This is a genomic window from Indiicoccus explosivorum, assembly GCF_002167005.1.
Taxonomy (GTDB): Bacteria; Bacillota; Bacilli; order Bacillales_A; family Planococcaceae; genus Indiicoccus; species Indiicoccus explosivorum.
Genome location: NZ_NHTN01000007.1, coordinates 56049 through 106926 on the forward strand (window position 1 = coordinate 56049; position 50878 = coordinate 106926).

Sequence of the window (50878 nt, forward strand, 5' to 3'; positions counted from 1 at the left end):
TCTAGTAAGCGAAGTACTGGCGTGCTATAATGCTTTTGTTTTCCTTTTACTTGTAGCAGCCATCTGCACCGGCGAGGCGCTTCCTGCCTGGAAAGAACAAGCCCGCCGACTGTAGCCTGAGGCTGAATAGTTGTTTGTTTCATTATCCGAAAGAGGTGGTACACCCATTGTCACAGTTAGAGACACCCTTATTCGATGCACTTCTCAAACACCGTAACCGTAACCCGATCCAGTTCCATATCCCCGGCCACAAGAAAGGCCGCGGCATCGATCCGTCTTTCCGGGAATTTGTCGGAGATAACGTCCTGTCCATCGATTTGATCAATATCGCACCCCTGGACGATCTCCATTCCCCGAAAGGTGCCATAAAAAAAGCCCAGGAACTGGCGGCGAAAGCCTTCGGTGCAGATCATACCTTTTTTTCCGTCCAGGGAACGAGCGGCGCGATCATGACGATGATTTTGAGCGTCGTCGGACCGGGCGATAAAATCCTCGTACCGAGAAACGTGCATAAGTCCATCATGTCGGCGATTGTTTTCGCCGGCGCCGTGCCGATCTTCATCCATCCGGAAGTCGATTCCGAGCTTGGGATTTCCCATGGGATTTCGCCGGAGTCCGTGGAGAAAGCACTCGAAGCTTACCCCGATACCAAAGCCGTGCTGGTCATCAATCCGACTTATTTCGGTGTCGCTGCCGACCTGACGAGAATTGTCGAAGTGGCTCACAGCCAAAATATTCCCGTCATCGTCGACGAAGCCCACGGTGTCCATATTCATTTCCATGAGAAGCTTCCGGTCTCCGCTATGGCTGCGGGAGCCGATATGGCAGCGACAAGCGTCCACAAATTGGGAGGCTCGATGACCCAGAGTTCCGTCCTCAATGTGCAGGGAGGGCTGGTCTCTCCAAAACGGGTGCAATCGATTTTATCGATGCTTACGACCACGTCGACGTCCTATCCGATCCTGGCATCCCTTGATACAGCGCGCCGACAGCTCGCCGTCCACGGATATGACCTGATCGATGAAGCAATCCGGCTGTCGCGGGAAGCCCGGAGGCGGATCAATAAGATTCCTCACCTCCGCTGTATCGGAGCAGAAATACTGAAATCGTCGGCCACGTATGATTTCGATCCGACAAAACTGCTGATCAGCGTCAAGGATTTAGGGATCTCCGGCCATGAAGCGGAAGAATGGCTGCGGGAAAATGCGAACATCGAAGTGGAACTCTCGGACCTCTATAATATTTTATGTATCGTCACAGTCGGCGACACACGAAAGGAAATCAATCTGCTCGTTAAAGCGCTTGAGCGGATGAGCGCCAGTCTCCAGTCGGATTCGGTCATACCGGAAGCGGAAGTGCTTTTGCCGGAAATTCCTCGTCTGGCCATGACACCGCGCGATGCTTTCTATGCCACCACGGAAGTCGTGCCGTTCAGCGAGAGTGTCGGCCGTATTTCAGCCGAGTTCGTCATGGTTTACCCGCCGGGCATCCCGATTTTCATCCCCGGTGAAATCATCACACAGGAAAACATCGATTACATCAATGAAAATATTGAAGCTGGCCTCCCGGTCCAAGGGCCGGAAGATGACCGCCTCCGTTATTTGCGCGTCATTAAGGAACAGCAGGCGATTCTCTGATCCGATTGAGACCGGCCTTTCCGAGCAGGAAAGGCCGGTTTTTTCTGCTATTCGATGTCGGCGACTGCGCCGCCGCCTTCAATCAAGGCGGGATCTGCAAACGTATATCCCTTGTCGCGGATTCCCTGGATAATTTCCGGCAGTGCCGCAGCCGACCATTCCCGGTCATGCATCAGAAGTATCGATCCATCGACGAGAAGATCCGTATTGACCATGATATCCGCCAGCGCTTCAGGTTCCATGTATTCCTCATTCCAGTCATAGCCGTACGTCCAGTTCATCGGCACCATTTCCTGCCGGTCTGCGACGAGCATGCTCGTTTCCGTATTTTCTCCGAACGGCGCACGGAAAAACCGCGGTTTTTCACCGATCACAGTCTGCACCTGTTCATTTACGATTACAATTTCCTCTGTTTGGTCCTCGGGGGAAAGTTCAGTCAAATTTTCATGCGCCCATGTATGATTGCCGATCGCGAATCCCATATCCGCAATCCGGGTCAGTTTTTCTTTCCCTTCAGGCGAGTCTATCAGGTGGCCATTCACGAAGAAGATCGCTGGAACATCCATTTCCTCAAGCGTTTCCGCCATTTGAACGGCATATTCATCAGGTGCATCATCGATCGTCAGAAGCACGACGTCCTCAGGTGCCTCTTCCGTTAAGGGCAAAAGCGTCCAAGTGTCCGGATTAACCCGGTACTCCGGTTCTAAAACCGTCTCTTCAGCAACTTCCTCTTCATCCGTTTCCGCCGGTTCTTCATCCACTTCTTCGTCCGTAGCTGTTTCCGGCGGTTCTCCTTCCAGCGATTCCGTCTCTTCCGCCAATTCCTCTTCGCTCTGTTCAACTTCCTCTTCGATGGTTTCGTTCTCTTCGATGACTTCTTCGGTTTCTTCTCCGCCGCATGCTGCAAGCATGGAAACTGAAGTCAGCGTGATCATCCATTTAGTGTACCTCAATTTTACACAACCCCTTTTATCCATCTCTTTATCCTTCTGTTACCCTAACAAGGCTGGCACTACACGCAGGCCGGCAAAGTCACTGGAAGACAATTTACCGGAAATTCCGGCGGTCTTCAAAAATGCGGGCAAACAAAAAACCGGACTGAAAATTTCCAGTCCGGCATGCTGTTATTTATTTCACAATATGGATTGGTGTGCCAAGTGCTACTTCCGCAGCTTCCATGGCGATTTCCCCGAGAGTCGGGTGCGCATGGATGGTCATGGCAAGATCTTCCACTGTGACTCCCGTTTCAATAGCCAAGCCAAGCTCAGCGATCATATCGGAAGCTCCCTGTCCGACGATCTGCGCTCCGAGCAGCAGCCCGTCCGCTTTGCGGGAGACGAGTTTTACAAACCCGTCAGATGCGTTCAAGGCAAGCGCGCGGCCATTAGCACCGAATGGGAATTTGGCAGCGGTGACTTCGAACCCTTCTTCTTTCGCCTGTTCTTCAGACAGTCCGACTGTCGCCAGTTCCGGATCTGTGAAGCAGACGGCCGGAATTGCCAGGTAGTCGACTTCCGATTTTTCACCTGCAATCGCTTCAGCTGCCACTTTTCCTTCATAAGAAGCTTTATGGGCCAGCTGAGGACCAGCGACGATGTCTCCGATGGCATAAATATTCGACACACTTGTCCGGCATTGCTTGTCGACGTCGATCAGTCCCCGTTCACCCATTTTCAGGCCGAGTTCTTCAAGCCCGAGCTCGTCCGTGTTAGGACGGCGGCCGACTGTGACGAGCACATAATCCGCTTCAAGCGACTGTTCTTCGCCTTTCGCTTCATAGGTGACTTTGACGCCGTCTTTCGACTCTTCAACGCCTTTTGCCATTGCTTCCGTTACAACTTCGACACCTTTTTTCTTCAAGTGCTTTTTGACGACTTGCGTCATCTGTTTCTCGAATCCGGCAAGGATGTCTTTCGTCCCTTCCAGAATCGTCACTTCGGAACCAAGATTAGCGTACGCGGTTCCAAGTTCCGTACCGATATAGCCGCCGCCGATCACAACGAGTTTTTTCGGAACTTCTTTCAGATCCAGCGCCCCTGTCGAGCTCAGGACACGATCCGAAAACTTGAATGTCGGGATTTCAACCGGACGTGAGCCAGTTGCGATAATGGCATTCTTGAACTTGTACGTCTGCGATGATTTCTCATCCATCACTTTAACTGTATTTTCGTCCACGAAATAAGCTTCACCGTTCACGATTTCGATCTTATTGCCCTTCAGGAGCTGTTCGACGCCGCCAGTCAATTTCTTGACGACACCATTCTTGAACTCTTGCGCTTTGTCGAAGTTGATCGAAACTTCCTTCGCAACAATTCCCATGTCATCGGAATTCTGGGCATTCGCAAAACGGTGGCCGACGGAAATAAGCGCTTTCGAAGGGATACAGCCGACGTTCAGGCACACGCCGCCGATGTATTCTTTTTCGACAATTGTCACTTTCTGTCCGGTCTGGGCGGCGCGGATTGCCGCTACGTAGCCCCCTGGGCCGGAACCGATGACGAGCGTATCTGTTTCGATTGGGAAATCTCCTACTACCATAAGTTTACGCCTCCATTAGTAAAAGTTCTGGTTCGCTGAGCAAACGCTTGATGTGGTTCAATGCCAGCTGCGCAGTCGCTCCGTCGATCATGCGGTGATCGAAGCTCAATGATAATGCTAACACAGGAGCAGCAGTGACTTCACCATTTTTAATGACAGGTTTTTCCGCAATACGGCCGATTCCGAGAATCGCCACTTCCGGATGATTGATGACCGGCGTGAACCATTGTCCGCCTGCTGAACCGATGTTCGTGATGGACATGGATGCCCCTTTCATTTCACCCGGAGCCAGTTTGCCGGAACGGGCTTTTTCAGCCAGTTCATTGATTTCACTGGAGATCGAGAACACCGATTTGCGGTCTGCATTTTTCACGACCGGCACAAGGAGTCCTCTTTCCGTGTCCGCCGCGATGCCGATGTTGTAATAATGCTTGTGGATGATTTCTTCAGCCGCATCATCATACGATACATTCAGCGACGGGAATTCACGCAGTGTGCTGACAAGCGCCTTCACGACGTAAGGAAGATACGTCAGCTTGATGTCTTTCTCGGCAGCCACTTCTTTGAATTTCTTGCGGTGCGCCACCAGTTCGGTGACATCCACTTCGTCCATCAGTGTGACGTGCGGCGCTGTATGCTTCGAATTGACCATCGCTTTCGCAATCGCTTTTCTGATATTCGAGATCTTTTCGCGTGTCTCCGGGAATTCGCCTTCCGGAACCTGCGGAGCGGATGCTGCCGGTTTTTCCTGGGCAGCCGGTGCTTCTTGTTGAGGCTCGGCGGATGCTGCCGGCTGACCGCCTTTGCCGAACCCATCGATGTCTTCTTTCAGGACACGTCCGTTGCTGCCGGTCCCGTTCACCTGACGGATGTCCACACCTTGCTCGCGGGCATATTTCCGGACAGAAGGCATCGCGATGACGCGTTTATTCGGATCCGCTTCCGCCTGCGGCTGTGCGCCTGCACCGGTGGAACCGTCTGCTCCTTGCGGTCCGGCTTCATCAGCGGCGCGGTCTTTCTCGATGTCCTCACTGTCTTCCATCGAACCGGATTGAGCCAGCGCCTCCGTCTTCTGCTGGCCTTCCTGGCCGGCTTCACTTTCCTTCTCGCCTTCTTCGCCGGCATGTTCTCCCTTGAATTGGATATCGCCTGCGTCCGGAGCATCGATCCGCACCAGTACGTCGCCGACGACCGCAACCGTACCTTCTTCCACGAGAACTTCTTCGATCGTCCCTCCTACCGGAGATGGAATTTCTACTACCGCTTTATCATTCTGAACTTCACATAAAATATCATCTTCTTCGATCGTGTCTCCGGCTTTTACAAACCATTTGACGATTTCGCCTTCATGGATGCCCTCGCCGATATCCGGCAAACGAAATTCAAAAGCCATCCCTTTCACCCTTTCCGTTATTTATTTCAATCAAAAATTGAGCACTTTTTTCGCTGTCGCCAAGATGTCCTTGGCGTTCGGCAGCCAAACCGCTTCCGCTTGCGAGAACGGAAATACAGTATCCGGCGCAGTGACACGCAGGACCGGTGCTTCGAGACTCAAAATGGCCCGTTCGTTGATTTCCGCAACGACGTTCGCCGCAATTCCGGCCTGTTTCTGGGCTTCCTGCACGACAACTGCCCGGTTGGTTTTCTCGACGGATGCAATGATGGTGTCGATATCGAGCGGCTGGACGGTCCGCAAGTCGATCACTTCGACTGAATGCCCTTCTTTTTCCAGCTCTTCAGCCGCCTTGATGCTTTCCTGTACCATTGCCCCGTAGGCAATGATGGAGAGGTCTGTTCCTTCCCGCTTCACGTCTGCTTTGCCGAGCGGAATGGTGTACTCTTCTTCCGGCACTTCCTGACGGAATGACCGGTACAGTTTCATGTGCTCCAGGAAAATGACCGGATCCTCATCACGGATCGCAGAAATCAGAAGCCCTTTTGCATCATAGGGTGTGGAAGGGATGACAACCTTGAGGCCGGGCTGCTGAGCAACCAGTCCTTCCAATGAATCCGCATGGAGTTCAGGTGTATGGACTCCGCCGCCGAACGGGGACCGGATGGTGATCGGCATGCTGAAAGCGCCGCCGCTGCGGTAGCGGTAACGGGCCATCTGTCCGTTGATGGAATCCATCACCTCAAAGACGAAACCGAAAAACTGGATTTCCGGTACTGGCCGGTAATCCTGGAGCGCCAGACCGATCGCAAGGCCCCCGATTCCGGATTCCGCGAGTGGCGTGTCGAAAACGCGATCTTCGCCGAATTCCTTCTGCAATCCTTCCGTGGCGCGGAATACGCCTCCGTTATTGCCGACGTCTTCGCCGAACACGAGGACGTTTTCGTCATTCTTGAGCTCTGTGCGCAGAGCTTCCGTAATCGCCTGGATCATCGTTAATTGCGCCATCGGTCACTTCGACTCCTTTTCTTTATAGATTTCATACTGTTCCTGCAGGTTTTGCGGCATCTCGTTGTACATGATCTCCATAAGATCCGTCACTTTCTGCTTCGGTGTATTGTCCGCTTCTTTGATCGCCGCTTTGATTTCTTCTTTCGCCTGCTCGATCACTTCATTTTCTTTTTCTTCACTCCACAAATCTTTCGCTTCCAGGTATTTCCGGAACCGGACGAGCGGATCTTTTTTCTCCCATTCCGAATCCGTTTCGGAAGTCCGGTAACGCGTCGGATCGTCTCCCGCCATCGTATGCGGACCGTATCGGTAGCACAGCGTCTCGATTAATGTCGGACCTTCGCCCGCCACTGCGCGCTTCCGTGCGTCCCGTGTCGCAGCGAATACGGCAAGCGGATCCATTCCGTCCACAAGTATGCCCGGTATCCCGGCCGCTACAGCTTTCTGTGCGATTGTTTCCGCGGAAGTCTGCAATTCACGCGGAGTCGAAATGGCATACTGGTTGTTCTGCACGAAGAAGATGGCAGGAGAGCGGAATGAACCGGCAAAATTGATTCCTTCATAGAAGTCCCCTTGTGATGAACCGCCATCACCGGTATACGTGACGGCAACGGCTTCTTTCCCTCGTTTCTGCAGTCCGAGGGCGACTCCTGCGGTCTGGACATATTGAGCGCCGATAATGATCTGCGGCGGTAAAACGTTCAGACCTTCAGCCATCTGGTTGCCTTTGAAATGGCCGCGTGAGAACAGGAAAGCCTGATGAAGCGGCCAGCCATGCCAAATCAGCTGCGGCACATCCCGGTATCCCGGCAAAATGAAATCTTCTTTTTGAAGCGCGAAATGGGAAGCGATCTGGGAAGCTTCCTGTCCCGCTGTCGGCGCATAGAACCCGAGGCGGCCCTGACGGTTCAGCGAAATGGAGCGCTGGTCCAGAATCCGTGTGTAGACCATGCGGCGCATCAGTTCCTGAAGTTCTTCATCTGACAGCTTCGGATCCGCTTCCTCATTGACGATTTCCCCTTCTTCGTTCAGCACTTGGAACATCTCGAATTTCTTCTCGATCTCCTGAAGTGTGCCTACAGGATCGAATTGCTTGGACTTTTTCGATGCCATTCCTGTCACTCTCCTTCAATCTGTATTAAAAAGTTTTTATGAAATAGTAATACAAGTTGTTTCACGTTTTCAGTATACTTTAGAACCTATAACCGGTCAAACATTGAAAATCATAGTTATATTAGAAATGCGTCAGTTTTTTATCCTCCCTTAAAGGCAAACTGTATCATTCCATCCAAACAGTCTGTTATACATTAATTTACCAAAAAAATCCCTATAGAATTGTGGTATACCCTTTCCGCCCAAAGAAAAAACGGCGGGATTCCCCGCCGTCATTCTTCTGCTGTCAGCTGTTCTACGATGTTGCTCTTCAGTTCATTGAATTTTTCTGTTTTCTCATTGAAAATCTTGATACTTTCTTTCACTGCAGCATTTTGTTCATTCACTTCAACAGTCTGTTCCTGCAGCTCCTGCAGATCCGTTTCTTCATCAGCCAGCATCGTATAAAGCTCCTGCTGGAGGTCTCCCAGTTCCTCATACTCCGAAATGAACGCCCGGTGAGCCGCATAGCGCTCTTCCATCAAGGTTTTCAGTTCTTTCAGATCGCTGGCGACCGCCTCATCTTCCGCTTGTGCGATCACTTCGTCGATACCTTGGAATTCCTCCGCAGCGGCTGCCATCGCCTCTTTTTCTTTTTCAATCAGGGCGAGCCGCTCTTCGACCGAAGCCAACGCTTCCTCCGACAAAGCCTGGACCTCTTCAAGTTCCTCTTGCGTGAGACCCATCACCGACTCGAACAGTCCCTGTTCACTCTGCTCCAGTTCCTTCAGTTCATCCTGGACTTCCAAATACCCTTCTTCTGCAGCGAGCGTTTCATCCAATACTTCATTTAATCCTTCACTTACACCGGACTCGGAACATCCGGCAAGCAAGAGCATCCCCGACAAAAATACAATCAGACCCGAATTCTTCAACAAGCAACCTCCTTCACTGCGATAAATTAACTATATGGGACAAAATCCGTTTTCTCAACCATCAGGCCGGCATTTCCCTTTCCAACCCGAAATTCATTCGCTATACTATTAGGCAGGTTTATGACGAAAGGAAGTCTCATACAATGATTTTGATGAAGGATATCATCAGAGAGGACAACAGTCTCCTGCGTGAGCGGTCTGAAGAAGTCGCCCTGCCGCTATCCAGTGAAGACAGGCAGCTCGCAGAGGAGCTTCTGGAGTACGTGAAGAACAGCCAGGACGACGGACTGGCGGAAAAATACGACCTGCGCCCCGGGGTCGGCATTGCCGCTCCTCAAGTCGGCAAACTCAAGCGGCTGTTCGCATTGCACTTGGAGAAAGAAGATGGCCAGCTTTTGAGCCTTGTAGCGGTGAACCCGAAAATAGTCAGCCACTCAGTCGAACTCGCTTACCTCTCCACGGGAGAAGGCTGCCTGTCAGTGGACCGCTCCGTGCCGGGCTATGTGCCGAGATACGCGCGCATCACTGCAAGGTTCACCGATCTGAACGGCGATGAACAGCGGATGCGTCTGAAAGGATTTCCGGCTATCGCGTTCCAACATGAGCTTGACCACTTGAACGGTGTGCTGTTCTACGACAGAATCAATCACGATGACCCGTTCGGCGACATCCCGAACGGCAGTCCGATCGACCTGGGAAGCGGCGAGTGACGGTATGTCACTTGCCGCTTTTTCATATGATCCCAAGGTGAGTGAACGCTTTGGCAAGCCCGTCCTTGTCCACGTGGTCCGTGATATGGTCCGCAATCCTCTTCACTTCTTCATGGCCGTTGCCCATTACAACACTTGTACCCGCAATCTCCATCATCTGCACATCGTTCAGTCCATCCCCGAATGCGATTGTGTCCTCGATAGAGTGCCCCGTCTCCGCGATAAGTTTCCGGATGCCCTCGGCTTTCGATCCGCCGCCCGGCAGAACATCGCATGACACACGGTGCCACCGGACAAACCGGAGGTCGGGGAAAGTTTCATGGTATGGAGGCTCTTCCTCCCTCCCGCAAAACACCAGCGCCTGGTAGACCGGCCGTTTCAGATAAAAATCCCGTTCTTCCGGCGGGTGGGCCAGCTTCAAGCTTCCCACACTTTCGTCAATATCAGGATGGAAATCGATCGAAGAAACCATTCTCGTGTCATCCATGAAGACCATCGGGTGGCCGTTCCGCTCTGCATAAGTAAGCACTTCTTCGAGACGGCCAGAAGGAATCGCCCCCTTGTGGATCGGCTTCCCCTGATGGACGACATACTGCCCATTAAAGGAAATGAACGAGCTGATCTCCAGCTCCTGTGCCAGCTTTCTGAACATGAACGGGGCCCGTCCGGTGGCAATCGCCAGATCATATCCGTTATCGCGGGCGCGGCGGATTGCAGATTCCGCAGATTCCGGCAGTTTTTTGCCTGAATCCAATATGGTCCCGTCAATATCCAAGAGCAGCAATTTACCCATTATTTCAACCTCCATCAAAAAATTACCATATTGATAGCCCTTTCTTCTCTTGAACATGCCGGCAGCTGTTGTATAATACTGGGTAAGGGAGGGATCTTCCATGCTGAAGCGCATTAAAAGGAAAATCCTCAGACAGCTGAACGGCGTTATGAACAAGAAAAAAATAGCATAATGATTTTATGCCTTCTCCGTCTAAGGGGAGGGCCTTTCTTTATTTTACGGGATTCCCGTGATAAGATAAAGGAAGGTTCTGAAACTCGTACGTTAAAAAAAGGAGAGCAAGAGATGATTTTTAAAGTTTATTACCAGCCAAACCGGTCAGAGGTACCAGTCCGCGAAAACACGAGAAGCCTCTATGTCGAAGCGTCGAATGAGCGTGAAGTCCGTCACCATTTGAAAGGCCGGGACATGAATATCGAGTACGTCCAGCTGCTCGAAGGAAACCACTTGGAGTATGAACAGGCGAATGCCAACTACGAAGTGGAGACAGCAGACGGCCAATGAAATCAGTGAAAAATGATCAGACAGCTGTTTTCGCGCTCGGCGGACTGGGCGAAATCGGCAAAAACACTTATGGGGTGCAGTTCCAGGATGAAATCATCCTGATCGATGCCGGGATCAAATTCCCGGAAGACGACCTTCTCGGAATCGATTATGTCATCCCCGATTACACGTACCTAGTCAAAAACGCCGATAAGATCAAGGGGCTGTTCATCACGCACGGCCACGAAGATCATATCGGCGGAATCCCTTACCTGCTGAAGCAGGTGAATATTCCGGTTTACGGAGGCAAACTCGCACTGGGGCTGCTCCGCAAGAAACTGGAGGAGCACGGTCTTCTCCGTCAGACAAAACTGACGGAAATCGAAGAGGATGATGTAATCAAGTTCCGGAAAACTTCTGTCAGCTTTTTCAGAGTGACACACAGCATACCGGATGCATACGGCGTCGTCGTCAAGACACCGCCTGGCAATGTCGTTCATACTGGTGATTTCAAGTTCGACTTTACACCGGTCGGTGAACCGGCGAACCTTCGGAAAATGGCGGAAATCGGTGCTGAAGGCGTCCTGTGCCTGCTGTCCGACTCTACAAATGCCGAAGTGCCGAACTTCACCATGTCCGAGCGGAAAGTCGGGACCACGATCGATGAAATCATGCGCAGTGTCGAAGGCCGCTTGATTTTCGCGACGTTCGCATCCAATATTTATCGGCTGCAGCAAGTGATAGATGCAGCATTGAAGCATGGGCGGAAAATCGCCGTATTCGGCAGGAGCATGGATAATGCCATCACGATCGGACGTGAGCTCGGATATGTGAATGCGCCGGAAGACGCTTTTATCGACTCGCATATGATCAATAAACTGCCGGCGGATAAAGTGCTGATCCTCTGCACCGGATCCCAGGGCGAACCGATGGCTGCCCTGTCCCGCATCGCGAATGGCACGCACCGTCAGATCTCGATTCAGCCATCCGATACAGTCGTATTCTCTTCCTCCCCGATTCCGGGGAATACACGCAGCGTGAACCGGACAATCAATCTCCTGTTCCGGGCCGGAGCCGATGTCATTTATGGATCGCTGAGCAACATCCACACATCCGGGCACGGTTCCCAAGAAGAGCAGAAACTGATGCTGCGGCTGATCAATCCGAAATTCTTCATGCCCATCCACGGTGAATTCCGGATGCTGAAAATGCACAAAGAACTGGCGGAAGATTGCGGCATACCTTCCGAAAACATTTTCATTATGGAAAATGGAGATGTGCTCGCTCTCGGTTCCGACGAAGCTGCAGGAGGCGGCCGGGTTCCGTCGGGCGATGTCTACATCGACGGCAAGGGCATCGGGGACATCGGCAATATCGTCCTGAAGGACCGGCGCGTCCTGTCTGAAGAAGGGCTCGTCATTGTGGTCGTCAGCGTCGATAAAGGCAAACGGAAGGTCGTCTCAGGACCTGATATCATCTCACGCGGATTCATTTACATGCGTGAATCGGGTTCAATGATCTATGAAGCCCAGCAGATGCTGAATCGCCATCTGTCGAAGAAAATCAAACATCAGCAGGCGGACTGGCCAGAACTGAAGAGTGAAATTTCCGATGTCCTTGGCCCCTACCTGTTCGATAAGACGAAACGCCGGCCGATGATTTTGCCGGTCATCATGGAAGTATGAAAAAAGTTCCGGGGAATCCCCCGGAACTTTTTTGTTTGTCCGTTGCTGCCGAACAAGTTTAATGAAGCATTTTCTTTTCAAACCGGTTGATGTCGGCATCCGACCCGATCACAATCAAGATATCTCCGTCCGTTATCCGATAATCCGCCTGAGGAGACACATTTATGTCCTCCCCGCGCTTGATGCCGACGATGTTGATTCCATACTTTGCCCGGATATCGAGATCCTTCAGCGTGAAGCCTGTCAGTCTGGCGTTGGCCCGAAGTTCCATGATCGAATACTCTTCCGACAGCTCCAAGTAATCCAGCACGTTATTTGAAAGCATATTGTGGGCGATACGGCGTCCCATATCACGCTCAGGGTGGACGACTTTATCTGCGCCGATTTTGCGCAGCACTTTTTCATGATAGTTGTTCTGAGCCTTAGCCGTCACGTTCCGGACACCGATTTCCTTCAGCATGATGGTCGTCAGAATACTCGACTGGATATCATCACCGATTGCCACAATGACATGCTCGAAATTCCGGATGCCCAGTGATTTCAGCACCGCTTCATCTGTGGTATCCGCTGCGACAGCCTGTGTGGCGACAGTCGCGAATTCATCCACGCGTTCAGTATCTTTATCGATCGCCATCACATCGGCGCCCTGCTCGATCAGTTCCCGGACAATGCTGGACCCGAACCGGCCAAGGCCGATGACTACAAATTCTTTTTTCATCATTTCCCCTCCGTCTGTTCAATCGTTGCTGCCCCGCAGGTTTTCCCATAAGGAAAGCTTTCCGGCAGGTGCCGCATAAAAGCAAAAAACCCTTCCGGGATTACCGGCGAGGGCGGAAAACAGTCATTATTTCAAATCTGTGGGTTTCGCCGGTCTGTTCTTGCAGTACTCGCACTCAAGGTCTGCGCACGTCTCTTCCCGCCACTCGTTGCACTCCGCACAGTAACTGGCATCATACGAGTCATGGAAGGCAAGCGGCGACAGGCAGGTATGGCAGTACGAGTGGACGTCCGTCCATTCGATCAGCTGCCGCTTTGCCAGCAGGTACAGACCTCTTTCGCCTTCTCTGTAATTCATGATGGAGGGCTTCCGTGTCTTCCTTTTCTTAGGATCAAGGAAAAACTGCAAATTATCTTTCAATGGTTTCACTTCCTGTCCGGACATCTTCCTGTTCCCATCATATGGGATGACAGGCCCAAAAAGCAATACCATGTCCGTTATTTTTCTTTTTTCGTCACGATTCGCCGCACTGCCGTCACGGCAGACGGAATGCCGATCCGTTTGCATCCTCTTTTCGTGTGCGGAGGCCGATCCTGTGGTAAACTGACCTTTAGACAATCGAAATAATAGCTGAAAGAAGGAAATTTTTAATGGTGAAGTCGAATCGGTTCGCCTTGTATGTTTTGATGTTCAATATGTTTATTGCAATGAGCGGAATCGGTTTGATCATCCCGATCATGCCGGCGTATCTGGAAACTTTCGGCGTGGCTGGCCAAGTGCTGGGCACGCTGATCGCCACATTCGCGCTGTCTCAATTTCTGTTCTCTCCCCTCGCTGGTGATTTATCGGATAAATATGGCCGGAAAAATTTGATCATATTCGGGCTTATCGTTTTTGGCCTGTCCCAGCTTGTTTTCGGGCTTGCCACCGAATTATGGGTTTTATATGCGGCCCGTTTTTTCAGCGGTCTCGGTTCCGCTTTCCTGGTCCCTCCAATGATGGCGTTCGTCGCTGATATTACGACATACGAAGAGCGCGGCCGGGGAATGGGCCTGCTTGGAGCTTCCATGTCCCTCGGCTTTACAATCGGCCCCGGCATCGGCGGTTTCCTCGCGGAGTTCGGCCTTCGGGTGCCGTTCATCGTCGCCACGGCCGTCGCCCTCATAGCGGCTGTCATCTCGCTCATCGCCTTGCCCAATGTCCGTCCGACCATTAAAAATTCACTGACAAAACGGGAAAACATTTTCCAGCAGATGCGGCGCTCTGCATCCACGCCTTATTTCGTCCTGCTGATCGTCATGTTCGTATTTTCTTTCGGCTTGGCAAATTTCCAGTCGACGCTCTCGCTTTATGTCGATAAACGCTACAATTATTCGCCTACGGACATCGCCATACTGATCACCGTCGGCGGATTCGTCGGCGTCATCGCCCAGACGTTCGTCATCGACCGTCTTTTCCGGAAATTCGGGGAAATGAAAGTGATCAAAGTGAACCTTCTGGTGGCAGCCGGCGCCATGATCGGCATCCTGGCCGTCGGGGATTTCTGGACCATCCTCCTTGTCTCGATGGTTTTCTTTACAGCAACTGCGCTTCTGCGGCCGGCGATCAATACTCTCATCTCCAAACTGGCAGGCGAACAGCAAGGATTCGCCGCCGGGATGAACAACGCCTATATGAGTCTCGGAAACATGTTCGGACCGGCCATTGCCGGAATCCTGTTCGACTGGAACATGGCGTACCCGTATATCGCAGGAACCGCCATCCTCCTGGTCAGTTACGTGATCGCCGTCAGCTGGTCTTCACGGAACCGGAAGCTGCTGGCGTCGAAACAGGAGAAAATCCAGATCATCTGAAAACAAAAAAGCGCCCTCATCGGCGCTTTTTCGCTTTTATCAGCTGATCGATCGATGTCTCTTCCGCCGGGGGTTCGTTTTTACCGTTTCCTGTCCTGACAATCCGGAAGCCGGCGAACCGGCGAATGGTAATATCAGTGAAGAACAGGAACATCGCCAGCAGGATGAATAACCGGGTCGCCGGTTGCCGGGTTCCGCCGGTAAACGGGATATCCCGCATGGCATCCGACAGATCAGTCAGCACCTGACCGCCTGACCGGTCAGCCAGCTGTTCAAGCAATTCGCGGTCTATAGCGGCCGCCCGGTATTCTTCTGCATAAGGGATGGTGATGGCCGTCCGGAAAACGTCTTCCCGCTCGTTTTCGATACTGAGGAAGGCCAAACCGGCATCCGCGTCTTCCAGTGTGACCCTGACTTTTCCGGGACCGATCGGTTCTGTCCGGACGGCGATTTCTTTTCCTGCTTCATCCGAGGCATGGACCGTCAGTACTGCCGAATTCCCCGTGGGGTCTTCGATCACGTAACCGCTTTCGCTGTCCCGGGTAACGATGAAAGGGACCTCCCGGTAAGCCGGCAGGAGTCTGGCGGCTGTCCGGTTCCAGAATTCCGGCCATAAATCCCAGGCAGCGAAGCCGCCGCTCCACGGTCCGCTGCCTGAGGTATAGGCGATGGTCCTGCCGATTCCGTAGTTCCATTCCGCCAGGATCGGATCTTCCTCTGGACTTTCTGCTGCAACGGTGGCAGCGGGTTTGGCGGTTGTAGCGATATAGGCGTTCATTTGAGGGACTCCAGCTGAAAACAGACCACTCCAATAACTTTCGTATATGACGGGGTAGAACGGGTCATCGACAATATAAGTCCGCGAAAGCATGGCGGTTTCCCGCGAAAGAATGGCTGGGATGGTAGTAGCGTCGGCGACGTTATAAAAGCGGCCGTTTCCCGCCTCCGCCATCGTTTCAAGCATCACCCGGTCTGAGTCCTGGCCAATGGCGACTGTCGATAAAGAGATGCCGTCATTCATTCCTTCTCTGATCGTTTCTTCGTAAGCTGCTGGCAGCGAAGACTGTCCATCCGTCAGCAGGATAATGTGCTTCCGCTGTGCTTCCACTCCTTCAAGCTGACTGTACGCAGAGGCGAGCGGCGTGAAGATCTCTGTACCGCCCCCCGGTGTAATGGATAGGATGCGGTCCACCGCTTCTTCCGGATCCCCCACTTTTTGAAGTTCATAAATTTCCCACGGTCTGTCGTCAAATGCGATGACCCCGAGCGTATCGTCAGGCCGGAGCATTTCGACCGACCGGGCAGCCGCCTCTTTGGCAAGCTCGAGTTTCATCCCCCCCATGCTCCCGGACCGGTCCATGACGATGATCAGACCAAGGGAAGGCAACTGATGTTTACCGGTGACTTCCATGTCCACAGGCAGGAGCCGCTCGATCGGTGTCTTGAAATATCCGCCAAGACCAAAGCTCTGATCGCCTCCCGTCATCATGAACCCAAGTCCGAAATTCCTGACGCCCTGTTCGATGATGTCCATTTGCCGGCTGCTCAGGGACGTGGCTGGTACATTATCGAATATGACAGCATCATACTCAAGCAGAGATGACAGAGATGAAGGCAGCTGCCGGACCGGCAATCCACTGACCTGAAGCGTGTCGGTGTCCAGCAGACGGCTGATCGGACTTCCGCCTTCTTCGGATACGACGAGAAAATGCGGTCTTCCTTCCACTTCTGTCAGCCCCAGCATTCTGTTATTTTCCGTAAAGGTATCCGTTTCAGGTACGATGACCGCTTCGAATTTCAGCAGCCCTTCCCCTGAAGCGGGGACTTCCAGTGTGAATTCATTCCTTCCCTCATTGAGCCGGACATGTTGACGCTTCACTTCCTCGTCTTCCCGGAAGATGATCAAATCCGCCACAGTCGCTCCATTCGCTGAAATTGCCAGTTCCAGTTCCAGTGTTTCGCCGCTGACTGCCCGATCCGGCACTCCGAATTCTTCAATCGCTGTTTCGGGGCCTGCCTCTCCCCCGATCGGAAACACATCGATCGAGAGATTGCCGCTGTCCAGAAGTTCAATCGTCTTCAGAGCTGAGCCGGCCGTTTCATTGCCGTCACTCATAAGCACAATCCGTGCAGGGACGCCAGCCGGTACGGCAGCGGCTGCAAGGTGCAGTGCGCCTGCAATATCCGTCGTTCCTTTGTCCGTTACTCCGACCTCGCTTCCCAGCACTCCTTCCGATCCAACAGGCGAAACGGTTTGAAAATCTTCTGCGAATGCGAAGACACCGACTTGCTGATCCGCTCTTTTTTCTTCCGCTGCCTCGGCAATGGCTGTGTACAATTCCCGGTCAGCGGACTGTACGGACGCCGACCGGTCCGCGAGAAACAGAATCTGTTCCTGTTTTGCGGGAAGGTGCCAGTATGGTTCGGACAGGGCGAACGCCAGAAGCAGGACCGCCGCAGCCCTCATTCCGAATACCAGGCGCTTCAGCTTCCGCCACTGCCTGAATCCTCTGAGAGCGATCCAGAGAAAATACAGCGCGGCCGTTAAAGGCACAAGAAGTAAAAGCGGTTCATCTGCCCGCAGTTCCACGGCGGTACACCTCCCATTCCGCAAGCAAGAGGAGAAGGATGACACCTGCCAGCCACGGCACTGCCGAATGGCGGACCGTCCCTTCACTTCCCTCCGCCTCTCCAATTACAAACGACCGGCCGGAAGCAGTCACCTTTTCTTGTTCCGGCAGTGAAACGATAAAGCTGGTCTGCATCCCGCCTGCCGTCTCATAAATTCCCGGTTCCGAAGGCGCCGTGAATACAGCTTCATCCTCAGGGTGCGTTGCAATAAACTCATCTTCCTTAAAAATGTCAATCGCCCTTTCCGCTTCAGAGAGGACTCGCTGTTCATTCGGCAGGAAAGTTCCCATGAATCCTTCGGTGCGGGATAGCTGCTTCGAGGCGCTCCATAAAAAAAGCGGAAAGGAAGGATGAAGCGGCCAGTCCGTATCCGAAAGGTCTGCCAGCACAACCACGTCGCCATTTGGTGACAGCTGAATGAAAGGGGCTTCTCCTGCGCGCGCAATCGTCCGGAAAGACGGGAACGGCGGATAGAGCGCAGCTACGTGGACATCCTCCAATGGACTATAAGCGAACAAGGCATGGCTGTCGGAGCTGACTGGCCCCGACGACTCCGCCTTCTCCTCTCCGTTTCTTCCGAACAGCAGAACCGGGACATCCCGATCGAGCAGCGCTTCCTGATCAGTCACGATGAAACCGGCACCCTCGGCGGCAAGCTGATCTCCCTGCCGATAAACGGTCTGGACACCTGCTGACGTGAGCCCTTTACCGATAAGTTCATGGAGGGATTCATCTACTACCGCGCTCTGTATCGTGCTGCCGGCATATGCGGCCGCCCGGTTGTCGACTGCATAATGATCCTCCGCCTGCAATGTGGCCAGCCATAAGCTGGCGGCTGGCAGCGGCCCGAATAACAGCAGCTGCTCTTCTCCTTCTTCCAGTGTCACCGTCCGCCTTTCTTCATGGCCCCCTCCTGTTACAGTCACAGTCGTTTCTGTTGCCTCTTCACTGTCATTTATCAGCTGCACCGCAGCACGCTGGGAGCCGGCCCCTGCTTCAGCAATCCCGAATCGGCGGACCGATACGTTCGCCGGTTTTTCAGGTGAAGCATGGACAGCGAGGCTGCCTTCTTCCAGTCCGGTCAGCAGGCTCCTTTCAGCCTTATCGGTGAACAAATGAATGGAAGTATCCTCCGCCAAGCCCAGGGTTTCTGCGAGCGCCAGCGCTTGGCCCAAATCCTCCGCTCCGTAGGTCACTTCAAGACTGTTCACTGCTTGTTTCAATTTTCCTGGATCCCGTTCTTCTTTGACGACAACTTCCGGGGTATGGCCGGCAGTGATGATGGTCACCGGTTTTCCGGCAGTCCGTTCAATGAGGGCGAGCATTTCTTCCTGATGCCGGGAAAAAAGGGCTGGATCTCCTGCCAGCATGGTCGCCGAAGGATCAACGATGAAAATGAACTCGGCGCCCGCCGGTGTCTCTGTTTTAATATACGGTCCTGTCAGCGCCAGCATCAGAAGCGTCAGTGCTGCGAGCTGTAAATAAAACAAGGCATTCCGCTGCAAATTCCTGAGAAAGGGGGAGACCTCGGTTTCCTTTGTGAGTTCCTGCCAGAGGAGCACGGATGGCACACGCCGTTCTTCGAATTTCTTCCTGAAGAAATAGTAGAGAATGACTGCAAGCGGCATGACGGCCGTCCATAAATAAAGTTTGTCAGACAATCCCATACCGCTTCACCTCACTGTATCCAATATTTATCTGCAAATAGTCTGGCCGCATTGCGGATTCCATCCTCGGCGGGCACTTCCAGGAAATGAGCTCCGCAATTCCGGGTCAGCGCATCCAGCTCCGCCAGATGGGCGAGCCGTTTCTTCCGGTAAGTTTCGAATGCAGCTGCGCCGGCTGTCACTTTAATCCGCTCCTCGGTTTCACTGTCCGTCAAAAGAAGATCGCCCGCCTCTCTCGGATTCCGTTCTTCTTCTGTGCTGACAAGAATCAGGCGGATATCACTGCTCTTTTTCACCAGTTTCCTCAGGAGGGCATTCCAGTTCTCCGCTGTCTCCAACCCATCTGTGATGATAAACAAGACCGACTGACGCTGTGACTGTTTTCGGTCCGCCAGCCGGCAGAAGGTGTTTTCTTCAGGTTCCGGGAGGTCGGTAAGCAGCCGCTCCAACTGCACCTTTCCGGAGCGGCCCTTTCCTCGGAAAGATGCTCCGCTCTCTGAAGCGACAGTCACCGACAAGGTATCTTCATGCTGAAGCGCAATCAGCCCGAGCATGCAGACGAGCTGCCGCGCGAACAGCCATTTATCCGCCATGGACTTCGAACAGTCGAGGATGATGCCGATCCGCATTTCCTGTTCGTCCATGAAACGTTTTATATAATACTTTTCTGTTCGTCCATACAGATTCCAATCGATCAGCCGGACATCATCGCCCGGGTAATATTCCCGAAAATCCGAAAAATCCTGAGAGACGCCCGGCTGCCTCGAAATCCGCGTCCCTTTGTGCCTCCCGCCCACTTTGGAACCTGTCACGATCCGGTATCGCCTGATCGCACCTTCCCAACCCGCCGGCATCAGAAGATTGCCCGTCATACCGGACTCTTTTCCGCGACCCGCACGGCCCGGGCGATCAGTTCGTCCACCTCGACACCTTCTGCAGAACCTTCGTAATTCAGAATGAGCCGGTGACGCAGCGCCGGGAGGACTGCGTATTTCAAGTCGGCGATCGACACGTGGAACCTGCCTTCCGTCATCGCTCTCGCTTTTGCCAGCCGGATCAGACTCTGGAGTCCCCTCGGTCCGCTTCCGTAGGCGACGAATTTACGGATGGTTTCATCCGGTGACGAATCCGGGGAAGTGGACCTGACCATATCGACAGCGAGAAGCAGGAGATCGTCCGCTATCAGCACTTGTTTCAGCATCTGCTGCGCCTCCGTCACTTCGGCTGCTGTCATGATTTTAGTGAGGGGCTGACTTCCGGAACCGGTCGTCCGCCTGCTGATTTCCGCGAGTTCTTCCCGGCTCGGATATTCCATGACTACTTTACAGAGAAAGCGGTCGACTTGGGCTTCCGGAAGAGGATACGTCCCTTCCATCTCGATCGGATTCTGGGTGGCGAGAACGAAAAACGGCTCACTCACCTGTTTTGTTTCCCCGAGCACCGTCACTGTCTTCTCCCCCATTGCCTCCAGTAGAGCACTTTGGGTCTTAGGGGTCGCCCGGTTGATTTCATCTGCCAGCACCATCTGATGGAAGATCGGCCCCTTTCGGAATATGAAACGCTGGCCGCCATTTTCATCCCGCTCAATCATTGTCGTCCCCGTGATGTCCGCCGGCATCAGGTCGGGAGTGAATTGGATCCGGGCGAACGACAGATCGAGCACTTCCGCTAACGTCCGGACCAGCATCGTTTTCCCGAGTCCCGGAAGTCCTTCCAAGAGGACGTGGCCGTCTGCCAGGACGCCATAAAGCAGAAAATCCACCGCTTCCTTCTGGCCGACGATGAATTTGGCGATTTCCGCTCTTGATTCCTGCAGTTTCCTGCTGACTTGCATGAAATGTTCCGGTGTGTAGTTCACGCTTTTCATTATCCTCCTCTTTTCCGCTAATCCGCTTGGAGTGATGAAAAATAAGATTCGACTGTATTCCGGAGGGAAGGCGGAAGTTCCAGCCGCTCGGCACTTTGGAAGTAGCTGTCCCGATAATCGCTTGCCGCTTGACTGTACGGCCGGACAATCCCTCTCTCCGCAGCGACCGGACCTTTCTGCTGGCCGGCTGCAGACCCTTTTCCAATTTTGCCTGGATCGGCCTCAATTGCACCGGTGCCGCCGATACGGGATGGCGTCGTCAATTGACGGTTCCCTTGACCTTGTCCTTGGCCTTGACCCTGGCCTTGACCTTGACCCTGGCCTTGGCCCTGCCCTTGTCCTTGTCCTTGTCCCTGACCTTGACCTTGTCCCTGCCCTTGTCCTTGGCCTTGACCCTGACCTTGACCTTGTCCTTGACTTGGACTTTGTCCTTGGCTAGGCTGCGGAGCGCCGCCTTCCCCCTGACTATCCGCGCTGGTTTCGGGCAAATCTCCTGAATCTGCAGCAACGTCCAGGTTACCTGAGGCTATGGCATCCTGGAGTCCGATCGGCACTGGTTTCCCCATACCGCTCAATGCTGTCTGTGTCTTTCCTGCAGCTTCCGCCAGCGCCGCCGCAGCAGATTCAAGCTCCGACACAGTATCGGCTTCTGCGTCTTCCGGAAGACGCGCCTTTTTCAGCTCCAGTTCTTTTTTAGCTCCAATAATTTCCTTCAGCGCTTTTCCAGCCGCTGCAGTGTCGTTGAGCTTGGCTTCCAGTTCTTTAAGCGCTTCTTTCACCGGCGGAGATTCAGCACGCTGCTTCAGCTGTCGGACATCTTCCTGCAATTCCTGGACCAGTTCCCGTTCCTGTTCGACAGCATTCGCTTCCTGCTGGAGGGAACTTGGGAATAAAGCCAAAAGAAGCAGCAGAAGCAGCAGTGCCGATGTTCCCGACAGCCATCTCTTTTCGATCCACTGCCTCGGTTTCCGCCGGAACAGGAGAAAGGCGGGATCGATCAATTTCTCAGTCTGCCGTTCAAGCGCTTCTGTGAGCCCGTTTTTATTCGGCAGGTTCCAGACCGTGATGAGCAGGTTGTGGGGCAGTTCCCCGTCAAGTGCTGCAACCGCTTCCTTCACTCCCGGTCTTCTTGCCCAGCTGTATGCGAAGACGCCGAGAAATACAGCGGTTCCGCTGACAAGCGCCGCGGTTTCGAAGTATGGGAAGATGAACAGCCGAGAAATCAGGAAAATCAGGAGGGCGACGGCAGCTCCGCCGAACAGCGCCGGCTGAGTAATCCTGACAGCGTACGCGCCCGAAAGTCGGCGATGGGCTTTTTTGACGTACTTTACAAGCGTCCTGCTGTTCATACAACCCCTCCTCTTACTTGTATTTGTGCATGTTCACCCGGAGCCTTCGCACAGCAAGGCTGACGGAAGCCGCGGAAAGCAGAAGGTAAAATACGGTGTAGGAAATCCAGAGAGGGAAATCGATCCCTGTCATTTCATAGAAATCCTGTCCCATCCGCGGTTCAAGCAAAGATGTCAGCACGATGACCGGATTAATGCTTCCCCAAAAGTAGCTGATCGGCGAAAGAGGCCCGGTCCCCTGTGCGGAAAGGGTGTTGAACTGGACTGAAAGAAGCAGGAAAAATGCAGTGACCCCGGCAAAAAAGAACATCGTGCCGTATGTTGAGATCATCGAAACGATTGTTTTTCGGGTAAGGACGGAATACATGACACCAATTGAACCGAACGCGAACAGTGTCAGGAAATTGAACAGCATGATCCCCAATACCTGCCCGGGCGAAACGCCGCCGTACAGAAAAACGAGACTGTAAATCGGAAGGCCCGCTACGATCAGCAGCAGCAGGAACACGACGGATGCCGTCAGCTTCCCGAATATGATTTGGAAGGAAGTCTGCGAGGTCGTCAGCAGCATATTCAGTGTCTGCTTTTCCCGTTCCGTACTGATGGCTCCGGCCGTCAGCCCGGGTGTAATAAACAGGATGAACCCGAGCTGGATGAATGAGATCATCATGAAAAGCAGAAGACTGTCATCCGGCCGGAAGAAACCGTTTCCGCCGAGGGAAGTTTCCAGATAGATGAAACCCAGGACGAAAATGCCCATCGCCAGCAAATAAAACAGGATGCCGACGAAGCTTTTCGCGTTGCGGAAACGGAGCTTGATTTCTTTGACCAGCACCGGATTTGCGAGCATCTCTTTCATGCGGAATCACTCCTTTCCGTGATGGCCATGTAGACATCTTCGAGGTCCGTCTCTTCTTCTGCAAACGAAAGGACAGGCAGACCGGCTGTCAGCGCCTTTTTCAGGAGGGCGATCTGCTCTTCCTCCGCCCCCCTGTAAAGGAAGGTGACGGTCCCCTTCCCGCTGTCGGCGTCCATCCGGCTGATGGATGGATCTTGTTCAAAAAACGTGATCGCCTGCCGGATATCGCCTTTTACCCGGACAGTGATCAGCTTCTCGCTCTGCAGCTTTTCCTGGATAGCCCGGACAGAACCGAAAGCCTTCAGTTCCCCGGAATCGATGACACCGATCGTATCGCAAAGCTCCGCAAGTTCGGGCAGGATATGCGAAGAAATCAAAATGGTTTTTCCCATCGTCCGCAGGTGTCCGAGAATCTCCCGCATTTCAACACGCGCCCGCGGATCAAGACCGGAAGCCGGCTCGTCGAGAATAAGGATATCCGGATCATGGATGAGTGCCCGTGCCAGGCAGAGCCGCTGTTTCATTCCGCGTGACAAGTCATCGACATATTCATACCGCTTTTGTTCCAGGTTCACCAGTTCCAGCAGTTTCGGGATGGCGGCACGCCGCTCGATCCGATCCAGTCCATAACTCGCCCCGTAGAAGTCAAGATACTCGTCTGCCTTAAGCTGATCATAGACACCGAAAAAATCGGGCATATAGCCGATACGGCGGCGGACTTCATGCGGTTTTTCAGTGACACTGATTCCATCCACTTTCACTTCCCCGGCCGTCGGCTGAAGGAGTGTGGCGATGATGGAGAAGGTGGTGGATTTTCCGGCACCATTTGCGCCGACGTATCCGAACACGGTCCCTCCATCGATCGTCATCGTCAAATCCCTCAAAGCATAGAAAGAACCGAATTTTTTCGTCAATCCATCGACTTCGATCATTCGCGGGCAACTCCTTTCAATGTAAGACCGGGGAGTGTGATTTCCGGATTCATCCCGGAAGTCCTGATTTCCAATTGCAAGCGCACTTTCCCTTCGGGAGAAACGTACGCGTCGATGTTTTCGCCAACAGTTTCCGGATCCGCCGTATCATAATCCCCGGTCTCCTGATTCAGAATGCCCGCATCCAGACTTCGGCCTGCATTACCCAGCGTCAGACCGGTCCAGTCGATTCCTGAAACCAGTTCCGGATCCGCCAGCGAATATTCGACGAAGTAAGTCCCGTCTTCCATGTAATAAACAGGAGGAGTTTCTGAAATTTTATCAAAGAACCCGGTGGAGTCTCCTGCTGTCACAGTCAGGTTGAAATAGGACGGTTCCAGCGTAATCTCCCCTTCAAGGGAGACTTCGGGTGAGATGGGCTGGACAAGCAAGTTCACGGCTGAAATATCCGCCTGCTGTCCGGCAAGTTCCGCCGGCGCGATCGCATCCCGCGCATAGGCGATCAGGTATACTGATGTCTCGCCATCCGCAGCCAGCTGATTATACACAGACGACAAGACACTTTGTTTCCTGGCCGGGATGAGATCCGCTTCACTCATGACCGGCTGATGACCGCCATATTGGTTCACCAGTGCCGCGGGAGCGAGTACTGAAGATGGGACGGCGGTATCCACATCGATCTCTTCACCGGGATCGAGGGAGCCGATTTCGATGAACCGGGTACCCGTCCATACCGCGGCCCCTTCGACAGCGAAGGGATATTCGTTGCGGATGGTTCCGGTCAGCCTCCCGTCCGCGACCAGAAGATCGGTCTTGAACGTTCCGGCTTCTTCGATATACGTATGGCCGATAACCGAAGCGACGGACCAGTAACGCATATCCCTTACAGTGAGCGCCGTCCCGCCCGGCCCCTGTTCCAGGATCGCCGCTTCGTGAAGCGAGGACTCCATGAACGGTCCGCTCAGGTAATTCGCCAATTCAGTGCCTGGAGGCGCCTCGAACCGGTAATTTCCGCCAGCCGAAGACAGGAGCGAATTGACGAAGTGACCATCGAGCCCGCCGTCGGCATCCGCTTCAAAAAATCCGGTCTGCTGGATCTGCGGCTCGCCGATCCGGTCCTTTGCGCCGGCAGCGAACAACAGAATGGACGCCGCCACTGCCATCACCGGTATGGCGATCCATGCATACTCCCGTCGGTCCCTGCGCTTGAGCAGGAAATAAAGGACGGGCACAGTCAAGAGAATATACAGGAAAATGGCGCCGGCAGAAAGCGGCAAAGAAACGGCGAAATTCCCGAACAGTTCATTTACAGATGCGACTTCATAGACAAGCGCATTCTGCATATCGTACATGCCTGGCCCTGCATAAGCGGGACTTGAGGATACCAGGATATTCCGAATGAATTCGCTATAGCCCGCATTGCCGGTCACCGTCCCATCTCCCAGAGAAAACGCGGCCTGGACGACTTCACCTGCCCCAAGCTGCCTTTTCGCAGCAAGCGGCTGTTCCGGCGTTCCTGCAATGACCGCAGCATCCTCCTGCAGCGCTGAACTGTAACCGGGCACTTCCCCTTCGAACCCTCCGCCTTTCAGGGTTGCCGGTCCGGCTGGCAGCAGCGGCAAGTACCCGCCCAGCATCCCCAGCTCACGTGCCGTATCCGGCCCGGTTCCGGTCACGAGAGTGCCGCCTTCCGTCACCCATTGGAAGACGGCCTGCTGGACGTCTTCTCCGAGTCCCGTCAGAGCAAATTCATCGATCACTAAAAAATCGAGCGATTCGAGGCCGGTGACGTCGGCCGGGAGCAGCGGTCCGCCTTCCTGCCCGAAATGGAACACCTGCACCTCACCGGCGGCCGAAGCCGCTGCATCTTTCAGTTCCAGCAGCCTGTCAGGGTTTGACGTGAGTGTGCCGATAAACATGGCGGCCGGATCGAAGAACATAGGCGTCAGCGTATCCGGTCCGGAAAACGGCTGAATTTCCCCTTCCTCCCAGCCTCCTTCATACAGAAAGATGGATTGCGCCTGTGCGATGCCTGAATAATTCTCGCTCAGTCCCGGAACGGAAAAACGGATTGTCTCCATTTCACCTGCATCCAATGAAACCGGCACCGCCCGGCCACCCCCTAAGTTATGGTTATCTGAAAATTCAACCACCAAATCGCCCATGAAGGCGCTTCCGGTATTCGTCAGCGTGAATTCCAGCGGTGCTCCTGTCCCGTATTTTACTTTATTGCCAAAACCGGTTTCCGCCTGCAGCGAAATCTCCGGTTCCGCCGCGGTGGCAATCGGCGCTGCGAACACGGCCGCCAGCACGGCCAGTACTTGCAGAGCCCGCAATTTCTTCCCCATTCCATAGCCCCCTCCGGTTCTGTCTCTGTTTGTTATTGCTGAAAAAGTTTCTGCAGCGGTCCTTCTCCGCTGTATGCTTTTCTCTTTAGTTAGACGATACTACGCCCTTTTAGTTTCCAGCCGGGCCGCGTGTTCCTGTACGATTTCTGTGAACGCCGCCACTTGGCGGAGTTCGAACGCTTTACTGTAGCCGATCAGCCACGTATCCCTCGTCAGTTCTGTTTCTTCTCCGCTGTCGGATAAAGGAATGGTATAGACATCCTCGAGACCGGAAAGGGTGATGGCCGGGAGAATGGCATACCCGATCCCATTCGCCGTCATTTGCCTGCAAGTTTCAATCTGGTCAACTGTAATTTGGCGTTTAGGATTTGATGAGAAGTTTTTCTGCCACCATTGCCTGATTTCTTCGTAATAATCCGAATCACTTTTGAACTGGATAAATGGCCGGTCCGTTTCGAGGACTTCCTCCATGGTCCGCATTTCCTTGTCCACGAGGTAAAGCGGATCCTGGAACAAATGGATCTTCGTTCCTTTCCAGTCGGTGTGGCCGCGTACGATTCCGATGTGCGCTTCCCCTTCGTAGAGGGCTCTTACTATTTCGGAGCTCCATCCGGTCACTAAGGATATTTTAGCGTCGGGGTATTTCGTAACATATTCTTTCAGCACTTTCGGGAGCCAGTTCTGTCCGACGATGGAAGCGCAGGCGATCCGCAAAGTGCCGTGGACCTTTGATGACAGCATCTGCAAGGTCTCGATGACTTCCTCTCTCCGGTGGATCGTCTCTTCCGCATAGCGGATGACATGCTCACCGGCCGGAGTCGGTGTCAGCCCTTTTTGCGAGCGGACAAACAATCGTTCTCCCCAGTCTTTCTCTATGTTCTGCAGCCGCTGGGAAAGGGCCGGCTGCGAAAGGAAAAGCCGCTCTGCCGCCTTCCGCATGTTCCGTTCTTCCGCCAGCACTTTCAGTATCATCTCTTCGCCTGCCATTGGTTCGCCTCCTGTTCTGCCGGCAATAGAAAAAGGCCTCGCGCTGAGACCTTTTTCGCCGTCCAGCCTTTCATCCGTTCAGCTGGTATATTCGTTTCTTAAGCTGTTTCAGCATGACGCGTCTCGTCAGGATCCCGGTGAACATGCCTTCGTGGTCTACAACACAGAGGAAGTTCTGGTCGATCAGCAGATCCAGCGCTTTCTGGAACCGGTCGTCAGGCTTCAAAAGCGGAAGATCCGTTTCCATGATGTCCTCTACACGGAGATCGGGCAGCCGTTCGTACTCAATGTGGTCGAGGCCGAGTATCGCGTCCGTGATGCGCTGGGCATTGATCAGCCCGCAAAAGTGATATTTCATGTCGAGCACCGGGATGGCTGAATAGCCTGTTTTCGTCAGTACGAGCAACGCGTGTTCCGCACTGTTGCCGACTTGGACATGCGCGACTTTTTCAGATGAAATGACAAAATCCTCAATCTGCGCTTCGAGAAAATCCCTGTTCGGTAATGATATCATTACAAAATCTCCTTTATGCCATGACGGATAAGCTATCTTCCTCTGTATTATCATACCATAAAAAGGTTATCTATAACGAACGTTATCCGGAACTTTGGCTCAAAATGGAAATTTATTGAGCCACTGCCCGCCATCGAGCGTTACAATTTCCCCGTTCATGTATGCGGCTTTATCCGATAGTATAAAGGCGGCCAGTTCCGCAATTTCTTCCGGTTTTCCGAGACGGCCGAGCGGGACGGATTCAAGTGTCCGCTTAGCGGCTTCCTCCGATTCCCAAAGCTTCTCGGCCCCTCCTGTCCGTTCGATCGGCCCTGGTGCGATGCCATTGACCCGGATGCCGTACTGTGTCCCCCATTCGACAGCAAGCGTCCGGGTGAGCGACATGACGCCTGCTTTAGCGGCAGCAGAGTGGGCGACGCCGGCTCCTGCATTCCAGGCATACGTAGCCAGCATGTTGAGGATATTCCCTTTCACGCCGTTTTCTATCCAGTAATTCCCGACGGCATGGGAACAGAAGAACGTGCCGTTCAGGACGATGTCGACCACTGACCGCCAGCCGTTCGGAGACAATTTTTCAGCATGTGCGATGAAATTTCCGGCTGCGTTATTGACGAGGGCATCGATTCCGCCAAAAGTTTCGTGCGTGAAGGTCACCATCGCTTTCGCATGATCCGGTTCCCGGACATCCATCTGAAAAATTTCGGCTTTCCCGCTATTTTCAGAAAGCTTCCGGTGTGCCGCGTTGAGTTTTTCCATATCCCTGCCGGTTATGACAACATTCGCGCCTTCTTCCAGGAATTTTTCAGCCATGTAAAACCCCATTCCGCTTGAACCGCCTGTCACAATGACCGTTTTATCTTTCAGCATTTCCATTCCCCCTGTTTTCAGTTGATGTTCCTTAGCCGGGCCGTCTCCCGATTTTTTGGAGGAATCGGATGGTCCGGCTCTTCCTCTTTTTCTATTTCAACAAGGAGGCCCTTCCCTCCTTCCCATGAATGGATAAATCCGGATTTTCCCTCCTTACCGCTCGGCTGCTGTTCCCCTTTTGCCGTATACAGCAGTTCCGCTTTTTGATATGATGAAGCCAAACTACCGACAGGAAGGAATGATTCCATGCCAGCTGAGAGGACGGATTCGGAGATCGCCCAGGCGATTTTCACCGTGAACCGCCATGCAAAAACTGCGCCAGACAATCACTATTTGTATGCACTGAAAAAAGAAGCGCTCCAAAAAATGATCCTTCAGAAACGGGCCCGGAAAATCGGCCTGCACTTCAGCAAAAATCCCCGGAAAAGTCAGCAGCAGTCGTCCGTCCTCGTGCAGTGCGGCGAATATTATTTTCATTTATTACCTAAGAAAGAGGATTTCAAGGAACTCGAGCATCTCGGTGAATTGGACAGCACATACCGGAATCCGTCCAGCCGGATGAATTTGCGGAGCGCGAAAACCATCCTTGCCGATTATACCGGCCTTGAGCCGAAAAAAGCGGATCCCCCTCCCCAAAAGCGAATTGCCGGTTACACTCCCCAGCGGTCAGACCGGTTTTATTCCAATAAAAAATCGTACTTCGATTAACGGCCCGGAAACGATGCGTTCCGGGCCGTTTTAGGTTCTCTTTTTCATCTGTCGGGACGGCCGATTATGTATAGTGCTTGATCAGCGCCTGGGTTCCAGCTTCAGCATATCCCTGTTCAGCAAGTTCTTCGTACATTTCAAGGGCCAGCCGCAGCGCGGGAAGCTCAAGCCCCATCTTTTCCGATTCCTCTGCCGCTATTTTCATGTCTTTGATGAAATGCTTGATGTAAAAGCCCGGCCGGAAATCTTCCTCGATCATCCGCGGGACGAGATTCGACAAGGACCAGGAACCTGCCGCGCCGGCCGAAATCGAACGCAGGACCGTTTCCGGATCCAGCCCCGCTTTCCGTGCGTAGATGAGTGATTCACATACCCCTGTCATGGTCGATGCGATCGTGATCTGATTGCACATTTTCGTATGCTGGCCGGCCCCCGGGGGTCCCTGATGCACAATATTCGTACCGAACAGCGACAAAAGCGGGCGTATCCGTTCAAGAACTTCGCGGTCACCGCCCACCATGATGGACAGCGTGCCGTTCGCCGCACCGGTGTCTCCGCCGGAAACAGGAGCGTCAAGCGCCTGGCAGCCGAGCCCTTCCGCCTTTTCTGCTATCCGCTTTGCGAGTGCAGGCTGTGAAGTGGTCAAGTCGACCAGGATGGTCCCTTTACGGACACTGCCGAGGATCCCGTTCTCACCGAAGTAGACTTCTTCGACGTCCGCCGGATAACCGACCATCGTCAGCACCTTGTCTGCCCCGGATGCCGCGGCCGCCGGCGACTCTGCCCACATTGCCCCCTCCCCGATCAAATCCTCCGCTTTTTCCCGTGTCCGCGTATAAATGATGACTTCCTTCCCCGCCTTCAGCAAGTGACGGACCATGCTTTTCCCCATGACACCGGTCCCGATAAATGCGATTGCCATTACCGTTGCCTCCTTCTGCTTTTCTACAGTTTAGCAGATTGCCGGGCTTCATGAAGGCAAAAAAAAGAGCCGGCCACTTGGGCCAGCCACAAAAGGGGGAAATGAGAATGTTGCTGTGTTCAATAATAGTATCCCCCGGGTGCATGTTCGCTAAACCTATTTTTCAAAAAAACTTTTGAGTTTTTCGAGTTCATTTAAAAACCGTTCTTTATCTTTGTCTGAAATCGTTTCATCGCCATAACGGACTCGGTCGTATATCCGATGGAACTTCTCGTCCGCCGGCCAGCCTTCCCGGCCGAACCACTCCCGGACTGTCTCGGCTTCAGCCCTCCCGGCTTTATGATCGGCTGCCGCCTTCTCGAATTTCCGGAAGGCCTCCCGGATGAAGGGTAGGTTTGCATTCCGGTACAAAACCCTCTTCAACGGCTTTTCATCCGCAGGTATTACTTGGTCAAACCGGACTTCGGCGCCTTCTGGTGCCGGTTTTTCTTCCCATGCACTGCCCCGCCAGTTACGGAGCCAGAATAAGAAGATCACGGCCAGGATGATGATGACTGCGACAGCGATTAGACCCCACGGAATTTCAGGAGCGGCATAGGACATGTCACCCGGCTGTAAATCTTCGGTGGCGGGATTGGCCGTCGCTTCCTGATTACTCGGAGCCAGCTGGATTTTTTCCAAGATACGGATGATGAATTCGAATACGCCGTCGAACGGCTGAAGGACAAATGCCAGAACGGAACCGAGAACCGTACCGATCGCAACCCGAGCCCAGTCGGCGACGGCGAAGAATAATCCGGCGCCGGCAGCCGGAACGGCTGTCAGCAGAAAAGCAGCTTTCCAAAAATCGGAAGCCGGCACATCTGCTGACACGGCATACCGGTAAACGAGCCGGCTAAGCAGGAAAAACAGCAGCGCGAAAAATGCGGCAGCGTAGAGCAGCGCTGACTGGAAATCCGTCCCCCAAACCAGCACTGCCGCCAGACTCACCGGAAAAATCAGGATGAACAGCAGCATGTAATTGTTTCCGGTTTCCTCCTGCAATTCGGAAAATCTGGCATGCAGCCGCCAATAAACCAGCATTGCGAACAATACATATAAAAAAACCGAACCGCCGAATAGAAGGACGGGGATCATTACAACTGCAGAAGATACCATTGCTGTAATGGGGTGGTATGAAAAACGGATCGCAAGAAGCGCCGACAGCAGCCCTGATATTCCGCTCAGCGCAAGGAACAGTGCACCTGCCGGAAGTCCTTCGCGAAGACTGATCAGCATAACCGGCAGCGCGATCAGTGAAATATCCAACATGAATAAATTGAAAGATAAGAGCCTTCCTGTCACTGGACCAGCCTCCGATCCCGGTCAGCCGTCCGGATCCGGAGGTGCGTCTGTCGGCTCCATTTCGCGATGAAATGGCTGACCTGTTCGGTATCATCCGTCAGCAGGACGGTCGTTACGGGGAGTTCAACATGAAAATCGAGATGGGCCAGGACTGACCGGAGCGGAATGACAGAATCGTCTTTCGAAACGACCGCGAGAAGTTCAAGAGCCCGCTGTCGCTGTTTCTGGCCGGACCCTTCCGGCAAGTACAAATAAGGCGTCTTCCCGGCAGAACGCACGTTGACAGCGACAGAGAAAGCAAGTCCTTCAGCAGCACTGCGGTCTATAAGGGATGCCAGTTCTTCGATCCGTTCCTCCAAATGCGCGACGGTCGAATATTTAGCAGCAACATCCGCCACAAACAAAACGGACTCATCAGCCGTTTTCGAAAAGACTTTCGTCTGAAGCCGATCCAGTCTTGCGCTCGCTTTCCAGTGGATGTGGTGGAACTGGTCGGCTGGTGTGTAATCACGGGTGCCGACTGGCTGGAACAAATCGTCGAACAGCGAATCTTTCACGTCCATCATGCCCGGTTTTAGCTTGGAAGCTGCCCGTTCAGCCGGGAGGCGATAGATGGTCGGGTAGACGAGCAGTTCTTGCCTGACCGGTTTGCCGTACTTTAACAGACTTTGGCCATCCCCAAACGGATGAGGGATCAGCAGTTCCATCGCCTGAATTTTGGCAACACCCCGCCGCTTACCCATCACCGGGATTTTGACCGTTGTTTTTTTCCGGTAGCCCGCCGTAAAGGGGATCGCCACTTCAATGATGTCACCGTAGTGCCGGAGTCCGCCCGCTCCGGGCTCCACAATGTCCGGAAAATAAAGTTTCAGCCGGGCTCCCCATATCGGGAGCCCGGAATTGGTGAATTCCAATTCCCATTCCGATTTACCGCCCCGGAGCATGCGTTTTCTGATACGCCTGTCAGTCAGTGTGAGCCGGGAACCGGCGCGGTTCGTATAAGCCGCCTGCATCCCGATCAGAATGCCGGCGAACATAAGGATAGCCGCAGCCAAGTACAGCTTCAAAACGGAAACGAGGAAGAACATGACGAGCAGCAGTGAAAGGAGCCATTTTTCCGCATAGGATTCTTCCGCTTCCCTTACCCACTCCATCAGATGACCTCAACCGGTGCAGGAACCCCGTCCCGTATGTTCCTGATGATCGTCGCCGCTTCATGGATGAGTGAACTTTCAGGTGTGAGCAGGATCCGGTGGAGACTGACAGGTTCAAAAACGGCTTTGACGTCATCCGGTGTCACAAAGCTTCTGCCATCCAGATACGCTTTTCCCTGTGCCGCATTCGCCAGTGCCAGACCTGCCCTTGAACTTAGGCCGAGTTCGACGGCTTCATGTTCACGGGATGCCCGCACAAGGGCGACGATATATTTTTCGATGTCTTCATGGACTTGCACTTCCCCGACAGCGGCCATCCAACGGCGGACGTCTTCCTGTGTGGCGGTCAATCCGCTGAAGCGCCGGCGGCTTTGACCGCCGCGGAATCCTCTGATGATCCGGAGTTCTTCCGCTTCAGAAGGATAACCGATTTCCAGCCGGAACAGGAACCGGTCGAGTTGTGCGGCAGGGAGCGGAAATGTCCCCTGCTGTGATTCCACAGGGTTTTGTGTGGCGATCACCATGAACGGATCGGGCAGCCGGACCGTTTCACCATCGATGGTCGCCTGTTTTTCTTCCATGGCTTCCAGAAGGCTGGACTGTGTGCGGGGGGTTGCCCGGTTGATTTCATCCGCCAGGAGAAGGTTGGCCATTACAGGACCCGGCCGGAGTTCGAATCGCTGTTCTTTTGGATTGTAGAAACGGATCCCCGTCACATCGGATGGGAGGACATCCGGCGTAAACTGCAGCCGGTGGAATGCGCCATCGAACGCCGCCGCGAATGCTTTCGCCATCCACGTTTTCCCAGACCCCGGAACACTTTCCAGCAGGACATGGCCTCCCTGCAGCAGGGCGATCAGCATAAAATCAAGCTCTTTCTCCCTGCCGACGACTTGTTCATTAAGCATTGACTTCATCTCATTAATTTCCAACCGATTTCCCTCCGATTATCCAGGGCGGTCCGTCTCTCTGATGCCGCTCTTTCCATAAAGCGGACCGCTCCTGCTCTTTTCATAAATGTTCAGCATCGCATCGAGCCTCCTGCTCAGCCGGAGGGCTTCAGGACTTGCCACTCCATGGCGGACTGCGGATTCGATCATCGCTCTACGCGTCGCTTCCAGTTCTATAACAGATACAGACTGTCTCACATGGAGCACTCCCAACTGTGCATGGATTTCTGTCTATTATACATGCAGACCTTAAAGATTGGTACTTTTTTCAATTTCTTGGAACTTTATGATATGTATAGATAACCCGACCGTTATGTCCGGCTTCTCCCCGGAACTGCTTGAAGTCCTCCCGGCCGATCAGCTCATTGCGCACCGCCATGAATTCTTCTTTTTCCACTGCAAGGCTTTTCAACTCGCCTGAAGCGAGCTTGTCCAATTTTTCTTGTATATCTTCCATTCCTCTCCTCCTCAATTCCCTTAACCACTGTTTTTCCAGCACCATTTTTCAGCAGGCGCTGCCCGCTGGCCACTCTTTAAAACGCGCTACTGACTACTATACAGCAAGCGCCGCCGGAAATCAGCTGCTTCCGAGATAGCGGGACTGCGGAGCTGTTTTTCAGACCCGGGATTTTTTTATTAAGACTATTTCACTGTTTTACGCCCACCCTCTGCCAGAGAGGAGTGAAACCTGTCATAATGTTCATGCGTCAACTGTTTTAAAGGGAGGGTTACAAATGGATGTTAAATTGAAATTCGCCGCTGTCCTGCTTTCTGCGGGAGCACTCGCTGCTTGCGGAACGGAAGAAGCTGGGCCGGCGGAAGCGGATGTCGCTGAAGAGACCACTGAAGAGACAGAAAGTGTGTCCAGTGATACAGAAGCCGCTGAACCGGAGGAAGCGGCAGAAGAAGAACCGGCTGTTGAAGAAACCGATTCGGCTGAGGAACCGGCTCCTGAGGAAGAGCCTGCGGAAGAACTTGCAGAAGAACCTGCGCAAGCTGCGCCGGGAGAGACTGCCGCTCTCGCCTTCACAATGGGAAGCGGCGCTCAGGAAGCAGAAGCTGTCTATACGGAAAGCCCGGAGCAATCCTACATAATCGCACTGCTGCCGGAGTTTGAACTGACTTCTGAAGAACCGAATAAAGATGTTCTCTATTGGACTGAAAACGATTCCGTCTTCATGCGGATTGAAACGTTCGCTCCAGGTGAAATCGATTTCGCTTTTGCTGCTGATGCCATGGAACAAACGCTGCAGGCGGTGAATCCGGAAGGTGAAATCACTGAGTCTGCCGCCATCGATCCTTCTGCATACGTCAACGCGAAAGCGCTGGAAGTGCCGACCGACAATGGCATGGTCACTGGCGCTGTCTATGAGACTGCGGATTCGATCGTCCGCCTTACCATCTACGATACGGCAGAAGCGAACGCGACTGACGCATTCGTATCCATGGCTGAAACGATCCAAGTCCAGCCTGCTGAATAAACTGCAGACAAAAGGAGCCGCCGGGGAATGTCCCGGCGGCTCCTTTTTTTAATATGATAAGTCTTTGATCGACAAGCCGAGTTTTTTCAGCAGTTCGATCGCTTCATCCTTTTCCTCAGCGGAAAGTGAATCCGTCAGTTCATGGAGATGCTGTTCATGCTCCGGAAAAAGACTCGCCATCAGTGCCTTGCCTTCCTCAGTGATTTCTGCATAAGTGACCCTGCGGTCAGTCGGACAGTTCACCCGCTCCAAATAACCCCGTTTCTCAAGCTTATCGATGACATAAGTAATCGAACCGCTTGCCAGCAGGATTTTCCCTCCGATTTTCTGAAGAGGCTGTTTGCCTTTATGGTACAGCAGTTCAAGAACCGCGAACTCGGTCGGATTCAGCCCGTTCGACTGGAAGAATTGGTTTGTTTTCTCTGTAATGGCCTTATGGGCTCTGGACAGGACAATAAAGAGCTTCAGTGACTGCTTGATTTCTTCATTCATTCGATTCACTCGTTTCAGCTGAATTCATTCCTCAATTATAGCGGGACATTTCAGGACTTGTCAAAAATAGGAGGAGCTATCACCTTTTCATGGACGAGCAGCCCCTCTTTCAGCGAAACTTTGTTTCCTGCATAGCCGACCAGCTTTTTGTCTTTTCCGATCACCCGGTGACAGGGGATGATGATCCCGATCGGGTTCCGGCGGTTCGCCTGCCCGACAGCCCGCATCGCTTTCGGATTGCCGATCCGTTCAGCCAGTTCCTGGTAGCTGATGGCCTGCCCGAACGGAATCCGCTGCAGTTCCTGCCATACCCTCTCCTGAAAATCGGTCCCTTTCACGCTGAGCGGCAGTTCGAACTGCTCCCGGGTTCCCGAAAAGTATTCCTCCAGCTGCTGTTTCGCCTTGTCCATCACGGCTCTTTCTTCTGGTGTTCCCTCTCCTGAGAAGACCGGTTCGCCAAAATCAACTTGCGTGACCGCACCATCCTCCACACGGATTACAACCGGTTCGATCGGAGTCTCTACTGTTTCTGTCAGCATAAGGCACGCTCCATTCCTGGTTCTTTTCTTTATTGTACCCGTCACCGCGCGAAGAGGGAACAAAAGAATCCCCAAGATGTGCAGGCTGCTCACCCTGGGGATTCCATTTGAATCGGTCAAGCGGTACTCAGCCGATGATGACACGTTCTTTCGGATAATGGAAGTTCGTTGGATCCGATTTTCCGCCAAGCGAGAAGATGAATGAAATCAGCCCGACCCGGCCGATGAACATCAGCGCCATGATGACGAACTTGCCGGGTGTCGAAAGTTCATCCGTCAGGCCGATCGACATTCCGCACGTCCCGAATGCGGACGAAACTTCGAAGAGGATCGCAACGATTTCCGCTTCCGGTTCCGTGATGAGCAGGATGACGATCGAGCCGAGAAGCAGGAATCCCGACAGAATGATCACGGCGAACGCCCGGAAAACATCCACGAGATACACTTCCCGGTTAAACACTTTAATGTTGTTTTTGCCCCTCGCAAAGTTAATCAAGAATAGGATTGCAATGGCAAATGTGGTGGTCCGGATGCCGCCCCCCACCGAACTCGGGGACGCGCCGATGAACATGAGTGCACTCATGAATACATTAGTCGCTTCGCTGAACAGGCTGACATCTATGGTCGTGAGGCCGCCGGATCGGGATGAGACCGACTGGAACAGTGCAGCAAAGAACATTTCGTGCCAGGCCATGTTCCTGAACGAGTTCCCCGCTTCGAGCAGCAGAATTCCCGCGGTGCCGGCCACGAGCAGGATTCCGAATGTAGCAGTCGTGATTTTTGTGAACAGCGAAAACCGGAACAGCCGGTCCGAACTGGACAGGAATGCCTTTACTTCGATCAGGACGGGAAACCCGATCGCCCCGAGGATGATCAGCATAATGACGATGATCTGGACGAAATAATCATTAAAGTACGGCAGCAGGGAAGCTCCGGTGATATCGAAGCCGCCGTTCGTCGTCGCCGAAATGGAAGTGAACGTCCCGTGGAGGAGCGCCTCCCCGAATGAATCGTAAAACTGAGTGAAATAAAGTGTCAGGATAATCGCTCCCGCAGTTTCGATCAGCAGCATGATCTGGATGATTTCCCGGATAAGGTTGACGGCGCCGGAAATCTGGGTCTGGTTATGGTCGATCATGATAAGCTGACGCTCACGGAGACCGATACGCTTCCCGAGCAGAAGCCAGAAAAACGTCCCGATCGACATGATGCCGATGCCGCCTAGCTGCATGATGAACATTAAAATGATCAGTCCGGCTACATTGTACGTTTCAATTACCGTTAAAACGGAAAGGCCCGTCACACTCACTGCGCTTACCGCTGTAAAGAGGCTGTCGATCAACGGCACATCCACCCCTTCCTCGTGGATCCCTGGGATGAGCAAGAGAAGGAAAGAAAGAGCGATGGCCGCAAAATAATACGTAGCAATCAGTTGGGCAGGAGCTAAATTTTTTATTCTCCAGAGCAGTGTATTCATCAAAAAACCCTTTCGGCCTTAATATCTCCCCTCATTCTATGGAATCCGGGCAAAAAAAGAAAGGGGACTCTCCCCCTTTCCGGCAAAAACTTCGGGCGTTCATCAAGTGATCGGAATGTGTTTTGAATCATCCGCCTTGTTCGCTTCATAGAAACTGATCATGGCCGGCATCGTCCGGATGAAGTCGGGACAGCTGATGCCGCTCCCGGCCAGAAGCTTCCCGGCATTGGATGTATCGAATTCCGCTGGCCAGTCGAAGTAATCGAGCGTCTCTTTTTCCACTTTCAGCAGTTGCCTTACCGGCCGGAGATTCATGCCAGCCTGTGCGAATTTTTTCGGAATCCGCCCTTTCGGCGGTCTGCCGGTCATGCCCATTACCATCGCCCGGTAAACTTCCTCGATCGGATGCGGAGCCGGGTCCGTCAGATGGACCGTCTCCCCTTCCGCTTCCGGCAGTCTGCTCAAATAAACCGATGCATCCAGTATGTAATCCACCGGCACGACATTCAGGAATTCCGCTGACCGCCCGATGTACGGGATGGCCGGCAGCTGACGGAGCCGGTCGATCATATTGAGGAAAAAGTACGGTCCGTCGAATTTGATCGTTTCCCCGGTCACCGAGTGTCCGCGTACGATTCCCGGGCGGATGATGGTGACAGGAAGTTCGTCTTTCAGCGAATCGACAAGGAGCTCTGCTTCGAATTTCGTTTCTTCGTAATGATTCTTGAAACTCTCCGGCCGGATCAGCTCATGCTCGTACAGGCGGCCCTCCCGCCTTCCCGCGACGTAAGCGGTACTGAAATACATATAGCGCTCAAGCTTCGGCAATTGCTTTAAGAACTCATTCACTTTCCCGGTCCCTTCGACATTGACCTTCCAGGCGATATCCCGAGGTACAGCCAAATCGTAAACCGCAGCCAGATGCCAGAACACCACTTCGTTCCTTGCCATCCTTTTCTTTGCGTCTTCGCTGACGGCAAGCCCCGGTTCTGTAATATCCCCTTCAATCAGCCTCACTTGGACGCCCGTTTCCTGAAGGATCGCTTCCGCTTCGCGCTGCGCTTTCTCCCATTCTTTCTTCAGCACGATCGCCGACAAGTCTGTTTCCTGCTCCGCCACCCGGCGCATCAGCCGACTGGCAATAAACCCTGGAAATCCGGTGAAAACAATTTCCTTCAATTTACATCCCTCCTTTCTTTAATTGTATCGGAAATTCTGAAAACCGGCACAAAAAAGCCATGGACCTTCCGGGGCCCATGGCTTAATGGTTATTTTTTCTTACGGCGCCTCGTCTCTTTATCAAACAGGCTGTAGACGACAGGAACGACGTAAAGCGTCAGGAACGTGGAACTGATCATGCCGCCGATCACAGTGATGCCCATCGGCTGATTGATCTCTGTCCCTTCGCCGATACCGAGTGCCAGCGGCAGCAGGCCGAGAATGGTCGTCAGGGCCGTCATCAATATCGGACGGAGCCGGTCGCGGACGGAGAGGATGATGGCATCGTGGGATCCGACTCCCGCAGCTTTCCGCTGGTTGATGTAGTCGACAAGCACAATCCCATTATTCACCACAATCCCAACCAGGACGAGCAGACCGATGACCGCCGTGATGCTGATGGGTGTATCTGTTGCCACAAGCGCGATGGACATGCCGATCACCATGAGCGGTACGGTGAACATGATGACGAACGGGTACTTGAACGATTCGAACTGTGCCGCCATCACGATGTAGACAAGCACGACCGCCATGGCGACGGCCAGGATCATGTCATCCATCGAATCCATCAGCAGTTCCCGGTCGCCGCCGAAGGAGATGTCCGTCTGGTTGCTCAGCCCGAGGTCCGCGATTTCGGCATCCACCCGCTCCGACATCTCGCCGAGGGTGACATCCGATTCATAGCGGAGTGTGAATGAGACGCTCCGGGCCTGATTCGTCCTGCTGATACTCACAGGGCCTTCCGTCACTTCGATGTCGGCCAATTCCTCCAATGCCACGAATGTGCCGGACGGCGTCCTGAGCTGCAGGTCCCGCAGCTGTTCGACACTGTCCCGGAACTGTTCTGAGTAGCGCACATAGACGCTGTACACTTCGTCTTCTTCCGTCACGATCTGCGTCGCCAGCGCCCCTCGGGTGATATTGTTCACTGTCTGTGCAATCTGGACGGGTGCGAGGCCATATTCCGCAGCCATTTCCCGGTCAACTGTCACTTGGACTTCCTCCACCGTCTCTTCCAGGTCGGTCGTCAGTTCAGTCACATTCGGGAGGGTCACCAGCGTTTCGCTGATCGCATCCACTGCTTCTTCCAGTCGCTGGCCATCTGTATCGGTGACAGTGAAGGACAGGGTATTCGGCGCAGAGCCGGCTGCTGTCTGGAGGTTGAAATTCACTTCCGCCCGGTCGCCGACAGCTTCAGTCACTTCAGGCTGCACGTCGTCCACGAACTGGAATATCGAGCGGTCACGCTGTTCCAGCGGAACTAGTTTTACGTAGACTTCCGCCTGATTCGTGACTGGCGCTCCCCTGGAGAGGCTTTCCTGCGTTCCGCCGATGAGACTGACATAGACGTCCACATCCTCTTCATCTGCTAAGGTGTCCTCGATGTCCTGCACCACTTCTTCTGTCGCTTCGACGGAAGCTCCGGGATCGAGTTCCGCACTGATGCTGACAAATCCTTCATCCGTCGCCGGCAGGAATTCCGCACCGACACGTGTCAGTCCCCAAATCCCTGCTCCGAGCAGGACAAGGGCCGACAGCAGGACAAGGGCCCGGTGCCGGAGCGCCCAGACAACGGAGCCGGCGAATCCAGTCATATACCGCGAACGCTGCCGCTTTTCCTCAACGCTCGAATCATGCGGCTTCAGCATTTTCGACGCCAGCATCGGAATGACAGTCAGTGCAACAGCGAGTGATGCGAACAGACTGAAAGAGATCGTCAAGGCGAACTCCGTAAAAATCTGGCCGATCAGACCGGAAATGAAGATGACCGGCACGAATACGGCGACGGTCGTGAGGGTCGATGCCGTAATGGCCCCTGCCACTTCCTTCGCTCCGTCAGCCGCGGCCTTCCTCGGCGTTTTTTCCATGCCGAGGTGGCGTTCGATATTCTCGATCACCACGATCGCATTATCGACAAGCATCCCGATGCCGAGTGCCAGTGCACCGAGTGTCATAATATTCAGCGCGAAATCGGCGAAATACATCAGGACGAATGTAACGATCACCGAATAAGGAATGGCCACACCGATGATGATCGGACTTTTGATTCCCCGGAGAAATAAAAACAGGACGAGCATCGCGAAGATTCCGCCATACAGCAGCGTCTGCGCAATGTTATCGATCGCCCGCTGGACATAGTCGCCCTGATCGAACAGGATATCCGCCTCCACATCACTGAAGCGGTCCTGTTCCAGAAGCTCGTCCAGCCGTTCCTGGAAAGCGGTAGATACTTGCGCAGTATTCGCCCCCGATTCCTGCAGGACGCTCAGCAGGACAGCCGGTTCTTCGTTCGCCCGGGTCTCCGTGACAGTATCCTGTTCACCCAGTTCAACATCCGCCACATCTTGCAGCAGGACATTCTCGCCCGTCAGCGGATCCACCGTAACGATCAAGTTCCGGATTTCCTCCACAGAAGTCAGTGTACTGACAATCCGTGTCGCCAATTGCCGGCCGTCTTCCGTTTGGATCGGTTCGCCCGGCAGTGAAACGTTGTTCGCCTGCAGCACCTGGACGATATCCGACTGCTGCAGTCCGTATTCTTCCAAGACTTCCGGATCCAGTTCGACTTGCACTTCTTCGATAAGGGATCCGGTCACATTGACACTCGCCACCCCTTCAGTCTGCCGGAGTTCAGTCTCCAGTTCTTCCGCCAGCACGCGGACGTCCGTTTCTGCATCAGTTGCCCGAAGCGAGAGCTGGATGATCGGAAACTGGGCCGGATCGAACTTCAGAAACTGAGGTTCGGCGGCATCTTCCGGCAGCGGGGTCTGATCGATCCGCTGCAGCACATCCGATTGGACTTCGTCGATGTCCGTGGACCAGCCGAATTCCAAAAGGATGAAATTCGCCCCTTCCTGGGAAGTCGATTGGATAGTCTGAATGCCGGGCAGTGTCGCAAGACTCGCTTCAAGCGGTTCTGTCACCTGCTCGCCGACTTCGGTCGGGCTCGCACCAGGATAATTTGTCACCACCACACCGATCGGCGGATTCAATTCAGGAATAAGTGTCACAGGGATGCGTGTGAATGAAACAGCTCCTAAAATCAGAACCAAAAACATCACAACTGTCGTAAAGACAGGCCGTTTAATTGAAAATTCACTCAGTTTCATGGTAAATGTTCCTCTCCTGCCGAAAACCCGGCTGCATACTGTTAATCATATGGAATCATCCAGAAGAGTTCAAATAGGGGGCAAAAAACCTGACGCTTCCCATCGGTGCCGGTGTCACAATTTGTTCAAACAGCACCCCTGGTTGTATCAGCAGCGTACTTTCAGCGGTCCTTCATGAAATAATGCCGCAACAAAAAAATCCGCCCGAAGGCGGATTTTTAGCTACAGCAGGCTGTACAGCCTGATGTCCGGATTTTTGTCTTGGAACCAGCGGGCGGCAAAATCATTTTCGAACAGGAAAACGAGATTGTCATGCCGGTCTTTGACCAGCATGGAACGCGGTGTGGACATCGATTCTTTGACATCTCCTTCGTTTTCGATCCAGCGGGCAATTTTCGATCCGATCGGCTCCATGCGGACTTCCACATTGTATTCGTTCTTCATCCGATGTTCGAACACCTCGAACTGGAGCTGACCGACCGCCCCCAATATCACTTCTTCCAAGTGCAGGGTCTTGTAATACTGGATGGCCCCTTCCTGGACAAGCTGCAAAATCCCTTTATGGAAATGCTTCGATTTCATCACGTTCTTGGCTGTCACTTTCATGAACAGTTCCGGAGTGAACTGCGGCAGGGCTTCATAATTCAAGTGTTTTCCTGTCGTCACGGTATCACCGATCTGATAATTTCCGACGTCATACAGACCGATGATGTCCCCTGCCACCGCTTCCGCCACCGTTTCGCGATCATCCGCCAGAAACTGGGTCGACTGGGCGACTTTGAACGACTTGCCGGTCCGCGCGAGTGTCACATTCATGCCGCGCTCGAACTTTCCGGTGACAATACGGAGGAAAGCGATCCGATCCCGGTGTGCCGGATTCATATTCGCCTGAATCTTAAAGACGAAACCTGAAAACGGGTCACCGGCCGGGTCAGCCAGTTCCTCTTCCTGCGTCTTTCTCCCCTGCGGAGCCGGTGCGAACTGCAAATATGTCTCCAGGAACGTCTCGACGCCGAAATTGGCAAGCGCGCTTCCGAAAAAGACCGGTGTCAGTTCACCTTTCGCCACCCGATCCGCTGAAAAAGCATTCCCTGCTTCATTCAGCAATTCGATGTCTTCCAGCGCCTGTTCATAATAGGACGTCTCTTTCATCGGATGGTCGCCCGCGAGCCGGCCTTCCTCATCCAGCTCCAGGAACCGGCCGGTCTCTGAACGGAATGGCTCAATACGGTGATGGTAACGGTCGTAAATCCCGAGGAATTCCTTCCCCATGCCGATCGGCCAGTTCATCGCATAGGAGTCGATACCGAGGACTTCCTCCAGTTCCTCCATCAGTTCGAGCGGTTCTTTCCCTTGACGGTCCATTTTGTTGATAAATGTAAAAATCGGAATCCCGCGCATCCGGCAGACTTTGAACAACTTGATCGTCTGCGCCTCGATTCCTTTCGCCACGTCGATGATCATGACCGCCGAATCCACCGCCATGAGGGTTCTGTACGTATCCTCACTGAAGTCCTGGTGACCGGGTGTATCCAGGATGTTCACCCGTTTGCCGTCATAATCGAACTGCATGACCGATGAAGTGACGGATATCCCCCGCTGTTTCTCGATCTCCATCCAGTCGGATGTCGCGAATTTCCCTGTTTTCTTCGCCTTTACGGTCCCGGCGTCCCGGATGGCGCCGCCGAACAGGAGTAATTTTTCTGTAAGTGTCGTTTTACCGGCATCCGGATGCGAAATGATTGCAAATGTCCTTCTTCTGCCGATTTCTTGTTTTAATTGTTCTGCCATATCGTCTTGCTCTCCTTTTTTCTGCCTTCCCCATCTTAGTTCCGCCGGACCCCTCCGTCAAGCTGAAAAGCCGCTTCCCGGCAAGGGAGCAGCTCTCCATCAGCTGAACTTCTTTTTCGCTTCTTCCAGCGCGATTTCTTTGTCGCTGTGCGGCTGCTTTTCCGTACCGATGATCTGGTAGTCTTCGTGGCCTTTTCCGGCAAGGACGATAATGTCCCCTGCCTCCGCCTGCCGCACGGCATGGCGCACCGCTTCCTCGCGGTCACCGATACAGGCGTAATTGCTGTGCTTCATGCCGGTCTCAAGTCCTTGCAGAATACTGCTGTAAGCTTCATGGCGCGGATCATCCGTCGTCAGCACAACATAATCGGCGACCGACGCTTTTTCCGCCATTACCGGCCGCTTCGTCACATCCCGGTTGCCACCGGTGCCGATCAGGAAAATAACCCGGTTTTTTTTGAATTGGCTGACCGACTGCAGCGTTTTCTCAATCGCGTCCGGCGTATGTGCATAATCGATGAAAATCGATATCGGCGCGTCAAGTTCTACCCGCTCCAGCCGGCCGTTCACCGGCGGGATGGCTGCAAGCGCCTCGACCAGCCGCTCAATCGGGAATCCTTCCGCCCACAGCGCCGTCACAGCGGCGAGCGCATTGGAGACATTGAAACCGCCAAGAAGGCTCATCGAGGCCTCATACTCGCCATCGGGGCAGACGAGCCGGAAAGCCGTCCCTGAAGGGGTCATCCGGATATCCTTCGCCATGAACTGAGCCGGATTGTCGATTCCATACATAAACACCGGATGAGGAGTCATTGATGCATACCGGCCGGACCAAGGGTCGTCCGCGTTCAGGACCGCCCGTTTCCGCTCCTTTAGATTCTGCCCCATCTGGGCGAACAGCAGCCCTTTCGCCTGTCCGTATTCGTCCATCGTTCCATGGAAATCTAAATGATCATGCGTCAGGTTAGTGAAAATGGCCGTATCGAATTCGACTCCCGCCAGCCTGCCGAGCACCAGCCCGTGCGAAGACACTTCCATGGTCATATGACTGCACGCCGCATCGGCTGCCTGCCTGATCATCCGCTGTGTCGTCAGCGAATCATTAGTTGTGTTCGCAGATTCATGTAAGATGCCATTCAGGTTGAAACCGATCGTCCCGCTCAATGCGGACTGCTCCTGAAGTTCCATCAATATGCCATGAATCATGCCGGCGACACTCGTCTTCCCATTCGTCCCCGTGACACCGATCATGGTCAATTCCTGGGACGGGAAGCGGTAAAACCTCGCGCCCAGAATACCCATCGCCCGCACTGTGCTGTCAGTCTGAATGACTGCGGCATTTGTGGTCCTGACCGGCCGTTCCGCCACAATCACTGCGGCACCGTTCCGTTCAGCCGCCCCTGCAAAATCATGACCGTCGACGGTAAAGCCCTTTATGCAAATAAACAAGGACCCCGGTTTCACATCCCGGGAATCCATCGTGATGTGTTCCACGCGGGAAGGAAGGCTCCCAAAGATGAGCCGGTGGGGCAGACCTGCCAGTAATTCCATTAGTTCCATGTTACATCCTCCTAAGTAAATGACGCAGGACCGGTGAGCTGTCCCGGCAGGTATCTGTTCCCCGCCTATTATGCCGTTGCATCCATACCTCCCTTATCATATCAAAATACATGATGTTCCGACACTCTCAGTGTAGTAAGATGAGGTAAAATGACTTCGAGGTGTACCATGGATCCAACTATCACCCTCAAAAAATGGAATCGGCTCCTTTTGCCCGCCTGGTGGTTTCTGCTGTTCCTGTATATAGCGTTCGCACTTCTCACCCCTTTACCCCTTGAGCGGTCGGCGGCAGCTGCCGGAATCATTAGCGGACTGGCTGGCCTGGCAGCCGCCCGATTCGGGATGCCGGAGCGCGCAATCCAATTCGGGCTTCTTCTGTCGCTGAATCTATGGATCTTCCTGGCAGTGTCCGATTCTCTTTATCCGATTTCGTTCGCTTTTCTGATCATCCCGATTCTGGCGGCAGCTTTTTATGTCGATCCCGCACCGGTTCTGGCAGTCACCATCGTCACATTGCCGGAACTGATGTTTTCCGCCCGATTCAGCCCTGTCAGCGGAAGTCTCGCGGATTACCCCGCGCTTGGTCCTGCTGTCCTGCTCCTGATTGTGCTTGCGTCGATCATTTCACTGATCCATGCCTCTTCCTATCAAAAGATTTGGCGGGAAATCGAAGAAAAAAACCGATCGATGGAAAATGCACTTCTGTCAAGAGAAGGCTACCTTCAGCTGTTTTTTGGAAATGCGAAAGATGCGATCGCGGTATTTGACTTGGATGACCGGGTGATTGACATCAATCCGTCATTTGAAGAACTGTATGGCTGGTCGCGTGACGAAGCGATCGGCCGGATCCTGCCGATCGTTCCGCCTGAGAACCGGGGAGCCGCCAGCATCCGTCTCAAAAACTTGTACGAAGGGAAAAGCTATTCCCTTCTGGAGACCACCGACATGCGGAAGGATGGTTCCCGGTTCCCCGCAGAACTGACACTCTCCCCCATTTTCGATGCGGAAGGACGTGTCATCGCGACTTCGGCTATTTCGAGGGACATTTCCTACCGGAAAGAGACCGAAAACTTGATCGTACAGTCCGAAAAATTGAAACTCGCCGGTGAAATGGCGGCGGGCGTCGCACACGAAGTCCGGAACCCGCTGACCGTCATCTCGGGATTCGTGCAAATGATGCACCATGATGCCGACCATCCTTATCAGTCGTTCACCAAGCTGATCCTTTCTGAAATCGAACGGATCAATCTCATCATCAGTGAATTTCTCATCCTCGCCAAACCGCAAGCAGCGCAATTCAGGGAGGTCAGCCTCCGCGAAACCTTACAGGAAGTATTTCTCCTGTACGGTCCGGAGTTCAATATGCAGGGAATTATTTTCCACGAAACGTGGCGGCATTCAGATTATGTGGTGAACGGGGAAAAGAACCAGCTGAAGCAAGTGTTCATCAACTTGATCCGGAATGCGATCGAGGCGGTCGGCCACGAAGGGAAAATCTCGCTGCTTGTGGAAGAGCGCGAAGAAGGGCTGGTAGCTGTCCGGCTTCGTGATAACGGGGAAGGCATTCCCGACGATGTCCTGAAAAAAATCTTCGAGCCCTTTTACACAACAAAGGCTTCCGGCACCGGCCTCGGACTCATCATCTCCCAGCGAATCGTCCAAGACCATGGCGGCTCGCTTGCGATCCGCAGTAAAGAAAGAAAAGGCACGGAAGTCACAGTCCTTCTTCCGATCACCTCAAAACAGGCCGCTCAACTGTGAGCGGCCTGTTTTTCATGGAAAATATGAGATTACGGCACGGTTTGCATTCCGTCAGCGGAGCACTTTTTTTACAAGCTTCACTTTTTTCCCGTATGGCGGAAATAAAAAGTTCACCGGCAGTTTCGTCGACTTCTTCATGATCGACTTTGCGTGGGTAAACGCTTCGAAACTTGTCCGGCCGTGGTAAGCACTGAGCCCGGATGGACCGACGCCGCCGAACGGCAGGTAGGTGTTGCCGACATGCGAAACGGTATCATTGATGCAGCCGCCTCCGAACGGAAGCTGTTCCAAAAAGAATTGCTGCGCCCGTTCCGTCTCCGAGAAGAAGTAAGCCGCAAGCGGCTTGGGGAGCTGGCGGATCCGGGCGATGAGCGCCGGCAGGTCCTGATACGTCAACACCGGAAGGATGGGTCCGAAAATTTCATCTTCCATCGAAGGGCTGTCCCAATCCACACCGTCCAGGATGACAGGCTCCATATAACGCGTGGAGCGGTCCATCCTGCCGCCGTACACAATGTGATCCGCCTCGGACCGGATGATTTTTTCAAGCCGGTCAAAATGACGTTCGTTCACGATCCGGCCATAGTCAGGGCTGTCCGCCGCATTCTTCCCGTAAAAGGATTTGATGGTTTCGATCATCTTTCCCATAAATTCGGCTTTCACCGATTCATGCACGCAGACATAGTCCGGGGCGACGCACGTCTGGCCGGTATTCATCAGTTTCCCCCAAACGATTCGTTTAGCTGCCGCATCCAGATCGGCGGTGTGATCGACGATGGCCGGGCTTTTACCGCCCAGTTCCAGCGTCAGCGGCGTAAGCCGTTCGGCAGCCGCTTTCATGACGACCTTCCCGACCTGGACACTTCCGGTAAAGAAAATGTAATCGAATGGAGCATGGATAAGCGCCGTCACTTCATCTTTCGACCCCTCCACTACCCTGATGTAGTAAGGCGGGAACGCATCTTCGATCACTTTCCTTACCGCTGACGCCACGTGGGGCGTCGTTTCCGACGGCTTGACGACGGCGCAGTTCCCGCCGGCGATCGCTCCGAGCAGCGGTTCGATGACAAGCTGGAACGGATAATTGAATGGACCGATCACCAGCACCGACCCATAGGGTTCACGGATGACGAAGCTTTTTGCGGGCTGGAGATGAAGCGGTGTTTTGGCGCTTTCCGGCTCCATCCATTCTTCCACGTTCTTTTCCATGTAACCGATTGAATCCAGGATGAACCCGACTTCCGTTGCATAAGCCTCGAATTCACTTTTCCCCAGATCCTTGGCGAGCGCTTCCGTAATCAATTTTTCATTCTCCAGGATCGACCGCTTCAGGTTCGCGAACTGCTGTTTCCGGAAATCCGCTGAACGGGTAGCCCCGGTATAGAAATAATTCCGCTGTTCCTCAATGATCATCCGTACAGTTTCATCAGTCACTTGCATGCTGTCCCCTCCTTCAGTTCCTTCCATTGTAGCGGGAATCATCTGACAATACAAAACGCCGGGGTTTATTCGGCCATCGGGATGGGGTATAGAGCAGTAAGCACCCAATAAAGGAGGACATCATGATGAATCATTCAGAAAATTGGTGGGAAACTGTATTTGAAGGAACGCTGGAAGTGGGAATCAATAAAGAGAAACTGACGGATATCGAAGAAGAATCCTTTTTGTATTTCAATGCGGAGAGTCCGATGCAGGAGCAGCAGCTTTAAGTGAAGGAATCCACAGCAACTTGTCAACCGGCTACATAAAAACGCCTTTTCCGGCAGAAGAATTCGGAAAAGGCGTTTTGCGTTTTCCACCGCTTTCAAAGTCTTGCCTTACCGGCTCGCCGGGACTTCTGTTCCATGATAAACTGGACTTGGTGATGAATATGAAACGGATCTGTTTGGCTGTCCTCCTGCTAATCCTGTCCGGGTGCGCCTCCGAGCCGCCCGCTGCCGGCAGTGCGCGCGTCCCGGTCGAACTCCTTTCTGTCACAGACGGGGATACGATCGATGTGATTCTGGAAGGAGAGCGGGAGACCATCCGCTATTTGCTGATCGACACCCCGGAACTCCGTCACCCCGAATCCGGGCAGCAGCCGCTAAGCCAGGAGGCGGCGGAAGCGAACCGCCGCATGCTTGAAACGGCTGAACTGGAAATCGAGTTCGACGAAGGAGAACGCACGGATGACTACGGCCGCCTTCTCGCATACGTCTATGCCGACGGGAAAAATGTCCAGGAAGAGCTGCTCCGCCAAGGATTGGCGCGTGTGGCGTATGTTTTTCCGCCGAGCACACGTTATCTTGAAGCATTCGAACAGGCGGAAACGGCGGCGCGTGAAGCCGGAAGAGGGATTTGGCGATACAGCGATTATGCGACAGAGCGGGGATTCGATGTTTCGGCAGTTAAAGAAGAAAGTGCCGGGGAGACCCTTCACGAAAGCGGCTGCACGATAAAAGGGAACATTAACCGGGACGGGGAAAAGATTTACCACTGGCCCGGAAGCCTGCATTACGAAAAGACAGTTCCCGAAGTCTGGTTCTGCTCAGAAGCGGAAGCTGCGGAAAACGGATTCCGCAAATCGGGACAGTGACGGAGGAATGGAAATGCAAGTACTGGTATTGCGGCTTGATTATAAATCATCCGCTGTCATCGAACGGCTGCAGCAGCAGGCGGCGCTGACAGCTCACTCTGAACGCCTCAAAGCGCCGCCGCATCTGTCGCTCCAGGCGTTCAGGCAGGCGGACCCTGCAGCGCTGAAACCGGCGGTACAGAACAGCATCGGCCAATTGAAGGAGTTCGGTCTGGTGTTCGGTTCACTCGGCTTCTTCAAGCAGAGCGGCACGATTTTCGCGTCGCCCGGTGTGTCGAAACCATTGACCGACCTGCACCTTTCCCTCCATTTGGGGACCCGGGAATTCGGCGGACAGAATGAACTGTACCTCCCGGATAACTGGGTACCTCACGCTACGATCTCCACCAATATCGCTCCACCGATATGGGGCCCGCTGTTCGCCCGCCTGGCCATGGAGTTCGAGCCGTTCAGCGCGAAAGTCGCAGCGGTCGAATGCTGGACAGTTGCCGGTGGCCGGATCAGCACGGATTGGAGCCTTTTTCTAAATTAAAAAAGAGTGTTGACATTTCTGCAAGACAGGATATATAATAAATCTTGTCTTAAAGAAACGATTCCTTAGCTCAGCTGGGAGAGCGCTACCTTGACAGGGTAGAGGTCGCTGGTTCGAACCCAGTAGGAATCATCAATGAAATATCGTTCAAAACATTGATGTATCAGTGTTTTGAGACAAAGGAAACCGGGAGTGCTTGGGCACATTCCGGTCCTTTTTTTATGTCTGTATCATGCCATGTGCCGAAAGTGTGCCTATTTCTAAAATGAACGCAAAAACCCTCTACCTTAAATGGCAGAGGGTCTTACTCATTTTCGCTTTTTCAGTTCATCCATTTTCGCCTTCATGCGCTGCTCGACTTTCATCGTCTCATAATAAAGCGGCTCTAGGAAAGC

45 protein-coding genes and 1 tRNA gene are annotated in these 50878 nt (G+C 53.5%); 12 read left to right on the plus strand and 34 right to left on the minus strand.

Annotated elements, in window-relative coordinates:
• Window positions 1–167 precede the first annotated feature (167 nt).
• Window positions 168–1637 carry an aminotransferase class I/II-fold pyridoxal phosphate-dependent enzyme gene (locus CCE92_RS01840; protein ID WP_088005819.1) on the plus strand — a complete coding sequence of 490 codons (1470 nt, stop codon included), beginning with the start codon at window positions 168–170 and terminating at the stop codon, window positions 1635–1637.
• Window positions 1638–1684: 47 nt separating this feature from the next.
• Here the strand turns inward: CCE92_RS01840 and CCE92_RS01845 are convergent, their stop codons facing one another.
• From CCE92_RS01845 to CCE92_RS01870, 6 genes are all read right to left on the minus strand, one after another.
• Window positions 1685–2590 carry a polysaccharide deacetylase family protein gene (locus CCE92_RS01845; RefSeq protein WP_241535831.1) on the minus strand — a complete coding sequence of 302 codons (906 nt, stop codon included), beginning with the start codon at window positions 2588–2590 and terminating at the stop codon, window positions 1685–1687.
• A gap of 175 nt (window positions 2591–2765) precedes the next feature.
• The gene (gene lpdA / locus CCE92_RS01850; protein ID WP_088005821.1) at window positions 2766–4175 is read right to left on the minus strand and encodes a dihydrolipoyl dehydrogenase; all 1410 of its coding nucleotides are present in this window, start codon (window positions 4173–4175) and stop codon (window positions 2766–2768) included.
• Between the two features lie 4 nt (window positions 4176–4179).
• Window positions 4180–5568 (minus strand): dihydrolipoamide acetyltransferase family protein, encoded by a 1389-nt coding sequence (locus tag CCE92_RS01855; RefSeq protein WP_088005822.1) that lies wholly within the window; start codon window positions 5566–5568, stop codon window positions 4180–4182.
• 30 nt (window positions 5569–5598) lie between these two features.
• Window positions 5599–6576, minus strand: a complete 978-nt coding sequence (locus tag CCE92_RS01860; RefSeq protein WP_088005823.1) for an alpha-ketoacid dehydrogenase subunit beta — start codon at window positions 6574–6576, stop codon at window positions 5599–5601.
• A 3-nt stretch (window positions 6577–6579) separates the two neighbouring features.
• Window positions 6580–7692, minus strand: a complete 1113-nt coding sequence (gene pdhA, locus CCE92_RS01865) for a pyruvate dehydrogenase (acetyl-transferring) E1 component subunit alpha (protein ID WP_088005824.1) — start codon at window positions 7690–7692, stop codon at window positions 6580–6582.
• A 272-nt stretch (window positions 7693–7964) separates the two neighbouring features.
• The gene (locus CCE92_RS01870; RefSeq protein ID WP_088005825.1) at window positions 7965–8606 is read right to left on the minus strand and encodes a YkyA family protein; all 642 of its coding nucleotides are present in this window, start codon (window positions 8604–8606) and stop codon (window positions 7965–7967) included.
• A gap of 143 nt (window positions 8607–8749) precedes the next feature.
• On the opposite strand from CCE92_RS01870, the gene def reads away from it, so the two are divergent.
• The gene (gene def / locus CCE92_RS01875; protein WP_088005826.1) at window positions 8750–9316 is read left to right on the plus strand and encodes a peptide deformylase; all 567 of its coding nucleotides are present in this window, start codon (window positions 8750–8752) and stop codon (window positions 9314–9316) included.
• 22 nt (window positions 9317–9338) lie between these two features.
• Here the strand turns inward: def and CCE92_RS01880 are convergent, their stop codons facing one another.
• Complete coding sequence (locus CCE92_RS01880) at window positions 9339–10109, minus strand: Cof-type HAD-IIB family hydrolase (protein WP_088005827.1); 771 nt, start codon at window positions 10107–10109, stop codon at window positions 9339–9341.
• 285 nt (window positions 10110–10394) lie between these two features.
• Between CCE92_RS01880 and rpoY the strand changes: the two genes are divergently transcribed.
• Together rpoY and rnjA are read left to right on the plus strand one after the other, a co-directional pair.
• Window positions 10395–10613: a DNA-directed RNA polymerase subunit epsilon gene (gene rpoY / locus CCE92_RS01885; protein WP_088005828.1), complete on the plus strand. Its 219-nt coding sequence runs from the start codon at window positions 10395–10397 to the stop codon at window positions 10611–10613.
• Window positions 10610–12277 (plus strand): ribonuclease J1, encoded by a 1668-nt coding sequence (gene rnjA / locus CCE92_RS01890; RefSeq protein WP_088005829.1) that lies wholly within the window; start codon window positions 10610–10612, stop codon window positions 12275–12277. Before rpoY ends, rnjA begins: the two co-directional genes overlap by 4 nt.
• Before the next feature lie 58 nt (window positions 12278–12335).
• Here rnjA and CCE92_RS01895 read toward each other — a convergent pair whose 3' ends face one another.
• Together CCE92_RS01895 and CCE92_RS01900 are read right to left on the minus strand one after the other, a co-directional pair.
• A complete protein-coding gene (locus CCE92_RS01895; protein ID WP_088005830.1) occupies window positions 12336–12995 on the minus strand; it encodes a potassium channel family protein in 660 nt (219 codons plus the stop codon).
• A gap of 126 nt (window positions 12996–13121) precedes the next feature.
• Window positions 13122–13352, minus strand: coding sequence for a hypothetical protein (locus CCE92_RS01900; protein ID WP_241535832.1), 231 nt, complete (start codon window positions 13350–13352; stop codon window positions 13122–13124).
• Between the two features lie 293 nt (window positions 13353–13645).
• On the opposite strand from CCE92_RS01900, the gene CCE92_RS01905 reads away from it, so the two are divergent.
• Window positions 13646–14848: an MFS transporter gene (locus tag CCE92_RS01905; RefSeq protein WP_088005831.1), complete on the plus strand. Its 1203-nt coding sequence runs from the start codon at window positions 13646–13648 to the stop codon at window positions 14846–14848.
• 16 nt (window positions 14849–14864) lie between these two features.
• Here CCE92_RS01905 and CCE92_RS01910 read toward each other — a convergent pair whose 3' ends face one another.
• The 11 genes from CCE92_RS01910 to fadH all read right to left on the minus strand — a co-directional run bounded on the left by CCE92_RS01910 (window position 14865) and on the right by fadH (window position 28869).
• Window positions 14865–17438, minus strand: coding sequence for a VWA domain-containing protein (locus CCE92_RS01910; protein ID WP_088005832.1), 2574 nt, complete (start codon window positions 17436–17438; stop codon window positions 14865–14867).
• Window positions 17419–19146 carry a vWA domain-containing protein gene (locus CCE92_RS01915; RefSeq protein WP_088005833.1) on the minus strand — a complete coding sequence of 576 codons (1728 nt, stop codon included), beginning with the start codon at window positions 19144–19146 and terminating at the stop codon, window positions 17419–17421. Before CCE92_RS01915 ends, CCE92_RS01910 begins: the two co-directional genes overlap by 20 nt.
• Window positions 19147–19157: 11 nt before the next feature.
• A complete protein-coding gene (locus CCE92_RS01920) occupies window positions 19158–20018 on the minus strand; it encodes a DUF58 domain-containing protein (RefSeq protein WP_088005834.1) in 861 nt (286 codons plus the stop codon).
• Complete coding sequence (locus tag CCE92_RS01925) at window positions 20015–21004, minus strand: AAA family ATPase (protein ID WP_175578059.1); 990 nt, start codon at window positions 21002–21004, stop codon at window positions 20015–20017. The genes CCE92_RS01920 and CCE92_RS01925 overlap by 4 nt, the downstream gene beginning before the upstream one ends.
• Window positions 21005–21030: 26 nt before the next feature.
• Window positions 21031–22362 (minus strand): DUF8809 domain-containing protein, encoded by a 1332-nt coding sequence (locus CCE92_RS01930; RefSeq protein WP_088005836.1) that lies wholly within the window; start codon window positions 22360–22362, stop codon window positions 21031–21033.
• A gap of 13 nt (window positions 22363–22375) precedes the next feature.
• Complete coding sequence (locus tag CCE92_RS01935; protein ID WP_088005837.1) at window positions 22376–23221, minus strand: ABC transporter permease; 846 nt, start codon at window positions 23219–23221, stop codon at window positions 22376–22378.
• Complete coding sequence (locus CCE92_RS01940) at window positions 23218–24153, minus strand: ABC transporter ATP-binding protein (RefSeq protein WP_088005838.1); 936 nt, start codon at window positions 24151–24153, stop codon at window positions 23218–23220. Before CCE92_RS01940 ends, CCE92_RS01935 begins: the two co-directional genes overlap by 4 nt.
• Complete coding sequence (locus CCE92_RS01945; protein ID WP_088005839.1) at window positions 24150–26501, minus strand: DUF8725 domain-containing protein; 2352 nt, start codon at window positions 26499–26501, stop codon at window positions 24150–24152. The genes CCE92_RS01940 and CCE92_RS01945 overlap by 4 nt, the downstream gene beginning before the upstream one ends.
• A 99-nt stretch (window positions 26502–26600) precedes the next feature.
• Window positions 26601–27488, minus strand: coding sequence for a transcriptional regulator CcpC (gene ccpC, locus CCE92_RS01950; protein WP_088005840.1), 888 nt, complete (start codon window positions 27486–27488; stop codon window positions 26601–26603).
• A 70-nt stretch (window positions 27489–27558) separates the two neighbouring features.
• On the minus strand, window positions 27559–28002 hold the full coding sequence (cbpB, locus tag CCE92_RS01955; protein ID WP_088005841.1) for a cyclic-di-AMP-binding protein CbpB: 444 nt from the start codon (window positions 28000–28002) through the stop codon (window positions 27559–27561).
• Window positions 28003–28101: 99 nt separating this feature from the next.
• Window positions 28102–28869, minus strand: a complete 768-nt coding sequence (gene fadH, locus CCE92_RS01960; protein WP_088005842.1) for a 2,4-dienoyl-CoA reductase — start codon at window positions 28867–28869, stop codon at window positions 28102–28104.
• A 246-nt stretch (window positions 28870–29115) separates the two neighbouring features.
• Here fadH and CCE92_RS01970 point away from each other — a divergent pair, with 246 nt between their 5' ends.
• Window positions 29116–29577: a YkyB family protein gene (locus tag CCE92_RS01970; RefSeq protein WP_088005844.1), complete on the plus strand. Its 462-nt coding sequence runs from the start codon at window positions 29116–29118 to the stop codon at window positions 29575–29577.
• Between the two features lie 64 nt (window positions 29578–29641).
• On the opposite strand, the gene CCE92_RS01975 is transcribed toward CCE92_RS01970, so the two are convergent.
• The 6 genes from CCE92_RS01975 to ykzS all read right to left on the minus strand — a co-directional run bounded on the left by CCE92_RS01975 (window position 29642) and on the right by ykzS (window position 34404).
• On the minus strand, window positions 29642–30499 hold the full coding sequence (locus tag CCE92_RS01975) for an NAD(P)-dependent oxidoreductase (protein ID WP_088005845.1): 858 nt from the start codon (window positions 30497–30499) through the stop codon (window positions 29642–29644).
• Between the two features lie 156 nt (window positions 30500–30655).
• The gene (locus CCE92_RS01980) at window positions 30656–31843 is read right to left on the minus strand and encodes a DUF4129 domain-containing protein (RefSeq protein WP_088005846.1); all 1188 of its coding nucleotides are present in this window, start codon (window positions 31841–31843) and stop codon (window positions 30656–30658) included.
• On the minus strand, window positions 31840–32997 hold the full coding sequence (locus tag CCE92_RS01985) for a DUF58 domain-containing protein (protein WP_088005847.1): 1158 nt from the start codon (window positions 32995–32997) through the stop codon (window positions 31840–31842). Before CCE92_RS01985 ends, CCE92_RS01980 begins: the two co-directional genes overlap by 4 nt.
• Window positions 32997–33914, minus strand: a complete 918-nt coding sequence (locus CCE92_RS01990) for an AAA family ATPase (protein WP_088005865.1) — start codon at window positions 33912–33914, stop codon at window positions 32997–32999. Before CCE92_RS01990 ends, CCE92_RS01985 begins: the two co-directional genes overlap by 1 nt.
• A gap of 30 nt (window positions 33915–33944) precedes the next feature.
• A complete protein-coding gene (locus CCE92_RS01995) occupies window positions 33945–34145 on the minus strand; it encodes an aspartyl-phosphate phosphatase Spo0E family protein (protein ID WP_144390964.1) in 201 nt (66 codons plus the stop codon).
• A gap of 70 nt (window positions 34146–34215) precedes the next feature.
• Window positions 34216–34404: a protein YkzS gene (gene ykzS / locus CCE92_RS02000; protein ID WP_088005849.1), complete on the minus strand. Its 189-nt coding sequence runs from the start codon at window positions 34402–34404 to the stop codon at window positions 34216–34218.
• Window positions 34405–34681: 277 nt separating this feature from the next.
• Here ykzS and CCE92_RS02005 point away from each other — a divergent pair, with 277 nt between their 5' ends.
• Window positions 34682–35428 carry a hypothetical protein gene (locus tag CCE92_RS02005; protein WP_088005850.1) on the plus strand — a complete coding sequence of 249 codons (747 nt, stop codon included), beginning with the start codon at window positions 34682–34684 and terminating at the stop codon, window positions 35426–35428.
• A gap of 48 nt (window positions 35429–35476) precedes the next feature.
• Here CCE92_RS02005 and CCE92_RS02010 read toward each other — a convergent pair whose 3' ends face one another.
• From CCE92_RS02010 to CCE92_RS02040, 7 genes are all read right to left on the minus strand, one after another.
• The gene (locus CCE92_RS02010; protein WP_088005851.1) at window positions 35477–35920 is read right to left on the minus strand and encodes a MarR family winged helix-turn-helix transcriptional regulator; all 444 of its coding nucleotides are present in this window, start codon (window positions 35918–35920) and stop codon (window positions 35477–35479) included.
• Window positions 35921–35970: 50 nt separating this feature from the next.
• Entirely contained in the window at window positions 35971–36459 is a 489-nt protein-coding gene (locus tag CCE92_RS02015) for a methylated-DNA--[protein]-cysteine S-methyltransferase (RefSeq protein ID WP_088005852.1), read from the minus strand.
• 127 nt (window positions 36460–36586) lie between these two features.
• On the minus strand, window positions 36587–37936 hold the full coding sequence (locus CCE92_RS02020) for a TrkH family potassium uptake protein (protein WP_088005853.1): 1350 nt from the start codon (window positions 37934–37936) through the stop codon (window positions 36587–36589).
• 102 nt (window positions 37937–38038) lie between these two features.
• Window positions 38039–39115, minus strand: coding sequence for an SDR family oxidoreductase (locus CCE92_RS02025; RefSeq protein ID WP_088005854.1), 1077 nt, complete (start codon window positions 39113–39115; stop codon window positions 38039–38041).
• Window positions 39116–39204: 89 nt separating this feature from the next.
• The gene (locus CCE92_RS02030) at window positions 39205–42264 is read right to left on the minus strand and encodes an efflux RND transporter permease subunit (RefSeq protein ID WP_088005855.1); all 3060 of its coding nucleotides are present in this window, start codon (window positions 42262–42264) and stop codon (window positions 39205–39207) included.
• Window positions 42265–42486: 222 nt separating this feature from the next.
• Window positions 42487–44055 carry a peptide chain release factor 3 gene (locus tag CCE92_RS02035; RefSeq protein WP_088005856.1) on the minus strand — a complete coding sequence of 523 codons (1569 nt, stop codon included), beginning with the start codon at window positions 44053–44055 and terminating at the stop codon, window positions 42487–42489.
• 99 nt (window positions 44056–44154) lie between these two features.
• Complete coding sequence (locus tag CCE92_RS02040; RefSeq protein WP_088005857.1) at window positions 44155–45615, minus strand: UDP-N-acetylmuramoyl-L-alanyl-D-glutamate--2,6-diaminopimelate ligase; 1461 nt, start codon at window positions 45613–45615, stop codon at window positions 44155–44157.
• A gap of 168 nt (window positions 45616–45783) precedes the next feature.
• Between CCE92_RS02040 and CCE92_RS02045 the strand changes: the two genes are divergently transcribed.
• A complete protein-coding gene (locus tag CCE92_RS02045) occupies window positions 45784–47376 on the plus strand; it encodes an ATP-binding protein (protein ID WP_162287791.1) in 1593 nt (530 codons plus the stop codon).
• 51 nt (window positions 47377–47427) lie between these two features.
• Here CCE92_RS02045 and CCE92_RS02050 read toward each other — a convergent pair whose 3' ends face one another.
• Window positions 47428–48843 (minus strand): aldehyde dehydrogenase, encoded by a 1416-nt coding sequence (locus tag CCE92_RS02050; RefSeq protein WP_088005859.1) that lies wholly within the window; start codon window positions 48841–48843, stop codon window positions 47428–47430.
• A gap of 98 nt (window positions 48844–48941) precedes the next feature.
• On the opposite strand from CCE92_RS02050, the gene CCE92_RS16020 reads away from it, so the two are divergent.
• From CCE92_RS16020 to CCE92_RS02065, 4 genes are all read left to right on the plus strand, one after another.
• A complete protein-coding gene (locus CCE92_RS16020) occupies window positions 48942–49085 on the plus strand; it encodes a hypothetical protein (RefSeq protein ID WP_164474934.1) in 144 nt (47 codons plus the stop codon).
• Window positions 49086–49240: 155 nt separating this feature from the next.
• On the plus strand, window positions 49241–49951 hold the full coding sequence (locus tag CCE92_RS02055; RefSeq protein WP_241535835.1) for a thermonuclease family protein: 711 nt from the start codon (window positions 49241–49243) through the stop codon (window positions 49949–49951).
• A gap of 13 nt (window positions 49952–49964) precedes the next feature.
• Entirely contained in the window at window positions 49965–50483 is a 519-nt protein-coding gene (locus CCE92_RS02060; protein ID WP_162287792.1) for a 2'-5' RNA ligase family protein, read from the plus strand.
• 59 nt (window positions 50484–50542) lie between these two features.
• A tRNA-Val gene (locus CCE92_RS02065) sits at window positions 50543–50615 on the plus strand.
• Window positions 50616–50878 lie beyond the last annotated feature (263 nt).

Bases quoted from the DNA above. Each gene is read 5' to 3' on its own strand.
- CCE92_RS01915 (WP_088005833.1), bottom strand. From the start codon at position 19,146: ATGGGATTGTCTGACAAACTTTATTTATGGACGGCCGTCATGCCGCTT.
- CCE92_RS01920 (WP_088005834.1), bottom strand. From the start codon at position 20,018: ATGACGGGCAATCTTCTGATGCCGGCGGGTTGGGAAGGTGCGATCAGG.
- CCE92_RS02055 (WP_241535835.1), top strand. From the start codon at position 49,241: ATGAATATGAAACGGATCTGTTTGGCTGTCCTCCTGCTAATCCTGTCC.
- CCE92_RS02035 (WP_088005856.1), bottom strand. From the start codon at position 44,055: ATGGCAGAACAATTAAAACAAGAAATCGGCAGAAGAAGGACATTTGCA.
- CCE92_RS02040 (WP_088005857.1), bottom strand. From the start codon at position 45,615: ATGGAACTAATGGAATTACTGGCAGGTCTGCCCCACCGGCTCATCTTT.
- CCE92_RS01930 (WP_088005836.1), bottom strand. From the start codon at position 22,362: ATGAACAGCAGGACGCTTGTAAAGTACGTCAAAAAAGCCCATCGCCGA.
- CCE92_RS02010 (WP_088005851.1), bottom strand. From the start codon at position 35,920: ATGAATGAAGAAATCAAGCAGTCACTGAAGCTCTTTATTGTCCTGTCC.
- CCE92_RS02030 (WP_088005855.1), bottom strand. From the start codon at position 42,264: ATGAAACTGAGTGAATTTTCAATTAAACGGCCTGTCTTTACGACAGTT.
- CCE92_RS01945 (WP_088005839.1), bottom strand. From the start codon at position 26,501: ATGGGGAAGAAATTGCGGGCTCTGCAAGTACTGGCCGTGCTGGCGGCC.
- CCE92_RS02060 (WP_162287792.1), top strand. From the start codon at position 49,965: ATGCAAGTACTGGTATTGCGGCTTGATTATAAATCATCCGCTGTCATC.
- cbpB (WP_088005841.1), bottom strand. From the start codon at position 28,002: ATGATATCATTACCGAACAGGGATTTTCTCGAAGCGCAGATTGAGGAT.
- lpdA (WP_088005821.1), bottom strand. From the start codon at position 4,175: ATGGTAGTAGGAGATTTCCCAATCGAAACAGATACGCTCGTCATCGGT.
- CCE92_RS02045 (WP_162287791.1), top strand. From the start codon at position 45,784: ATGGATCCAACTATCACCCTCAAAAAATGGAATCGGCTCCTTTTGCCC.
- pdhA (WP_088005824.1), bottom strand. From the start codon at position 7,692: ATGGCATCGAAAAAGTCCAAGCAATTCGATCCTGTAGGCACACTTCAG.
- CCE92_RS02050 (WP_088005859.1), bottom strand. From the start codon at position 48,843: ATGGAAGGAACTGAAGGAGGGGACAGCATGCAAGTGACTGATGAAACT.
- CCE92_RS02020 (WP_088005853.1), bottom strand. From the start codon at position 37,936: ATGAATACACTGCTCTGGAGAATAAAAAATTTAGCTCCTGCCCAACTG.
- CCE92_RS01985 (WP_088005847.1), bottom strand. From the start codon at position 32,997: ATGGAGTGGGTAAGGGAAGCGGAAGAATCCTATGCGGAAAAATGGCTC.
- CCE92_RS01935 (WP_088005837.1), bottom strand. From the start codon at position 23,221: ATGAAAGAGATGCTCGCAAATCCGGTGCTGGTCAAAGAAATCAAGCTC.
- CCE92_RS01860 (WP_088005823.1), bottom strand. From the start codon at position 6,576: ATGGCGCAATTAACGATGATCCAGGCGATTACGGAAGCTCTGCGCACA.
- fadH (WP_088005842.1), bottom strand. From the start codon at position 28,869: ATGCTGAAAGATAAAACGGTCATTGTGACAGGCGGTTCAAGCGGAATG.
- ccpC (WP_088005840.1), bottom strand. From the start codon at position 27,488: ATGGCAGGCGAAGAGATGATACTGAAAGTGCTGGCGGAAGAACGGAAC.
- CCE92_RS01940 (WP_088005838.1), bottom strand. From the start codon at position 24,153: ATGATCGAAGTCGATGGATTGACGAAAAAATTCGGTTCTTTCTATGCT.
- CCE92_RS02005 (WP_088005850.1), top strand. From the start codon at position 34,682: ATGGATGTTAAATTGAAATTCGCCGCTGTCCTGCTTTCTGCGGGAGCA.
- CCE92_RS01905 (WP_088005831.1), top strand. From the start codon at position 13,646: ATGGTGAAGTCGAATCGGTTCGCCTTGTATGTTTTGATGTTCAATATG.
- CCE92_RS01895 (WP_088005830.1), bottom strand. From the start codon at position 12,995: ATGAAAAAAGAATTTGTAGTCATCGGCCTTGGCCGGTTCGGGTCCAGC.
- ykzS (WP_088005849.1), bottom strand. From the start codon at position 34,404: ATGGAAGATATACAAGAAAAATTGGACAAGCTCGCTTCAGGCGAGTTG.
- CCE92_RS02015 (WP_088005852.1), bottom strand. From the start codon at position 36,459: ATGCTGACAGAAACAGTAGAGACTCCGATCGAACCGGTTGTAATCCGT.
- CCE92_RS01880 (WP_088005827.1), bottom strand. From the start codon at position 10,109: ATGGGTAAATTGCTGCTCTTGGATATTGACGGGACCATATTGGATTCA.
- CCE92_RS01970 (WP_088005844.1), top strand. From the start codon at position 29,116: ATGCCAGCTGAGAGGACGGATTCGGAGATCGCCCAGGCGATTTTCACC.
- def (WP_088005826.1), top strand. From the start codon at position 8,750: ATGATTTTGATGAAGGATATCATCAGAGAGGACAACAGTCTCCTGCGT.
- CCE92_RS16020 (WP_164474934.1), top strand. From the start codon at position 48,942: ATGAATCATTCAGAAAATTGGTGGGAAACTGTATTTGAAGGAACGCTG.
- rpoY (WP_088005828.1), top strand. From the start codon at position 10,395: ATGATTTTTAAAGTTTATTACCAGCCAAACCGGTCAGAGGTACCAGTC.
- CCE92_RS01900 (WP_241535832.1), bottom strand. From the start codon at position 13,352: ATGAATTACAGAGAAGGCGAAAGAGGTCTGTACCTGCTGGCAAAGCGG.
- CCE92_RS01975 (WP_088005845.1), bottom strand. From the start codon at position 30,499: ATGGCAATCGCATTTATCGGGACCGGTGTCATGGGGAAAAGCATGGTC.
- rnjA (WP_088005829.1), top strand. From the start codon at position 10,610: ATGAAATCAGTGAAAAATGATCAGACAGCTGTTTTCGCGCTCGGCGGA.
- CCE92_RS01855 (WP_088005822.1), bottom strand. From the start codon at position 5,568: ATGGCTTTTGAATTTCGTTTGCCGGATATCGGCGAGGGCATCCATGAA.
- CCE92_RS01990 (WP_088005865.1), bottom strand. From the start codon at position 33,914: ATGAAGTCAATGCTTAATGAACAAGTCGTCGGCAGGGAGAAAGAGCTT.